We start from the raw sequence: 57,671 nt of genomic DNA, 5'->3' as shown, positions 1-57,671 counted from the left end.
GCGAACCGGGCTTCGATGCCAAACCGCTTGAACGAGACCTTAAACTGATTGTAGGTGCCGCCGTAGAGAAACGAGGTTGTCACAAAGTTGTCGCCTGCGCTGAGGATGTTGGTCAGTGCGATAAACTGGGCTGCCTGCCCCGACGCCACTGCCAGAGCCGCCACGCCCCCTTCCAGAGCCGCCATGCGCTTCTCGAACACATCGGACGTGGGATTCATAATTCGGCTATAAATGTTGCCGAACGCTTTGAGGGCAAACAGGTCGGCCCCGTGAGCTGAGTCGTTAAAAACGAACGAAGTCGTTTGATAAATGGGGACCGCCCGTGCGTTGGTGGTAGGGTCGGTTTCCTGACCGGCATGCAATTGCAGCGTGTCGAAATGATGTTCAGAGGCCATAATAGAAAAAGTTAGACGATTGTAGCGTTAAAAAGTGATTGCTGAGCCGTTGCGCAGACGCACAAATCTGCGTAGTGGGATCACTTGATACCTTAATAACTTATTGAAAGGGCGCACGGCGAAACCACTCCCGATTTCGGTGCAGGAAGTGAGTTGTGTTTAGCAGGCTCCCCAAGGCCATCCGGCCGGGGGCATACAGCGTCTGTTGCAGCGCATGTTCGTTATCGATTTATAGTTCCTAATGGTCCGCCGTCGGGTCGCCGAAGCGACGCGGCTGCTTTAGGCAGGAGTTAGCACCTTGCCAAGTGGTAGGTTGCCAGCGGTTCGCAGAGCCTGATCTCTCCCCGCTTCTGTATAAATCAATCCGCGCCGATAGGGTATCTGAGTGGCGCGTAAAATTGACTTGATGGTGCAAGTATATAGTCCAAATGACGGGAAACCAAACCAGACCGAATTTTTTGAGTGCCCGTATGCAGGTGTGTGGGTGGGTAAGTAATTAATTTTCAACTCCTCAAAACTACGCAGACACGCGAACACCCGGGCACCCGTTTATACCGTTCCCTTATTTTCAGGGCTTCTTTTCCGGTCGGCGTACGATAAGTCGAAGTGTTGTTTACATTTGTAACAAGACACCGCGTTGCCCATGAACGAGCCGTACCGATACAACCGCGAAAATGCCACCCGCGTAGCTGGCGTTACCTCCCTCAAAGACGCAATCGGAAAACTACTGAAGCATTATCAGTTGCAAAGCCGCTTTAACGAAACCTACCTCGAAGCCTTCTGGGGGCGCATGATGGGGCACGCCATTGCTTCCCGCACCAACCGGATCTACGTGCGCGACCGCAAACTTCACCTCGAAATCACCTCGGCACCGTTGCGCAACGAACTCGTTAACGCCAAGCAGAAACTCATCCACGTGGTCAACAAAGACATGGGCACCGAGGTCATCGACGACGTCGTGTTTATTTGAGGTATCACGGACGGTCCGCCGTTGCGGCTTCAGCCCTTTTCCATCTAATTGTCAATCTTTTCTGGAGTACTCAATTGGTTGAAAAGCATCGGGGCAGGCCCCCAGTCTTTGGTTAGCAGGTCGATGGTGATTTTTGCCCAGATGAATATGCAAAACACCGCTTTCAGCACGTACGGATAAACGAGGATTTCGCGCAGTACCGGCGGAAAAATATCAGTTGGGGAAAGCGAGGTGAAAATAAACGCCAGTAGTACCAACACCCGATTGATTGCGGTAGCAGGCTGCGAGAAGTACCAGAAGCCAATTCCCCCGATGGCAATGACGAAGGTGGCCGATTCTGCCTTGTGATTGAATATGATCACCCATATCAATACGGAGGCCAAAACCAGCAGGCGGTACCCATAGTACGGATATTGGGCGATTCGCAACAAGGGCAACAGCAGCAGTACGCCCCCCGCACCAACGACGACCACTTTGGGCGGATCGAGCGAAAACCAGGTATTCAGCCAGCCCATCACCGACAGACCAACCGAGTTGGAATGATCGTTTTGCAGCATCACCAGCCAATTTTGGTACTGATCGAATAACTGCTGATACGATACAGCCACTAACGGTAATGCCACCAAAACGACCGTCCAGAGAATCGTGTAGAAAAAAGCAACGGGTTTGCGGGGGTATAGCAAAAACAACACAAAACCCACCAAACCAAATAGCTTGATAAAAACACTGAGCAGTATCAGCAGCGTGGCCCAAATCAGTTTGCCCCGCTCCAAACTGATGAACGTCCAGATGAACAGCCCCAGCATCAAACTATTGCTCTGCGAGTTCTGCGTAGCGGTCAGCAATTCGATCAGGATAAACCAACGTATTTTTACCTTCGTTTCATTGCTGAGAAACGGCAAGTGCCGGATGCCAGAAAATACGGTCAGCGTGTTCAACAGGTTCCACAGCATCAATCCCAACCAGTTGGGCAAATAGGCAAACAGACCCATGAACAAGGCGAACGTTGGCGAATATTTGAACAGATCCCACTGCTCCGCTAAGTGAAGCGCGTACAGATTTTGATTATTGAGTAAGTGAAAAAAGGCGTTCTTGAAAATGACATAATTATTGTATTTTGAGTAAGCAAGCTCACTCCCACCCACTGTCCGGTCTGGTAGTAAGTACTGCTGCAAACTGGCTAATAGTGTTATCAGCACATAGACCGTCAACAACACCCGCTCCTTGGCGAAAAATTGAATTACGGCTCTGTAACGCGGGTTACTCATTGGGCTGTGTTACTGGGTAAGCGGGCAAAAATATGGATTAAACAGGCATGTTGGCACCAGTTGCAGGGCAAGAATCTGCTGATCGAAGGCTTTTACTAATCATACCGCATGCGAACCGGGCGTATTCCTGTTCGGTTTTACGTAAAATCGGTGACGGCTCCCCTAAACATTGCACTCGGTGAAAACACAAGCAACTCAAACCACAGTTTCCCCTCCCCCGGCTAACCTGCGCGGCACCGACAGCCGCCTGGTGAAACAGGAAGAACAACGGCAGGATTTAGGCTTTGGCACTAAAATTAATGACCGGTATGGTCGGCTTATCAACAAAGACGGCAGTTTCAACATCAACCGCGTCAACGGCTCGTTCTGGGATCGGCTGAATGTGTACAACCGGCTCATCACCATGGGCTGGGTGCAGTTCTTAGGCTGGATACTCCTGTTTTATTTGGTCGAAAATGTCGTGTTCGCCAGTATATACATGCTGGCCGGTGCTGAGAATCTGCGGGGGGCCGACGACCGGGTTTTCCACGGCCCGTTCTGGAAAGCGTTTTTCTTCAGCGCCCAGACTCTGACGACGGTCGGCTACGGCCACATTGCTCCCGACAGTTTCCTGACCAGTGCCATTGCCGCTTTCGAGTCGATGCTGGGGCTGCTGGCCTTCGCGCTGGCAACGGGTTTGCTGTATGGGCGCTTCTCGCGACCGGTTGCGCACATCCGGTTCTCGAAACGGGCGGTTTTTGCGCCTTACTTAGACGTTAACGCCTGGATGTTCCGCATCATCAACGCCCGCGCCAATCAGTTGATCGACGTGCAGGTGGAAGTGTCCTTGTCGCGGCTGGAAACCAAACCCGACGGCACCCGGTATCGCCGGTATTACGGGTTGAATTTAGAGCGCAACAAAGTTAATTTCTTCCCGACAAACTGGACGCTGGTTCACCCCATCACGACCGAAAGCCCGCTCCACGGATGCACACCCGAGCAACTCGCCGAGACCGATGCCGAATTTTTGATTCTACTGCGGGCAATGGACGACACGTTTTCGCAAATGGTGCACATCCGCAATTCCTACCGGTATGATGAAGTGCTTTGGGGGCAAAAATTCCGGCCCATGTTCGACGGTAGTCAGGCGGGCATGGTAACGGTTGACTTGGATGGATTGGACAACACCGACCCCGCCCCGCTGAATTGAAGGGAATGCATAATGCCGTTGACGTTGTGCCATTGTACATTGCCCATTATCCATCATGCATTGTCTTTTCGATGACTTTTCCTCCTTTTCTGGGCCCCGGTGATACGGTCGGGGTGGTATCGCCCGCCAGTTGGTTTCCGTACGACGAACTGGCCGAGGGACTGCGTATTCTGCGCGACGACTGGCAACTAAACGTGATCGAAGGTGAGAGCTTGCACGCCGTTGATGGGCCATTCGCTGGTTCCGACGACCTCCGCCGGGCCGACCTGCAACGCCTGTTCGATGATCCCAGCGTCCGGGCCGTGTTTGCCGCGCGTGGCGGTTACGGCTGTTACCGGATTGCCGACAGTCTCGACCTGACCGGCCTGCGGGCTAATCCGAAATGGTTAGTGGGTTTCAGCGACGTGACGGTGCTGCTCAGTCTATTCTACAACCACGGTATCGTGAGTCTGCACGGGCTGATGCCCCGGCAGTTTGGTCAGCCCAACCGGGCCCAATCGCTGGAATCGCTACGCAACTGGTTATTTGGTGAATCTCCAGCGCAGTACGTTGTGTCAGCCCATCCACTCAATCGGCCGGGGCAGGCTACCGGGCCGCTCGTGGGCGGTAACCTGACCATGCTCGTCAACTCGCTCGGTACACCCACCGACGTTGACTTCTCCGGGACAATTCTATTTATTGAAGATGTTGACGAAACGCTCTTTTCGCTCGACCGGATGATGACGCAGTTGCGCCGGTCGGGGCGGTTAGCCCATTTAGCAGGCTTAGTCGTCGGGCAGTTTACCGACATGCGCGTTAACGCGTCGCTGCCGTTTGAGAAAAGCGCTTACGAGATCATTGCCGACGCCGTGGCCGACTACAACTACCCCGTTCTATTCAATTTTCCGGCCGGTCACGTCGATTACAACCTGACCTTACCGATTGGCCACCGGGTTGAGCTGGTCGTTGAGCGTGACGAAGCGCGATTGGTGTTTAGTAGCCGTCAGGGGCACACAATCTTGTAGAACGTGTAACTCACGGTGAAGGCCGTGTAGGTATAACTATCGCGGAGAGCGGGGTTGCCCTGCGCAATTTTGTTGGTCGTTACGCCGTACGTTCGCTCGCCCAGACCATCTAAGTAATCGTGCTTCGTGAACCGGGTACCAAACTCAAGCCCAACGCTCCACGGCCGGTTTATCTCGTACTTCATTCCTATTCCCAATGGGAAATTAATAATGCCCCGCGCCCGAACCACCGGATTGCGAAAGCTGCAAAGGCCCACCCCGCCAAACACGTAGGGTGTCCAGTTTTTGACTTTGGGCGTCAGTTTATAATTCAGAAAATTATACTGGAGGTCGAACGTTGCTTCGCTGAGGCTGCTTCGGAACGAGTACCCGCGTGCCTGCCGGAACGGGTCGCGGCTGAAACGGTCGGTGGCGCCAAGGCTGCCGATGCCCAGACCCGCCCGCAGCGAAAACGAGCGGCTGGCGTTGTAGCGGAAGAACAGGTTAGCCGCCGGACGGTAGAAACGGGGATTCAGCGCGGGCGATACGTCGCCTTTGTAAAGCATCCCGCCCACGCCCGCGCCCACTTCAATTTTCTGCGCCTGCGCCGACAAACTGATAAAAAGCCCGGCTACCAGTAGCCAGGCCGTACTATTTCGTGCGTGATTCATAGGAATGAGAACAGGCGGTCAGGACAATGGCGACACGGCTGCTCAGCCAATTTCGGCTTACTTGGTGGGCGGACACTTGATTTTACCCGGAATAACGTACTGAATGGAGAAGTTAGTTAGGATATAACCATCCCGAAAAACGCCGTCTCCCCCGCGCACCGTCGTTTGTAGCGCATCGCTGATTACCGCCTGCTGTTCAGGACTGCCGTTATCGAACAATTCCTTCAGAATGGCGTAGCGATCAGGGCCGTTTTTCTTGCGGGCCGCAATGGTCTGAAACCGCCGGTCGGCCATCTTGGTGGCCAATCCTTCGCGCGTGGCCGGGTCGCCGTAGCCGTTGCCGCTCACGTCGTCGAGATAGTCGCTGAAGGTATAGCGGTAACCGATTTCGACACCGACGTTAAACAATTCATTAATCATGTAGCGGGCACCAATTCCCACCGGCACGGCCACCGTCACTAACGAATACGGTTTTTCGCGGCCGGGCTGGCCCTGTCCTTCCGTGCGGAGAGGCTGGAGTTTCACCCACCGCCGGGCTTCGTAGGGCTCATTGTCGGGCGTTGCGGGGGTGCGGGCCTCGGGACTGTGCGCCACCAGCGCCAGACCACCAAACAGGTAAGGCGTGAATTTAGCCCGTGTGTTGGAGTTACGACCGTCTTCCACGAAATTATAGATACCCGTAAGGGCAAACTCCTTCAGATCATTCCTAAAATGAAGGTTTCGGGCGTACTGAACCACGTATTTCTCCACATTATTCTTGTTGAAGGTGTAGTCGTCGCCCGCGATACGCGCATAGGTGAACATGGCGCGTGCTGCAAAGTGGGGCGTGAACTGACGGGTGTAGCCCAGCCCGACGTTCCAGCGCGGCATAATGTACGTGGACCGGATGGCCCGCCGGTAGCCCGCCAGGTCACCGTAATAGTGCGACGAACCAACCCCAAACGTCACCGACGAGTACGGAATGAATCGGGTATTGGGTCGTCGTTGCGCTGCACTTTTCGTGATGTGGCTCGTCAGCAGGACAACGATGACGAAGCCGGTCAGCAAAGACTGATATTTTTTCATAAATGTGTAAGACGTGAATCAACCTGGCGCAGCCTGAAGGACAGCCATTTCGGAAACGGCCACACGAGCGCTTTTATTGGCACTATGCCCGGAAAATTATGTTTCAGACAGCCTGAAGACCTCCTCAGTGCATCACATTGAAGCGCTGACAGCCCAACAAGCCCAGCTATTAACTACCAATTATCGGACCAATATTACACGCCGTGGCCTGGGCACTTAGTTGCAAATGTCCTTATTCCTAACTGAGTTTTGATCCGTCCTACTGTGCTAACTGCTTGTCCGTACCAGATTTTCTTGTTTTGTCCTAATCAAGGTTTGACAGAGACTTCAAGTAATGTGGACAGGGCAACCCGACTTAAATAGTAAGCTTACGACCGTTCCCTCGCCCACAGTACTCTTGATCTCCAACCGACCGCCATTGCGTTTCATGAATTCATGGCAAACCAGTAGCCCCAGCCCCAAACTGGTTTCGCCCTGTGTGCCAACCCGATTTGGGGTTTGGGCTGCTTGTTGAGGATAGACCGTTGCTATACCAATACCGGTGTCGGCAATACGAACTACGGCGTGGGTGGCTGACTGATCGAAACTAATGTTGATATGGCCACCAGAGGGTGTAAATTTTAGGGCATTATGAATAATATTACGAATTACAATCTGCGCCTGACCGTCATCGGCCCAGGCAATGGCATTACCCCGACCTATATCGACCGCTATGTTTTTTTGCACTATTGTTAATTCAAATAACTCTTTCGTTTCAATGACTAAGTCCAGCAGGCTCACGGCTTCCGGCCTGGTATGCATCCCTTCCTTTTGCAGAGCCGCCCAGTGAAGCAGATTGTCTACCGTATGATATAATGAATTGACCGTTCGCTTCAACTGGCGGGCATGCTGCCCTAACCATTCCTCCGACTGTTGTTTCTGGTCCAATAGGTCTACGTTGAATTTCAAGCTAAGAACGGGCGCTCGAAGGTCGTGTCCAATCAGCGAGAAGAGTTTGTCTTTAACCGTGTTCAACTCGCTCAGTTTCTGAGCCTGGGCAGTTATTTCGGCTTTTTGACCATTCAGTTTGAGTAAGTTCCGGCGGTCCTGCACGACGATCCAGCCCATCAAGAGCAGCAGCACTGACAGGCCAATCGCTATACTGCTATAGAGTATCTTTTGCTTTTGGGTACGTTCCATTTCCAGCATCTGAATGATGGCATTTTGGCGTAGTAGGATAAGGTCCTCTTCTTTTTTTTGAAAGTTAAACCGCGATTCAACTAAGGCAATAGTTTGAATGTGTTTTGCTTCGTTTATACTGTCATTCAGGGCGGTAAGCTGATGAGATGTAATTACTGCCTGCCGATACTTAGTCTGCTTTTCCTGAATTCTGAGGAGGGTTTCCAGGCTGGATTTAGTTATAAAGGGCTGGAACGTTTTCCGGGCATTGGTCAGGGCTACTAACACGGCCTGATGGGCCTCTGAAAGGCGATTTTGCCCTTCGCGAAGGCGGGCTAATGTCAAGTAAATATTGGCGGAAACCAGGGGGGATTTATCAATTGCCCGAAACCCTTTATTCAGAGATCCTTCGGCTTTCTCAAACTGGCTTAGTTTAATAAAATCAGTTGCAATGCTCGTATAGGCTTCGGCAACCTCTAACGGTTTCCCCATTTTTTGCAAGACCGACAGAGTTATTTGCCAGTAAGGCAGGGCCTTGGCATAGTCATGCTGATTATCATACCATTCGGCTAAATTACCGTTTGCCAGATACTTGTTTTCCAGAGTTGGATACCGTTCAGCCGCTTTCTGCATGGCTATCAAATCGGCAAAGGCTTTCTTTTTATCGCCAAAGTTCGTGTGGATGGTATACAGCAGGGCATACGACAAGCTAACTAATTCGTCGTAGCCAGTTTGTTGGGCATAAGCCAGATTCTTATTACACTGCTCAACGGCTTTTGCCTGCTCAAAATGACTGGCATAGCCCTTTGCCACATCAAACATGGCTCGGGCGGCTTCCGGCACCCGGCGGGCCTGCTGAAAGAAAAGTGCGGCTTTTTGGTAGGCATTAATTCGCTGAATTGTCAACTGCCGATGATGGTAATATTTGCCAAATCCCCGATATACTCTACCCAAATTGAGGGGCTGTCGCGATTGGTTGGCCAGGCGCAGTGCTTGTTGCAGAAAACGTAACGCACTGTCGGGTTTGTTCTTATTCAGATAGGCAATAGACAGCTTTTCCAATAAGACAATCCGGGTCGTATCGTGCCGGGCTACCCGGATTTGCTGGTGAAGGGCGGTCATCGCGGAGTCATGCCCCAGGGCGGAAACGCCCCCGCCGGGTTGGGCCAGCAAAGATCCAGCGTAGCTCAGAAGCATCCAGCACAACCACCTGCGGTCCAGGCCTCTTGATAACTTACGTAGTGAAGTCATTCGGTTAGGTTGCTAACGCAAAGGTTACTGTACTGAGTAATGAGATCGTACTCGGTTCGCCAGTCGTTTACCCAAACCTCTACCCGCTAACGAAGCTATTCAGATGATCCTGGACCTGTTTTTTAAAGGTCCGGCCAACGGGTACAGCGTGGGTTTTTACCCAGATAGTACGGGCATTAAATTTGGTAACATGATTCAGGTTAATCAGATACGATTTATGGACCCGAATGAATTGGTTTTGGCCCAGTTCTACCCCTAAACTGGAAATCTGATCATTGATTACAAACGTGTCTGAGCCGGTAACGAGTTTGCTGTAAATAGTATAGGCTTCGAAATAGAGAATATCGGTAAGCGCAAAACGCGAGTTCGTTCGACCTGTTTTGAGGTAAATATGATCAGGCAATAGAGCCGAAGGTTTAGGTTCCAGACTTGCTTCAGCACCGGGAGCAGGCGAAAATGAGGTCTCCGGAACGGGAGAGACAGCAGGGACTGGAGTAAGGGATTGAAGCAGCGTCCGACGAAGGCCGCGTAAGAAACGCGTGTAAGTAAACGGTTTCGATAAAAAATCATTTATATCGCAATCGTAACAGTCAACGGCATAGCTGGGGAAGGCAGAAATGGCAATAGTAGGACCATGACCTGGAAATAACCGCAGGAAGTCCAGACCCGACATATCGGGGAGTTCCATATCTAAGAACAGCAGGTCGATTGGCTGATCGTGCAGGCTAATCATGGCCTGCGTACAGGTCTGAGCGATATATGGTTTTTCAAAGAGGTCGGTTTGCGCTAAGAAGCCTTCTAACTGGGCCACAATAAGGGGATCGTCCTCAACGATTAAGGTACGGTATTTATTTTTCATATGAGCGCAATTACGGTTAGAGGTTACAGCGATAGTGGGAGTGGCTGAAATGCATTGACTAACAACGAAAGTGCAACACTAAATAATAATTAACCCGCTTATTATCAATACGTTAACTATTGACAATTATTTGAACGCTATCTTGGAAAAGTGCTCTAATCAACACACTTCAGCCAATAATGTAACAGTCATACACGACGTTCTGCCAGTTAGATAGACCTGTTGTTTACTCCAAAAAAAGAACAGTCTATTTTCTGAATTAAGTTGCTTGTTAATTTTTCTGTGGGAAATTAACAACGATTACTTTTTGCTTATACGGTGATTTAGTAAAAAAGGATTGTTTGTAGCAATAAAGCGGTAGTTCAACTCTATAAAATGGTAGTTCACCTGCACATAGATAAAATAAAAGGTAATAACCTACAAATTTACGTGCCTGTAACCTATTCTATGGATCAATCAGGCGATAAAAATGAGGTGCTTCTTTCCGTTTGTGACACCATAGCCTAACAAGTAGAACGCTACCCACCAGATTCTGGTCGGGACAGAAAACCAGGCGGAGGCTTACTGATAAGTATGTATTATATGTTATCGGCATCATATAAACCGTATGCTACTGGAAATTTGGGGCAAAATCCAGCCTGAATACGTGTACTAAGATCCTATTCATTTTGCAAAAAAAATAACCACTGAACAATGCCGGTATGTATAATTCTATGGCTGGTACTGGTTGCTTCTTTGGTAGGTTATGGCCAGGCGGTAACGGTAAATGATCAGGAAGATCACCAGCCGCTCGAACGGGTGACGTTTTCGAGTGAAACGCCCCAGGCATCGGCGGTTACGGACGCTGGCGGAAAAGTGGATATTTCAGCCTTAAAAGGAGCCACTACGATTCAGATTCGGATGATCGGCTACCAGACGCAAACGGTTAGTTACGACGAACTGACTAAGCGAACGGCCGTATTGTACCTAAAGTCGGGTCCTATTTCGCTGGATCAGGTCGTGGTGACGGCCAACCGATGGGGGCAGTCCAGCCGGGATGTACCCGCTAAAATCACCACCATTTCGGCTAAAGAGGTGGCTTTTCAGAATCCGCAGACGGCGGCCGATTTGCTGGCCATTTCCGGCGATGTGTTTATCCAGAAAAGCCAGCAGGGTGGTGGCAGCCCCATGATCCGTGGATTTTCGACCAATCGCTTGTTGATTGCAGTCGACGGCGTACGCATGAATACCGCTATTTTCAGGAGCGGTAACCTTCAGAATGTCATTGCGTTAGATCCGTTCGCCATTGCCAGTACCGAAGTGCTTTTTGGGCCGGGATCGGTCGTGTACGGTAGTGATGCCATAGCCGGGGTAATGAGTTTTTATACCCTCACGCCCAAATTCGCCACTGGTGCCCGACCGCTCGTTTCGGGATCGGCAACGGGTCGGTATTCATCGGCCAACAGCGAACTTACTGGTCATGCTGACGTTAACGTTGGCTGGAAAAAGTGGGCACTCGTTACCAGTGTGTCGCACAATAATTTTGGCGACCTGCGCATGGGGGCCAACGGTCCCAATGAATATCTGCGTCCGGAATACGTCGAACGCATTAATAATGAAGACCGAATCATTCCCAACGCCGATCCCCAAGTGCAGCGGCCAAGCGGTTATTCGCAGCTTAACCTGACCCAGAAAGTGCGGTTCAAACCAGGCGAGCGGTGGGATTTTAACTACGGATTTCATTATTCAACCACCTCTGACTACGCCCGCTATGACCGGCTGCTGCGCTATCGGCGGGGGCTTCCGCGCTCGGCCCAATGGACCTACGGCCCCCAGACGTGGCTGATGAATAACGTGTCAATGACTCATACGGCATCGGGAAGCCCCTATGACCAGATGACCGTCCGGCTGGCACACCAGTTTTTTGAGGAAAGTCGAATTGATCGTGATCTGAAGGATGCCGAACAGCGAACCACGCGCGAGAAGGTCAACGCGTTTTCGGCCTCCATCGACTTCGACAAACGCATCACCGATAGCCAGCGGCTATTCTACGGGTTGGAAGCCGTTTATAACGATGTTGCTTCGACGGCTACCAATCTGGATATCAGCACGAGCGTGTCAGCGCCGGGTGCCCCGCGTTACCCAAAATCGATCTGGGCGTCGTATGCCGCTTACCTGACCTATCAGCTAAAGGCGAGTGACCGGGTAACGGTGCAGGCGGGTGCACGCTACAATCAGTTTGCGCTGAATTCGCAGTTCGAGACTACGTTCTATCCGTTTCCGTTTACGACCGCTAACTTCAACAGGGGCGCCCTTACGGGTAGCTTAGGATTGGTGTATAACCCATCCCACTCCTGGGCGTTAAGTACCAACCTGTCAACGGGTTTCCGGTCGCCCAACGTCGATGATGTCGGTAAGGTATTTGACTCAACACCGGGTTCTGTGGTGGTTCCTAACCCGGCTTTGAACGCCGAGTATGCGTACAATGCGGAGGTTGGAGTCGCCAAAGTGGTTGGCCATTCACTGAAAGTAGACGTAACGGGGTATTACACCCTGTTGGATAACGCGCTGGTACGGCGAAATTTCTCCCTAAACGGCCGCGACAGCATCCTCTATAACGGCGAGTTAAGCCAGGTGCAGGCCATTCAAAACGCAGCGAATGCCAGGGTGTATGGGTTACAGGCGGGCTTTAACCTGGCTTTGTCGGCCAGTTTTCAGCTATCGTCGCAGTTCACGTATCAGAAGGGTGACGAAGAACTGGACGATGGCACCGTCAGTCCGCTCCGGCACGCGGCTCCCTGGTTTGGCATTACGCGGCTCAGGTACACCGCCCGGAAACTGGTGATGGAGGTGTACGGCGTCTATAATGGCAAAGTGACAAACGAAAAACTGGCGCCGGAAGAACGGGGTAAAGAGTACATCTACGCCGTTGATGTGGATGGCAAGCCCTACTCACCGGGTTGGTATACGCTCAATGCTAAAGCACAGTATCTCTTATTCGATAATTTATCCATCAACGCGGGCGTAGAGAACCTGAGTGATCAGCGGTATCGCCCGTATAGCTCTGGACTGGTGGCACCGGGCCGAAACTTTATTCTTGCGTTGAGAGCCAGGTTTTAATCATTGAGGGGTGTAGACCTGCTTTTTCACAATAAACCTGGTATGAAATTTTACGCTGTCGCCATACTCTTATTAAGCCTGCTTACTGCCTGCGCAGGGGTTAAGACGGCGGCCAATTCCGGGTCGGATTCGTTGAAAAAAACAGGGACTTACAGGATATCGGGGAAAGTGCAACAACAATTTCCCTACTGTGGCGGAGCAAGACCTACCGAGGCAATGCGTACCAGGGCGGCAACCCCGGTTGCGTATCCTAACAAAACGTTTTATGTCAGAACCGGAAATACGAACAGTGAACAGGGTGAAGTCATCAGGCAATTCACGACCAATAAGGAAGGACTGTATGCCCTAACGCTTAAACCAGGCATCTATTCAATTATTGTGGAAGAGCAATTGAGCGCCATTAAACCCCAGGATTATATGACAAAAACCCAAAAAGTAGACGAACCCTGTTTGGCTGACTGGTGGAAAACCCCCTACTATCTGCTGAAGGTAAACCACCAAAATATCACGTCGTTGAATTTCACGTTTACGCACCGCTGTTTTTTAACCAATGATATCCCTTGTATTACGTACACTGGCCCCATGCCCCATTAAACAAAAAAACAAAACCCCATGAAAAAGCTCTCCAGTACCCCCGCGTTTAGTCTGCTTCCCATGCTGGCTATCGCGCTCCTGATGGTATGCAGCCATCAATTGACGGCGCAAACCATCCCGACTAAGAAGACCATTCCGGGTATCCAAAAAATAGACTGGCGCGAAGGAGCCAACCGAAAGAATGTCACCTTCACTGAGGTGCAGGCTCAATTCAAAAAAGACTGGGTCGGAAAGAAATCCAAAAAAGGGGAAGGCTACAAAGTCTTTAAACGATGGGAAAACTACATGGCTCCCCGCGTGTATCCGTCGGGAAACATGGCCCTGCCCTCCAGCACCTATGCAAACTACATGGCCTGGCAGAAACAGACGGCCAGCCAGCAACAGAAGGGCCGGGTAGCCGCCAGCACGGCTAACTTCACCGAACTGAATCCCAACGCCAAGGCGTCCGGCTATGATTCGGGCGTGGGACGCATTGACTTTGTGCGCTTCGACCCCAGCAACCCCAACATCCTGTATGTGTGTTCGCCCGATGGTGGACTCTGGAAATCAACCAATGGTGGCACGACCTGGACGACCAACACCGATTTCCTGCCCATCATTGGTTGCTCTGATTTGGTAATCAACCCGACCAATACTCAAACGATGTATCTGGCCACGGGCAACCGGGAGAATGACCGAGCCAGTATCGGCATCCTCAAATCAACCAATGGGGGAACTACCTGGAACACCACCGCATTAGTTTTTCCAGCCGCCCAGAACTACCGCATTCGGCGGTTGATCATGGACCCGACCAATCCGCAAATCATGATTGCGGTTACCGATGGAGGGCCTTACCGAACCACCGACGGCTGGGCAACCTTTACACAACCCGATATTCCAGGTGATTTTAATCTGGACGATATTGAATTTAAACCGGGCGATCCCAACACGGTTTATACGGTTGGCAAGGAATTTTTCAAATCGACCGATAAAGGCGTAAGCTGGACGAAAATAGCGAGCGGGCTACCCGCAGCGAGCGATGTTAGCCGGGCATTGATTGCGGTTACGGCGGCTAATCCCAATTATATTTATGCCCTGTATGGCAATACCGACGGGGGTTACTTAGGCACCTTCCGCTCGACCAACAGCGGCACCTCCTTTACCCAACGCTCATCGCCCACCTCGCCTGCCGGTACCAATAACATCCTCAACTGTGACATTACGACCACCTCCTCCAGCGCGCAGGCCGGTCATAATCTGGCCATTGTGGCATCGCCCACTAATGCCGAGGTAGTCACCATCGGCGGTTGTAACGTCCTGCAATCGACCAACGGGGGTACTACCTGGACACTATCGTCCTACTGGTTAGGGCTTGATGCCAACAATCCGGGTATTGGTCAAGGACCAGCCGATTATGTACATGCCGACATCCAATCGCTCGATTATTTACCGGGCAGCAGCACGGCGCTGTTTGTGACCTGCGACGGGGGCATTTCCAAATCGACCAACAACGGCCGCAACTGGACCGACATCAGCCATAACCTGCAGGTAGCTCAAATGACCAATGTTGGTCAATCGTCGCTTACCCCTTACAACATGATAACCGGGTTGCAGGACATTGGCACCCTGAAAAACACGAATGGTGCCTGGTCGGTAACCAACGGGGGCGACGGTGAAGATGGCTTTATTGACCGTACCAACGACAATAACATCATCACCTCCAATCCCAATGGGGCCTTTGCGCTGTCGAATGATGGGGGCGTCAATCGGTCGGATATAACGGGCTTACCGGCGGGGACGGAGTTTTTCAGTCCCATCCACCAGGACCCGGTCAATGCGGCTACCGTGTATGCGGGCGGGCGGGCTCGCTTATACCGGAGTACCAGTGTGCTGACCAACCCGGATGCCGCCTGGACGGCGTTGGGAACGCCCGCCGGTGAGGGTGGTATCCAGCGTTTTGAAATTGCGCCCAGCAACAATCGGGTTATTTATGTGCTGAAAGGTGGCAATACGATTTCTAAGTCGACCAATGGCGGCACCTCCTTTGCTAACATTACCGGCACCCTACCCATAGGTGATGCTCAGGTCACCAACCTGTGTGTTTCCAATACCGATGCCAACAAAGTGTGGGTTACCTTCTCGGGCTACAATGCCGCAGCAAAAGTCTATAAATCGGTCAATGGCGGAGCGACCTGGACCAATATTTCGGCGGGTCTGCCCAACATCCCGATGAATACGATTGTCTATTTAAATAATAGTGCGAGTGATGCGGTGTACGTTGGGGCGGATATCGGGGTGTATTACTTTGATAATACGACCCCCTGGACGTCATTCTTCACGGGTCTGCCCAATACTCACGTCAATGATCTGGAAATCTATTACCCGACGGGCAAGATCAGGGCGGCTACCTATGGCCGGGGGTTATGGGAAAGCAATTTGTTTGATCGTTCCATCCCGGTGGTGAGTCTCACCGCTCCTGACTCCGTGGCGTCCGAACCCCCGCACTCAAGTGGCGGAGGACGCTTAGGTGCGACCACCTCAGCCGCTCCCGCCAGGATAGTCAGACGCAGCGCTAACGCCCGGATGCCAGCCGACGAACCCGTGGTTGACCACGCGACTTTTCGCTTCGAACGCGATAATGCGGACGAGAAACTGCCAATAGAGTTTGAAATTAGTGGTACAGCGATCCATAACGTCGACCATTTCTTTGACGATACAACCCACTTTGAGGTGGGCGAGTTTGCGTTCGATTTATTGGTATATCCGGGCCATGATATACACCCCGAGGACCACGAGACATTGACGCTCACCCTGCTCGATCCAAACCATTATGATGTGCATCATACTGACGATGCCGCCACCATCACCATTATGGACAACGATGGTCCTGCCCAGCCCTTCAGTATTACGGGGGTGAGTACGGTGAGTTGTACAACAATCTCGGCGGGTCAGCGACAGATCAGTTTCACACCCCAGTACGCGGGGGTAAACGGTCAGCCTATCACCTTCCGGGTGGTTAACGAACTGTCGCCCACGACCGCACCGGGTCCCTATACCCTCAACCCATTCACCGACAACCCCACGCTGACCCTGAAAGCGGTACAGAGCGGCACAGCGGGCGAAGTTACTTTTGGCTACAACTGGTTGGCCGCCTGCACCAATAGTGGTGCCCAACCGCCTACTTCGCCCTTCAGCATCACGGGGGTGAACACGGTGAGTTGTACGACGCTGAGCGCGGGTCAGCGACAGATCAGTTTTACGCCCCAGTACGCGGGGGTCAACGGGCAGCCCATCACCTTCCGAGTGGTTAACGAGTTGTCGCCCACGACCGCACCGGGTCCCTATACCCTCAACCCGTTCACCGACAACCCCACGCTGACCCTGAAGGCGGTGCAGAGCGGCACAGCGGGCGAAGTTACTTTTGGCTACAACTGGTTAGCCGCCTGCACGGGGAGTGTTACCCCACCGCCCGCTGCCCCTTTTGCCATCACGAGGGTGAGCACGGTGAGTTGTACGACGCTGAGCGCGGGTCAGCGGCAGATCAGCTTCACGCCCCAATACGGGGGCCTGAACGGTCAGCCCATCACCTTCCAGGTGGTTAACGAACTGTCGCCTACAACCGCACCGGGTCCCTACACGCTGAGGCCGTATACGGATAACCCCACGCTGACCCTGAAAGCGGTACAGAGCGGCACGGCGGACGAAGTTAGTTTTGTCTATAACTGGCTGGCGGCCTGTACCAATAGTGGTGCCCGGATCGGGGCTGAGCCGGTGGCTCCGTTGCAGGTGCGGGTACTGGGCAATCCGGCTCAAAATGGGCAAGTTTCGGTAGAAGTGATGGGCGCGGCCGGTCAGTCGTTACGGATAAACCTAACTGATCTGCGTGGCCAGACCATCGACTCGTATCAAGTTGAACGAGCGGGTTGGGTTGAGCAGCATACCTTCGAGATGAGCCGTCGGCCAGTAGGTCAGTTGCTGCTGCGAGTGACAACACCAACCCAGTCTCAGGCGGTAAAAGTTATTAAGGCGGATTAAACACTGGATTACAGTTTATTGAAAACGCCCCGACTATTTTTGGTCGGGGCGTTTTGTTAGTTCAGTACCGCATCAATGGATAACATAAAATGAGAGGCACCTATGCTACTGAGAGTTGAACGCTGATGCGGGCGAATATTTTGACCCTACTTTATTGCTCACGAACTAAAAACCGGGTTCCCACACCAAATTCGTGTAATAAAATCCGCCAACCGCCGGGCCGCCGATGAAGGTGTAATAGGGCTGATTCATTACGTTCGTGCCGCCCACTTTCACTAAAAGATGTAATTTCTGGAGCCGGTAACTCACCTGAGCATCCAGCGTGTTGATGGCCGCTACGTTGCCCGTGGCCAGTTCCGACTGCCACAAAAAGGCGTCCTGGTGTTTGTAGTTCACCGAGAAGCCCACGCCCCGCCACAAATTGCCATTCGAGAGGTTGACGTTCGTAATCCAGCGGGGTGTGTTAAACGAACTCTCTAAGCCGTCGCCATTTTCGGCCCGGTCGAGTCGGGCAAACGACGCATTGCCGCCCACCGACCAGGTTTGGGTTAGGCTGTAGCGAAGGCCTGCGCTGGCTCCGTAATTAAACACGCGGCTTCGCGAGTTAGTCCACAACCGGTAGCGACTCTGGGTGGTTGCGGACGAAAAATAAATAGCCAGCGAGTCTGGATTGTTACTTCGGGGAATGTTGGCGTTCACCTGCGCAATGAAGTTTTGGTAAGCGGTGTAGTACACGTCGGCATCGATGTAAAGCCGATTTTTGAAAAACAATCCCTTATAACCCAATTCAAAACTGTTGACCTGTTCGGGTTTTAAGTAGGTGTACGGACTCTTTCGGAGCAGCCCTTGATTTTTCTGGATAGCCTGAGCGGTCGTTAGTCCGTTGGTGTTGACGTCGGTCGTGATGGCCGTCTGGAAGGCATTGATGGAGGTGACTAAGTAAGCATTTTCGTAAATACCCTGCGACATGATCGGTAAGCCACCGACTCGTTTTACCCCGCCCGAGTTGATGTTAGTGAAGCCCTCAAACAAAGAAGGAAACCGATAACCGTTCTGGTACGAAAGCCGAATGTTATGCGCGTCCGTCGGCGAATAAACGACCGACACCCGGGGATTCAGGCGGGCGTCGAAGTAGGTGTTTTTGTCGAGCCGCAACGATCCGGCCACCTTTAGCTTATTGGCCAGAAACGCGCGGCTAAGCTGGACAAAGCCCCCGGTTTTGCCATAAATCAGGTTGTTGCCCGGCTCGGTGGGATTGATGAAATAATTGCCATCCGGGAAAACCACGTACCGCCGAAAATCGAATCCAACCTGAATGTTCAGGCCGGTCTGCTGCCGAAACCGTTGCCACAGCACCCGCGTCGGTTCAATTTGACCTTCGGCATGATACATCCAGGACTGCACCCGCAGGGCCGCGCCAATGTCCCAGTTGTTTATGTCGCGGAGTTTAGCAATCAAGTCATCAAAAGCGGGCGTACCCGGAACCGGCCGACCCTGATTGGCCACAGAGCGGGCATCGCGCAGCGCATCCGGCACCGATAAACCCGCCCTTGTACCGGCATTAAATTGGTTGGTAAAGGCCGTAAACCACTGGTTATCGGTTTTAGACGACCGGTCGATGTTTTCGGCCATGGACCGGATGTTATAAGATTCTCCCGTGTTTTCGTGACTGCGGTAAGCCCGGATTTGAACCGAAGGCGTGGTTAAGGTCAGACTGTGCTGGTCGAGCCGGTAGTTGTCGAGCCGAAACCGGTTGGTGCGCTGATACACATTGTCTAACGTGGCCCCCTGGTACGTATAGGCCAGTTCGACCGTTGGCGAGAACCGGTAATGCAGCGAGACATCACCCCGCAGGTTTCGCAATCGGTAATCCGTAGCCTCGGCTTCGTAGTATCCCGTTCGGCTAACGCTGTATCGTTTGCCGCCCAGCGTCAGCGTTCGGCGGTTAGCCGCTTCGTTGCCGTAGCCATTCACCGGGTCGTAGGCCGGGTTATCGGCTCCAAACAAACTGAGCGACGCGTTGCCGTTGGGGTTCAGGTCATTGCGGTTACCGGCCACCCAATCATAGCCACGCTGATAAACCAAGTTCACTTTGAGGGCGAAGCGGTTGCCAATCCGGCGGGCATACCGGATGCTGCTTTCGGAATAAAGCTTAGGCGATACGGCCGCATCACCCACGTGGTTAAGGCCGGTTTTTTGCCCGACACTCAGCCCCGGCGAATCGAAGGGGTTGCGCGTCAAAATGTTGACTAAGCCGTTCAGCGCGTTCATGCCGTAGAGCGCCGAAGCCACGCCCGGTACGAGCTCGACTTGTTGAATATCCAAATCCGACGGCGCCAGTGCGCTGGCAATGGGGGCTCCAATGTGGGGTGCCTGATTATCACGGCCATCAACGAGTTGAACAAAGCGAACGTTGGTGGTGGCAGCAAAGCCCCGCGTGTTATACACTTTAAAGCCCAAGCTGGAGGTCAGTAACTGAACGCCTTTGATGTTCTCAATCGCATCAAAATACGACGGCTGGGCGGAGAGTCGAATGCGCCGGGCATCAATCACGTCGATGCTGACCGGCGATTTCAAGATACTTTCTGATACGCGGGAAGCAGAAATGACCACTTCATTGAGTTGAATCTTACGAAGTGAATCGGTTGATTCAATCGTGCTGTCGGGCCAAACAGCCGCCTGTAGAGTTGAACTAACCAGGACCAAAAGGAGGGAAATGTATTTCATAACGGGCGTTATTTCTGTGCAAATATAACGATCCGTTCTATTCACACAGAAATAACGCCTGGACAGGTGGGGATGGCCGCGTAACGTTTAGTACAAATGGTCGTGTTTTCCTGCCTCGTTAGTTGCGGATGTCCCAGCCCCAGTTGAGTTTGCTGCGCAGGGTGTTGAGAAAGTTGTCGTCGCTGAGTTTCACTAACCGCGCTTTGAAGGCTTCTTTCTGAACACTGATGCGGGCCGACGTTTCGACGGTGAAGGACCGGGAATCCAGAGCGGCTAAGAAGTTGCCGCTGCGGCTCTCGACTTCAAACGCCAGTTGGCAGGTGTCCATCACAATCATGGGCCGCACGTTGAGGTTGTGCGGGCTGATGGGCGTAATGATGAAATTATTTGTTTGGGGCAGCAACACCGGCCCCCCGCAACTGAGCGAGTAACCCGTGGAACCGGACGGCGTCGAAACAATGATCCCATCGGCCCAGTATGAATTTAAAAATTCGCCGTCGAGGTAGGTGTGTACCGTAATCATCGACGACGTTTGGGTGCGGGTGATGGTGAAGTCGTTCAGACCAAAAGGCAGGTTACCAAAAATGTCCTGATTAGACCGCACCCCCACCAGCGTCCGTTCGTCGATGCTGAACTGCCCGTTGAAGAGCGCGTCGATCATCAGCCGGATGGAGGGTGGGGCTACCGTTGCCAGAAAACCCAGCCGACCGATGTTGATGCCGATGATGGGAATGAGCCGGGGGCCAACGTGCGTAACGGCGTCGAGCAGCGTACCGTCTCCGCCCAAACTAAAGATAAAGTCGACGTCGGCAACGCCCTCGGTCGTTGAATAAGTGGCTTCGCTGTAATGGGCCACCCCCGCCTTATCTAAGAACTCGCGGTAACCTTCAGAAATAACAACCTCAGCCTGCCGTTTCGCCAACTCCTCAAACATGGACTGGATGTAGGGCCGGGCCGATTCGGGAAAGTTGCGCCCGTGAATGGCAATTTTCATAAGTTACGTGTTCAAAAAACGGAGCAACGAATCGAGCCGCTCCTGGTCAATGCTCTCGACGGGGGCGTTGGCGAAAGCCGCTTCGATACGGTAGCCAAATCGTTCGAACGTGGAAATGACGGGCGTAATATCCCGACGGTTGAGTTTGAGCGTCAGCCGCGACCGGTCGGGCATCCCGTAGGCGGCACTGGAGAAGTAGCTGCTAATGATTTTGACGTTGTTCGACTCCACCAGTCGGCTGATTTCGGTCAGGGAATAATCGCGCTCGTTCATGTTCAAAATCAGGATAGCCCCCGCTTCCTGAACGCCTAATTCCTGGGCAAACTGCTTGAGCAATTCATTTGCCGAGATGGTGCCGCTAAACTCCTGCTCTTCGGTGAGCACGGCCACAACCTCCATCCGGTGCTGAAGAATTAACCCAATAATTTCGTATAAGTGCTGATCTTCGTAGACAAACGTCTGCTCGAACAGCCGCATTACATCGCTCAGCGGTTGCCCGTCATTGGCAACGTCCATCAGCAACTCTTCGCTAATCACGCCCCGATACTCACCCTGATCGGTCAGCACCAGTTGTCCAACGCGATGCTCCTGCATCCAGTCCAGCGCCTGCCCCACCAGATCGGTTGGCTTCAGGGACGGGAGCATGGGATCAATGAGTTCGGAAGCCAGCATACTACTTGATTATATATGAAACAGAACGGCAGAAAACTACGTAATTTCCGGCACAGTAAAAAAAACAGTTAGTCAATCCCTATTAACTGACTAACTCGCCCATTAGGATACCGGACGAGCCAGTTTTCGAGCAGTTCGTTAAATCGGTCAGGGCACTCCATCATGGGCGCGTGGCAGCACTCGTCGATGAAATACAGTTCCGAATGGGCAATGAGCCGGTTAAACTCATGCCCCACTTCGGCGGGTGTGATGGTGTCGTTCAGTCCCCAGACGAGCAGCGTCGGCACCTGAATCCGGTACAAATCTTTGGCGACGTTGTTTCGTTGAGCCGATTTGGCAATACCTACGATGCTCATGCATTTCGGGATGCTGCTCGTGATTCCGAACACTTCGTCAATCAGCTCTTTGGAGGCTACCTTCGGGTCATAGAACGTGTAGGCCACCCGCTCAGCGATGTAATCATAGCTGCCCCGCTTGGGAAACGAACCGCCCATGCCGTTCTCAAACAGCCCCGAACTGCCCGTAAGTACCAACCGACGAACCTGGTCGGGGTTGTTGAACGCGTAGAGCAGCGCCAAGTGACCACCCAGCGAATTGCCCAGCAGCGTAAGGTCCTGCAGCGACTTCTGAACGACGAACTTCTGAACAAAGGTCAGCAATCCTTCGAGGCTGGCCTGCCGGATGGGTATTTCGTAAATCGGCAACAGCGGAATCACGACCCGGTAGCGGTCCGAAAACGTACCGATAACGCTGTCCCAGTTGCTGAGCGCCCCAAACAGACCATGCAGCAACAAGAGTACCTCGCCCTGGCCTTCGTCTACGTAGCGAAAGCCCGCTTCCTCCCGAATTTGATAGTTCATACGACTTGAACGGTTAACGGTGCAGTAACTAAGGAATAACGTGTTTTTGTGTTTGGCGTGTTCAGGTGTTTGTGTTTTTCAATTAGGAACTCTTAGACACCCACACACGCGACAACAGGTTGTCTTATTTTTCGTACCAAGTGAACCCAGTTTGTCAGCAGTTGCAGGCCATTCCGGGTTAGTGCGGCTTCGGGATGAAACTGCACCCCCCACAGCGGCAACGTTTGGTGGCGCATCGCCATCACCTCATCGGTCTCCGTAACCGCCGTACTAATCAGGTCGGCGGGCAAGTTAGTAAGTAGCAGCGAGTGATACCGCGTAACGGCAAACGTTGCTGGAAGATTACGCAGCAGCGCATCATCCGTCACGGTCCGAATCGTGGATACCTTGCCGTGCATCGGGCAGACCGCCGACACCAGACTGGCTCCGAAAAACTCGCCCAGCGCCTGATGACCCAAACACACGCCCAACATGGGCACGCGCCGGTGGTAGTGCGCAATGACGTTCAGCAGCCGCCCGGCCTGCCGGGGTGTGCCCGGACCCGGCGATAAAACGACCCCATCGACTGGTTCATCAATGAACTGTGCCATCGGCTCGTTGTTGCGAACTACCCGACAGACCGCCCCCGCCTGCCGCAGATAATCGACTAGCATGTAGGTAAAGGAATCGAAGTTATCGACGATTAACAGCTTCATATAATGAGAACACAATCTGCCACGGCAAAATTAACAATTCACCATAAAAAGCAAACCCATTGTTTTTACACTCATTGATTATCAGTATGTTAATTTCTTATTATCTATCTTTTAGCCAATTTTTATAAAAATAGTACCAGCCAATTCAGCCGTCGGCAGCCAGCCAATTCATGGAGTCAATATCTTTGCTTTTTAGTCACGCAACTCAACCCATTGGCATGTTGTCAATCGATTCACCGGTAGTTATTATTGGGGCTGGAATGGCTGGCCTGACCTGCGCCGTTTACCTTAAACAGGCGGGCGTTGATGCGCTGGTACTCGACGCAGCCGATGGCGTGGGCGGGCGCGTCCGTACCGACGTCGTGGACGGTTTTCGACTCGACCGGGGGTTTCAAATCCTGCTGACGGCCTACCCCGAAGCCCGCCGACTGCTCAACTACGACGCGCTGGACCTGCAACTGTTTCGGTCGGGGGCGCTGGTTCGGAATCCGGCACCCGCGTCGTCTCCCTGGATGACGCTGCTCAATCCCCTTCAGGAGCCGTTGTCGGTGTTTCGGACGCTGGCTTCGCCCGTTGGCACCCTGGGGGATAAACTGCGGATTCTGGCCTTAGTGCGCCGGACGCTGGCACTCCCCGTCGATGAGCTGTTCCGGCAGACGCCCACCACAACGCTGTCCCTGCTGCACGAAATTGGCTTTTCGGACCGGATGATCAACGGGTTCTTCCGGCCGTTTTTTGGGGGCGTATTTCTCGAAAACGCGCTGACCACATCGAGCAACTTCTTCGAGTTTTGCTTTAGAATGTTCGTTGCGGGTGATGCGGCCGTGCCCGTGCGGGGCATCGGGGCCATTCCTGAGCAGTTGGCGGGTCGGCTGTCGGCGGGACAGATTCGGCTGAAAACGCTGGTTCGGCGCATCGACGGCAACACCGTTGTGCTCGACTCCGGCGAAACGCTCATCAGTAGTACCCTTGTGCTGGCGGTTGATGCAACACAGGCAGCTACGTTGTCGGGCGCTTCTGGTCGGGCAGGCGCCACCCCCCACGAGCGGTCGTTCAACCGCACAACCTGCACCTACTTCGCGGCTCCCCAAAGCCCCGGAGCGATCCCGAAGAAAAAACTGTTGATGCTCAATCCAAATCGCGGTTCGGCAGTGCATAACCTCGCCGTGATGAGTGACGTAGCCCCGGACTACGCACCCGCTGGTGCCACCCTGATTTCGGTTAGTACGCAGGGGCTGGAAACGGTTAATGAAGCGGCTTTGACCGAACGGATTCAGCGGGAATTAACGGACTGGCTCGGCGCAGAAGTCCGCACCTGGCGTCATCTGCGAACGTATCACCTGCCCCACGCGCTGCCAGCTTACAACCCGCCCACCGATGGCAGTGTTGCGCTCCAGCCGCTAAAACTTACCGAATCGCTTTACCAGTGTGGCGACCAAACAGCGTACCCGTCGCTTAACGCGGCCATGCAAACCGGCCGGGAGGTGGCAGAAATGATTCTGAGAAGGAAGCAGTAAGACCAGGAGACTTTGCCAAAGTTTTGAACCGGGGCGCGGAGCCTTTGGCAAAGTCTCCTGGTCTTACTGCTTCAGCACCGTCATTTCCACCCGCCGGTTCAACTGGCGGGTGTTTTCGGCGTTGTTGCTGCCAATAGGGCGCGTAGGACCGTATCCCCGCGTTACAATCCGGTTGGCGGCAATGCCATTGGTTACTAAATACGCCTTCACTACCTCGACGCGCTGTTTTGACAGCCGGAGATTCTCGTCGAAATCCCCCTGATTGTCCGTGTGCCCACCCAGTTCGATCTCGGTGGTAGGATTACTTTTCAGGAAAGTGGCTAATTGCTCCAGCGCGGGCTGCGCGTCGGGCAGCAGTTCGGCCTTGCTCTGCACAAACTGAATGGCCCGCAATTGCGTGGTTTTGCCGGGAGCCGCTACCACGAGCGGGGGCGTATAGACCACTTTGGCATCGAGCGTTTTGGGGGGCGTTAAACGCGGGCTGGGCCGGGCAGAAATTGCAGGTGATGCATCTGGCTGCACCACCGTAGCCGGTGCGGTAACGGTAGCCTCAGGTAAGGGCGTTGCAGCCTCTGCCGACGATGTAGACGCTGGGAGCGCTACAGCGACCGTAGTGGCGCTGGCGGGCTTCGTACCGATGCGGTAGAGTTTAGTAGGTCTCTTTATCAGTTGGGTGGCGATGGTCGTTGTCGTGGTAAAGGCTACCCGTTCTTCGTGGGATTCGTAACCAGCCGCGTTCATGACCAGACTATATTCCTGCTTCGAGTCGCTGAGACTTAACCGGTAGGTTCCATCCGGGCCAACGCGCTGCTGTGCATTGACTTTCCCCGCCTGATTTCTGGCCAAAACGGTCGCTCCGGCAACAGGCTGATTGGTTGCAGCATCGACTATGCTTCCCGCAATTGAGGTCATTTCCGGGGCTGAGGCAGCCCTGGGTTTCGGCTGTGCCCAACTCCCGCAATACAGCAGGGAACTGAACACCAGGCAACTGGCAATACGTAAGGATTGGATTCGCTTCATTGTTTAAGAGCAGCACAAAAAGGCAGCCCAAAAGTACACCCAAACGGCTAAAAAACAGCATAGACGACAACGCATCGAACACCGTTTTGAGGGGCATTTTTTAAGGGTAAAAACAATAGATAACTTGCTGATTTTCAGCAAGTTTAAATACTTGAAATAATTAGACAAAAATGAACGCTGAAAATGTGTTTTTCGTTAGTATTGTATGACACAGACAACCAACGTTTCGATGCACTCCCCGAACGCTCAGGCACCGCTTGCTCAGGCACCAGCGGGCAACCTGCCGACCGACGAGACCTGGCGGAAGTCCATCCCGGCGCAGGTGTTTCTAAACCATTTCTTTGCAATGGATTATCACATCCAGCACCAGAATGACCTGTTTGATGTGGCCAAGTTTCCCATATTTCAGCAGTTCTACGGCCGCGTGACGGACGAAAGTCGTCGGGCGCTGGAGAAACTGTTACTCAATAGCTGGAGTGCCGAATATGCCCTTCGCATTACGCCGGTTGTCAACGACGAGCAGTATCTGCAAAGCTCACTCCACTGGACGTTCCCGCAGGCGTACTACAGCGCGTTGTTCAGTGCGCGGGCGTTTTTGGCCGTGCAGGGCGTTAACGTCAGCAACGAAGAGCTGATCCGCAAGCGGATTGGTAATATGGTCGTGCGGGGTTATTACCCGGCGTCCATCGGTTACTACGCGCTTGGCCCTATCAATAGTTACCGCATTCAACGGCTGCCAATGGCCAAACGATTCAGTGTAGCGGCCAAAACGGATCTGTTGTTGCCATCACGGGCGGGTTCGGCGCAAGCCGAGTTGGCGCAGTTCCTGAAAACCACCCGCGACCAGCGCGTGAAGTCGTTGCGCAACGCGATCCAGAATAACCCGAAGACGGCCCTGCGCAGCCCCAAGACGGGCGAGATTCTACAGAAGTTCAGCGTTGAGCAGTACAAGCAGTTGGCGAAGCAAATTGGCTACACCACGTATTTCGATATGCTGAGCCGCCTACGCATCTCGTCGACCAACCGCGAGATTGAGCGGTTTGTGGATTCGGAGATCGACGTGAAGCTTTTTCACCAGAGCTTAGTCAACATTGTGTCGCACATCAACGGCGTTCACGAAGCCTACATTGCCAAAGCACTCGGCGTTGACGCCTACCGGCAGTTGGTGGCTAAACTCCCCGCTTATTTGCAGGAGAGCTTTGTGCGGGAGCGAATGAACACCACCATCGCCCCCATGCTGGAACAGCACCAAAGCCAGGAACCGTACCTGCGCATGGCGGCTTAAGCCCCACAACAACCCATATATGTAGTTGAAAAAGCCGCTCCTCTGTGCAGAGAGCGGCTTTTTTGTCGGTAAGGCTGCGGCCACACTACCGATTAGTCAAAAGACCTGCCGCTCACCAACTATGCAAAAGACAAATTTTCATTTTGGGCAAAATTTGGGGATAATTCTTCCTCTCAGATTCTCAAAAATGAAAAAGCGAACGGTACAAATTATCCTGGGCGCACTTGGGGCGTTCGCATTACTCGTCACAATAGGTTTAGCGTATGTTAAACTGGCGCTGCCCAACGTTGGTCCGGCTCCGGCGCTGACCATCCGGCCCACAACCGCTCAGATTGAACACGGTCGGTATTTAGCCAATCACGTAGCAGCCTGTATCGATTGCCACTCGACCCGCGATTTCACCAAACTAACGGCGCCGATGGTGGCCGGAACGGAAGGAAAAGGGGGCGCCGGGTTTCTGCGTAAAGATGGCTTTCCGGGCAACTATTACGCCCCCAACCTGACACCCGCCCACCTCGGCACTTGGACCGACGGCGAACTGTACCGCGCCATCACGACCGGGGTCAGTAGCGACGGACACGCGCTGTTTCCGGTGATGCCCTACAAAAACTACGCGCAAATGGACCCCGACGACATCAAAGACATTATTGCGTATCTGCGGTCGTTGCGCCCCATTGAAAATGAGGTACCGGCCTCGGAGTCTGACTTTCCCGTGAATTTTATCATCAACACGCTACCCGCCCGGACCGAGGGCGGCAAACGCCCCGCCCCCACCGACCGCATCGCTTACGGACAGTACCTAATTACGTTTGCCGCCTGCGCTGAGTGCCACACCAAACGCGACGACCGGGGCGATCCGGTTCCAGGTATGGACTTTGCCGGTGGCAACGCCTTTCCAATGCCGACGGGCACGGTTTACTCCGCCAACATCACCCCGGCCAAAACGGGAATCGGCTCCTGGACGCGCAACGCCTTTATTGCCCGCTTCAAAGCCTACGCCAAGCAAACCCATCCCGACGTACAGGCGGGCGAAGCCAACACCGAGATGCCGTGGACGATGTATGCCCGCATGAGCGAACAGGATTTGGGAGCAATATATGACTACCTGCGTACGCAAAAACCCGTCGAGGCCAAATCAGTGCCATTCGTTCCAAAAGAGAAATTAGTGGCTGCGCAGTAGTAAACTGGTTCATCATTTTGTCAGCGTCAGAACACTATTTACATCAAAAACGCCCGCCGTAAGCTTACAGCGGGCGTTTTTGGTAATCATTTACACTTAGGCTGTTTTGACTAAATCGACCAGCGTTTCGATCCACAACGGATTATCGTTCAGGCTCTCGACCAGTTGCCAGTGTTCACCGCCCCGTTCTTCAAACAACTCTTTGTATTCTTCGCCAACCTCAATGGTTGTTTCCAGACAGTCGGATACGAAAGCGGGCGAGAAAGCCAGCACGCTTTTGATGCCTTTGGCCGGAAGTTCCTTGATGATGTCGTCGGTGTAGGGTTTGATCCACGGATCGCGGCCCAGCCGCGACTGAAAACAGGTGGTGTAGGTGCCCTCCGCCAACCCCAGCCCGCGCACGATCCGGCGCGTGGTTTCGAAGCACTGCGCCCGGTAACAGTGCTGGTTCATGGCCGTGAGCGAGCCGCAGCAATCGCCAAACCGGCACACGTCCCTCGTTACGTCGCCCTTGCGAATCTGGCGTTCGGGCAGGCCGTGGTAGCTGAACAGCACATGGTCGTAGTTGCGCTCGGCGAGGTATTTGCGGCCCGCTTCAACAAACGCCTGGATAAACTTGGGATGCTCCAGAAAGCGATTGACAAACCGGAGCTTGGGCATGACCTGCCACGTTTTCAGGATGTCCATCACCTTCTCATACACCGACCCGGTCGAGGCAGAGGCATACTGCGGGAAAAATGGAATCACGACCAGATCGGTCAAACCCATCCGCTGAAAGTCGGCCAAACCCGCGTCGATGCTGGGGCTTTGGTAACGCATGGCTAATTTGACCACGTACTCGTCGCCGAGCGCCTGCTGCAACTGCCGCTCAACGATGTGGCCGTAATGCTTCAACGGCGATCCGGTTTCGGCCCAGAGCTGCTTATAAATTTTGGCTGACTTAGGCGCTCGAAACGGGGCAATGATTCCGTTTACGAGCAGAAAGCGCGGAATAAACGGCACGTCGAGCACGCGACCGTCCATCAGAAATTCGCGCAGGTACTTGCGCACGTCCGGCACGGAGGGGCTGTCGGGTGTGCCCAGGTTAACGATCAATACGCCCGTTTTACCAACGGGTGCCGGTGCCACAACGGGCGGCTGCAAAACAGGTGCTTCCATACAGAGGAAACAGGAGTTTTAAGGAGTTAGTTTATCAGTCGGTGAGTCGGTCAGTCAGTTGCTTACTAACTGACCGACTCACCGACTGATAAGCTTATTTCGCCTGCGGGTATCGGGAGAAGTCGGTGCGAGTGAAGTCGCTGAATACTTCACCGGGAAGACCCGAAAAGACCATGATTTCGGTCACATCACGGTCGCCCCGTTCGCCGGAGAGCAGAATGTCGCCGTGCTTTTGGTAGTCACTCCAGGGCAGCGTGAAGCGGGGCGTTTCGTCGGTGTACTTCGGGTAGTGCGCCCACTGCGTCACCAAGTGCGACTGCTTATCGACCCAAACATGGTATTTATTGTCGGGCGTAACGCCAACGCCTTTAAACGTCATTTGAATCAGATCAGCGGGTTTGCCGTCTTTGGTGGCCGTCGTGTCGCCGAGGTATTTGAGCGTCACACCCGAATCTTTGAGTTTAAAGGGCATCACCAACCAGTACGAATCGTTGATCCAGGCCGACTTACCCGCCTTCACGTACTTGGTAACCGAGTCCGGCTCCGTCAGTTCTTTGCCGTTGCGAAACACCCGGCCCTTGTCGGTATTGATATTAAGCAGCACCGTTTGATCGTCGCGCAGGTTATCGACCCGCACCGTTCCCGTCCATTTATCCCAGACGAGCTTGCGAAAGCCAAAGAAATTCCAGGCAATCAGGTGCGTATCGTCCCAGGCTCTCCGGCCACCCATCGCGGCCATGACCTGATCGGCAACTTGTACGGCCTTCGGATCGGAACCGGCCATATCGAAACCCGGCGCGGGCGGATTCGCCGATTTCTTGGACTGGGCCACCCCAGCCGAAGCACTTAAAATCAGGAAAAACAACAGAAGTTGACGTGTTTTCATAGACAATGGCGTTTTATGAAACAAAAGTAGTTTTAAGAATGAATAATGAGTAATGAATGGTGAACAATGAGTAATACACCCCATCGGCATCATGAATTGTTCGTTATCCATTACCCATTGTTCATTCCCCTAAAATGACCCTCTCCCAACTCGAATACATCGTTGCCGTTGACACATACCGGCATTTTGCCACGGCTGCCGAAGCTTGCCATGTTACGCAGCCGACGCTGAGTATGCAGATTCAGAAGCTGGAAGATGAACTGGGTCTGTTGGTGTTTGACCGGTCCCGGCAACCCGTTATACCAACCGAAACGGGCTTAGCTGTTCTGATGCAGGCGCGGGATGTGCTGCGGGCGGCCCGGCGCATTCCCGAAATTATCAGCGAGTCGAGAAATGATTTTCAGGGCGATCTGCGCATCGGTATCATCCCGACGCTGGCCCCGTACCTGCTGCCTTATTTTATTGGCGAGTTTATCGGAAAGCACCCGGCCGTTTCGGTGCAGATTCAGGAATTGATGACGGAGCAGATTGTGGAGCGACTCCGCAACGGCCTGATCGACGTGGGATTGGTGGTAACGCCCCTCACCGAGAACGGCATTACCGAGATGCCGCTGTTCCGCGAACCGTTCGTTGTGTACGCGGCCGATTCGCACCCGCTGCTGGCGAAAACCGCCATTATACCCGCCGACCTGCAAACCGACGGCCTGTGGCTGCTGACCGGAGGCCACTGTTTCCGCAATCAGGTCATGAACCTGTGCGGGGCCGACCAACTGACCAATGGCAGCGTGCAGCCCGAACTTGCCCGGCTGCGACCTATGCGGCTGCAATACGAAACCGGTTCGCTCGAAACGCTGATCAAGCTAATCGACAAACAGGGAGGGTTCACGCTGCTTCCTTACTTAGCCACCGTCGACATGAGCGAGGAGCGCCGGAAGCGGCTCCGCCCGTTCGACCAGTCGGTGGGTGCCCCGCCCCAGCCCGTACGTGAGGTTAGCGTAGTCATTCACCGGAGTTTCCTGAAACGTAAGTTGATCCACGCGCTTAAGAACGAGATTCTTACCCGCTTGCCCGGCGACCTGACGCAAAAAGGAACCGCCAGCCGGGTGGTGGCATGGTAAGTACCCCTGCGTGTAGCCGATCATGACGCGTTTATTGCGTTGTACGCTTCCTCGTAAATTGAAGCGGTACAACTGCTTGTCGTCGCCAAAGAAATAGTTTGAGTAGCCACGATTCGGCGGTCCGTCAATGTCCCACATTCGTTGCACCGAAACTTGAACATACCGCTTAGTCATTTCGCTTGTAGAAACCTATTCGATTACTTACCATTGTAACGTGGTTACATAACCCTTCGGCATCAATAGATAACAGTAGTGAACGCAGAACGACACTTAACCGTAACTTACTGATTATCATATAGATGTAGTTTCGTAGTTTTGCGTACATATCTATGTTGGGTGGCCCGTCCATCAAGTGCTTGCGGGGCGGGTTTGGTGCGACAAGTTGAACGCCCAGCGTAGGCAGGTTTAGGCTTCCATTTTGGGATCTCGGCTGACAGGGCGAACGTCCCGACAAGCCAAGTTTTGGTGCATTAATCGGGTTCTGGTTGACAGACTAAACTTCTAACCAAGTCAAAATTAAAGTAGAAAATAATATGAAAACTTTCATCTGCATTTTATTTGTCACGTTTCTCAACGCCCATAATATTGAGAAAACCACGCTTGGTGGTCATAAATTAACTATACAAGAAGCCGAACGAATCTTAGGGGAATCCTGTCAGCTTAAAGAAAGTGTAAGTTCTTTGGAAAATGGAGGACATAAGTACAAAAGCACTTATACCGCTAATTCAACCGATGAAAAAATATATAAGAGAGTGGCTCTAAATTTTATATTTGAAAGCTATGGAGCTGAAATTGATGCAAAAAAAACGTTTGAAACCTTTAAAGAATCAAATCAATCTTACGCTGGCTTTGAAATATTGGCTAATCTGGGTGATGAAGCATTTTTCCACAGCGACAATAAGAATTTTTATCTGGTCATTGCTCGTAAAGGCAACGAAATGATACGCTTGAAAGTGAATAAGATTACCGCAAAAACGTCACTGACTGAATTGAAAAAAATAGCGAGTGATGTGATTGCAAGGGTGTAAACCACCTCTTTATATGGTTGTCCGCTCCCCGTGGGGTCGTCTCGTGCGGCAAGATGCTCGCCCCCGAAGGCAAGTCACAGCCCAACGGACAGGGGGTGTAAAGGTGCAAACGTCTCGCGTTTAGTCAAGTAACTTTCACACCATCAGCCCCCTGGGGTGTTGGATGTTCGCTCGTAAAGTATCTGCATTTCCGGGTTGCGGGCGACAGGCAGATTTGGGCTTCCATTTCGGGGTTCCGTGCGACAATGCGAACGCCCCGGTCGGGCCAGTTGTGTAAACAGTTAAATTTGCCGGTTAAATGATTTACTCTGAGATTGCCAGAGAACTAATTGAGCGTCGAAAAAACGATTTTACTGTTCGACAACGGCTAATTGAAGAAGGGAAATTGTTCGGTTCCTACAATTCAGAAATGGAGAAAGTCCATCATGAGAATGCTCATGCTTTAGAAAAGATAATTGCTCAGATTGGATGGCCGACACGAAAGCAAGTAGGTGAAGAAGCCAGCCAAGCAGCTTGGTTGATAGTCCAACACGCTATCAGCTTGCCCGATTTCATGAGAAGTTGTCTTAGTTTGATGAAAAACGAACAAGACACGGGCGATATTGATCCAGTGAATATTGCTTTTCTGAGCGACAGAATTGCCAAATATGAGAACCGTCCGCAGTCTTATGGAACACAATTCGACAATGGCGTTGACGGTCGTTTAACGGTGTATAGGCTTGATGCTTCACCAGAGCAAGTCAATCAACGCCGTTCAGAGATTGGTTTGAATAGTCTTCAAGAAAGGTTAACTGAATTAGAAGCGCAGGTTAGCAGTGAGCAGTTTCAACCGCCTACTGAGAAAGAGAGACGAACAGAACAAGAGAACTATGACGCTTGGCGTAGAAAAGTTGGTTGGATAGTGTAGTTCCGCTCCGCGTGGGCGGCTTGGCGGGCGACAGGTTGCTCGCCCCGAAGGCAGGCATTCAGCCCAATAAACAGGGGGTGTAAAGGTTGCAAGTTGCTCGCGTTCAGGCAACTGACTCGTTATCCATCAGCCCCATTGGGGCGTTGGGTGCATCGGCTTTCAAGGGCTTGTTGGGCGGGTTGCGGGCGACAGGAAGCAGGCCGAAGAGGGTAGGTTTTTGCTCGTTCGGCGGGTCGCGGCTGATACAAGAAACGGCCGTTGGCACTGGATGGTGGTGATTGTGAATTGTCGGTTGACACGGGCCATATCGTTAAACCCCAATTTGTAAGAAATATGCGTCACGTTTTGGATGAACGCGCCCAATTCACACTTGGCAAAACGCTGACCATGTCTTCATGTTATCCTGATACAAACCGATTACATGAAATGTATCAACACCTGTTTCGACCTATCGAAATCACATCAGTAGTCACTGATAAGATTGTGTGCAACCATACAGCGATTAGCTTCTTTGAACTTGTGTTTGTTGAGCGGGGAACAGGCATTCAGCGAATCGACCAAGCGCACATTCCTTTCGCTGACGGAGCCGTTTTTATGCTCCTGCCCGACGAACGCTGTACCATCGAACTGGCCGGTTTAGCAAAGGTTCATCTGATCCGATTTTTACCCGGCTTCCTCACCAAAACGACCTCTGATGATAAACCGACGAGTCTGCTCCAACTTGAATTTATCCGTCACAGTCCCAATCGGCAGGTGTACCCGTTATTGGCCGATAGCAGCGAACAACATACGTTGACGAATCTGATCCAGGTGTTAATAACCGAGTATCAAACCCACCACGAAGCCTCGCATGAGGTACAGAAACATTTGCTTTACGCCATTTTAGCGATTATCGTTCGCAACCTCGGTGCAACGGGACAAACAACCACGATCCCCAAAAATCAGGCTCTGTTGTCATTCATTCAGTATCACATCACCGAACCGGATCAACTTACCATTCGGGCGCTGGCCAGTCGGTTCGGTATTGCCGGGAGTTATTTCAGCGAATACTTTCAGGCTACGTTTGGCCTGTCGCTGAAACACTACATCACCGAGCATAAACTCAACCTGGTGGACTCCCGCCTGCTCTATACAGCCTTGAGCATCAGCGAAATTGCTGCCGAACTGGGGTTTACCGACAGCAGCCATCTAAAACGAACCTATTGGAAGTATCGCCAAAAAAACCTGCCCGACCGGGTAAAGCGCATGATCAGCCTTCGTCAAAACGTACATTAACTTCCTTTTTCTGACCGGGCTGGCCCATGCGCCTACCCGTAGGTTTGCACTCATTGATTACCAACTTTGATCGACATGAGAGCAATCGTTATCCATCGCTTTGGCGATACAAGTGTGTTTGAGCAGGTCGAACTGCCCCGACCTGTTCCGGCCCCGCATGAACTGCAGGTGCGCGTGAAAGCAACCAGTGTGAACCCGGTTGATTATAAAATTCGTTCCGGCGCATTGCCCGGCCTGGCACCGGAGTTTCCCGCCGTACTTCACGGCGATGTGGTGTCGACCATTCGCAATTGGTCGATCAATGGTTTACCTGGAATCAGTTTGCCGTTTTGAATCAGGTTTCGGGTTTGAGCCAGGGTCAGGCAGGAGCCTTCGATGGCCGTCGACTGGTAGGTGAGTCGGATTAAGTTGTTGAGTTTCCCGTCTTTGCTTCCCGTCGGTGCGGCTCGAAAGCGGTCGAGAAGGTGGGGCAGCGTGGCGTTGGTGGGGGTAGCTCTCATCACATAGGAAAAAACCACTTCCTTTCTGGCCGTAAGTGTACTGAAAAAATCAGTCAAATGAAAAGCCGCGTCCGTTGAATAGGGACGCGGCTTTTTGCTGCTAATTATTGTGCTGCGGAAATCACCTAATTAACGTTCTAAACGTATAGCCAATCGAGATGTTTCCGAACAAGCCAAAATTATAAGGCCGATGAACAGCGGGGTTTCCGTTGTTGGTCAGGTAGCTGATCCGCCCCCCCGGTAGGGTCGAATAGACGTATTGCCAATACCGGACAGACGGCTCAATGACCAGGCCACTGGCCCAGCCGTTGCGTCTGTTAAACGGGTAAATTCGATAATAGGCACCCGCCCCGACATCTGAATTGGTATACGTCACCGATTGTGTGGTGTTGAGCTGCGCAGTGAACCGGTGATTTTTAGCTTCGGCCCGAATGTCCAGATACCGCGTGAGCCGGTAGCCCACGCCCAGCCCCGTCGAATACAGGGCATAGATTGACGCAATCTGTTTATCGGTAGAAAAACTATTTTGGTAGCGAAGAAACATTCCGTGCGAATACTCAAAAGTAAACCGCCGGGTAAAATAAGTGCCCATCACATTGACCCCCCCGCCAATCAGGGGCTGGGCTAACCCCGCCCCGACCGTCCAGCGATAGGCATAAGGGTCGGGGGCCGACGAAGCAACGGGCTGGGCAACTGCACCGGTAATCAATAGGGTGGTGATAAATAAGGTAACAAGATATCGGTTCATGTGATCGTTGATTTTTGATGGGACAAAATTCAGCGACATACCCGACCCCGAAAATGACAAGTGTCTATTTCGGCAACTGACTACAGGTAATACAGACTGGGTTCGTAACCCCGCCTTCCTGCTACCGACCGGCCCGAATACGGCTCAGATGGCGGGGTTCGATACCCAGAATAGAAGCTACATACTTGAGTGGAAGTCGGCGTAGCAACTCAGGATACTGCTCCGCCATAAACGCATACCGTTCGGGGGCCTGCATAGCTCGCAAACTACCCATCCGTAGCTCCAGGTCGGCGTAACGGGATTCTACGCTCCGGCTCCACCGCTCCCGAAACGTTGGCTGCTCATTCAACTGTTGCCAGTGGCGGTGAGTAAGCACCATCAACTGGCTGGGTTCCAAAGCCTGAATATTCTCCGGGCTGGGTGTCTGATTCAGAAAAGCGGCCAGGCTGGTCATAAACTGATCGGGCAGCGCGGCCCAGCAGGTCACTTCATCGCGTTCGGTGGTGTAATAACTCCGCAACAGGCCCCGCTGTACAAACCAAAGGTTGCGGCACGGTTGGCCCTGCTTCAGCAGAATCGTGTGGCGGGGTACCGTCAGGGGCGTAAAGAACTCCCGCAGCAGGGCCAGTTCGGCGGGCGCAACGGGTAGCACATCCGCTAAATAATCGAAAGGTTCAGGAAGGGTAGCCATTGGGGGAAGTAGCTGGTATAAAAGCAAAGTTACGGGCAAAAGCGATATAGACATTTGTCGTTTATCAACGCTGCGGGGCGGGTACTTTTGCCTAAAAACAAACGCATATGAAACGCGACGAATTTCTGCTGACAACGGCTCAACTCCTGTCGATATACCTCATAAGTGGCTGTGAGCAAGCTCCGCCGACGGTAATCGACACAACGGTCGCTCATCCCCGACGCTGCCCTGACCACTTTGAGCGACCCATTCTGAAAGCCATTGCCTACGGGTTGAATGCGCCCAACCCCCACAATACACAAGCCTGGCAATTCAAACTCCTGTCTGATACAGACATGCTTTTCTTTGTGGACCCCGCCCGGCTGCTACCCGCTACCGACCCACCGGCCCGGCAGATTCATATCGGCTGTGGCTGTTTTCTAGCAATGCTACAAACCGGGATGTCAGCCCATGGCTACGGGGTTCAGATCCGCTACTTTCCTGAAGGTGACTACACCCCGGATACCGGTATCGGTCAGAAACCCGTTGCCCATGTCCGACTGCAAAAGCAGATGCTGGTGGCCGATCCGCTTTTTGCATACCTGACCGCCCGCCGAACTAACCGGCTGGCCTACGAAGGCCCCTTGCTACTCCCATCCGAATTTGCCCGATGGCTGTCAGCCGCCCAGCCCGCTTGTGCCACGGCGCGACTCGTCCACAACCCCACCGAGTTGACTCAACACCTCGATCTGCTCATCGAAGCGATGCGGGTAGAAACACTCACCTACGCCCGCCACGAGGAGAGCCGCATCTGGTTTCGGGAAAGCGACGAGCAAATGGCCCAACACCGCGACGGGCTGTGTCTGCCCGCTAACGGCACCAACGGCATCAGGAAATGGGTGGCCGAATGGCTGCTACGGGGTAAAAAGCCCAAAAACTGGCACGGCTCGTCGGCAACGGGGTCGTTTCTGGCCGATTATGACCAAACCAGCCGTACCGCTAAAGGCCTTTTGTTGCTGACAACTCCTACCAATACCCCCATCGACTGGCTACAAACGGGGATCGACTTTGCGCGGCTTCAGTTGGCAGGGATTCAGGCCGGTTTCTATATACATCCCATGAGTCAGGTGTTGCAGGAATACGACGAGATGAACACATTGCGCCAACGCTATGAGCTACTGAATCAGGTGGTTACACCCCAGAAAATTCAGATGGTGCTACGGGTGGGCCGGGCCGGGGAGCCTTTTCTGACCTATAGACGGGCAGTGGCAGATTTTGTCAAGGCGTAAGCAAAGGAGAATCTGACCGGGTAAAACCGAACGTGGGGTGTATTTTTAGGCGTAAAAATGGATTGCCAATGACCAGCGAAGTCCTGCCCGTTCAGCTTTACCCCATCGATTACCACACCGACGAACGGGCGTTTATCAGCCAGCCTCATCGGCATACGGTCGCCGAGATTTTCTTTTTTGTCCAGGGCGAGGGCACGCACTACATTGATTTCGCGGCCTATCCCATTGGGGCGGCTTCGGCGTTTCTGGTCGCGCCCTGGCAGGTCCATTACATCGAAGCCCCGGCCCACAGCCACAATCGGGGCTATGTAATTTGCTTCGATCCATCCCTGCTCGATCTGTTGCCCGCTCCCCTGAGCGCGTTGTTCGGCTCGTTCACCCAGCCCCCGGCCTATCAGCTTCCCCCAGCCACGGCCGAGTTCGTGGGTATCGCGCTGGCTCAACTTGCCGACGAACTGACTGCCAACCAGGCCCGTACCGTACCGATTGCCCGGCTGCTGATCGAACTATTGCTCACTTATGTCGAACGCCAGGCCGCTGTCTACCAACCGGATAGTCGGGCGGGTGGAGCCAGTACTATGTTTGCCCGACTGGTGGCCGTCATTGAAGCCGACTATTGCCAGCCGCATACCGTGCAGCACTACGCCGAACGGCTTCACCTGACAGCCCGGCAACTCAACCGACTGTGTCGGCAGGTACGTCAGCAACCAGCCCTGGCGGTGATTCACGAACGGCTGTTGCTGGAAGCCAAACGCCGGTTGTTTTATGCCCATGAACCCATCAAGGAAATTGCCTACGGGTTGGGCTTTAGCGAACCCGCCCACTTCACCCACTTTTTCCGACGACTGACCGGCCTCACCCCCGAAACGTTTCGGGCGCAGATGGCCCAAATTCGCAAGTGATCGGCCCGTTTGCGTAAGCCCTGATTCGGCCCGGTGCATGACCTTTGCAACAGACAATTTCACTATTATCATGCACAAGGAACTCGTTATTCGGTTCATCGACCTGATGAACACCGGACAGATCGACCGCTTCGGAGAAGTAATCGCCGATGATTACATTCAACATAACCCAATGGTGGGGCAGGGGCTGGCCGGTATTCAGACCGGGGCGCGGTGGTTTGCATGCGTCTTTCCCGATGCCCGCGCCGTACCAGATGCCCTGGTTTATGAAGGCGATACGGTCGTGGGACGCTTCACCTGGACAGGTACGCACCGGGGCGAGTTGTTTGGTGTACCGGCTACTAACCGGCTGGTGAGCTGGATGGGAACGGACTGGTGGCGAATAGAACAGGACAAACTGACCGAACACTGGGACGTGGTGGACTGGTCGGGTCTGATGCAGCAACTAACCGCCCCCGACGCATGACCACCGACATCACACAACCCGTCCGGCAGTTTTACGAACGACTGGCTCAGTCTGATCTGCCGGGCGCACTGGCCCAACTCACCGACGATACGGAACTGGTGCAGGCCGATTCGCTGCCTTACGGTGGTCGCTACGTGGGTACGTCCGGTATGCAGGAATTTTTCACCCGGTTTTTCGCCTGCTGGCAAGCGTTTCGGTCAGAAGACATTCGCTATTTTGTGGGCGGGGAGCAGGTGGTCGTCACGTCGGTGGCGCATGGGCTTACCCGGCAGAGCCAGTCTATTACCATGCCGATGGCGCAGGTCTACACCCTCCGCCACGGCAAAATCAGTCACGTTCGCCCGTTCTACTTTGACACCGCCCAACTCCTGTTTTAGCGGGTATGACCGCTGGAAAATCCAATCAGACAAGGCGGTGTCTTTTGGCGGTATAGTGGTGCCGTTTCAGAGCGAAGTACCCGGCATTACTCTTTGTAAGAACTGCCGGACACCTGCTTCCTCCAGAGGACCACGATACCCGATATAGCCATCGGGACGAACCAGCACAATAGCCGGCGTTGATAAATCAAACACTTTATGCGCGAAATGGTCCAGATCGTACAACAACGTAGTCGCTTGCTCCCGTGAACCACTGTCTTCCGATGATAGCTGCCCGGTGTAACTTCCTCCAATGATGGCGTAAGTGCGCACGTAAGGTAAAGTTTGTAACGCCTGCTTGAGATGCAAGGCTTGCTGTCCGGCCTCATCGTTACCTTTGCCATCGAAAAGCAAGGCCGTCCAATGGGTTGAACCGTAGAGTAACGTGTGTAGTTGGACACCTTTCCCCCGGTGAATGCCAGTGTAGCATCGGGTGCCCGGCTACCTGCTTTGATACCAGAACGCGCAAGCTCATCGCTTACCAGCGTCCCCTCCGGGTAGGATAAGTTAAGCATAGCCGAATCCCGGTTTCCCTGAAACTCTACCGCTCCAGTGGTTTTTGCTAGTAATGGGCCTAACACGTTCATGCCTATCTTTTGTAACAGGCTTGGGTCTACCAGGTTATACATGCCACTTAACTGGTCTTTTTTAAGCTCCTGCCGTACTGGCAGGCGTTCAGTAGCGTAGGTGTTCAGCAGCGATTCTGCGGCCTGCCCGGTAAGTACGGCGGCTAATCGCCAACCGAGAGCCAGCGCGTCCTGTATGCCTGAGTTCATGCCTTGCCCGCCTACCGGCAACGCGATGTGTGCTGCATCGCCTGCCAGAAAAAAATGACCCGCTTGGAACTGCGGAGCTATTCCGGTACGAGGTTCGGTGACATGACTACGCCAGATGACGTTGTCCAGCTTAATGGAAGGGTCACCCGTCAGGTCTTTTAGCCTTTCTGCCATTTCGGCAACGGAAGGGTCACGCGTTTGCGGTTGCTCTACCATCTCAAAACTCCAGAGGTGATGATGACCGCCCCAACAAGGCGCAATACCGTAATACCCGTTGTCATAGAAAAACATCCACATCCGGTTGTTGTCGGTTGTGCGGTTCCATGTCAGAGTAGATCCATCAGTAAAAAATGAATTCCCTTGAGAATTTCGGGATCAAAATCAAGTCCTGCTGCTTTCCGAACGCCGGACTTTCCCGAATCGCAGCCAACCACATAGCGCGCTGTTTTTTGTGATTTAAAGAGCTTACTACCTTTTTGAAACGTCAGCGTTGAGATAAGAAACATTGGTCATCTCTTCGCTGGCTTTCCACAAACGGTCAGCAACGTCTTTGTCTTTAGAGTAATCATCAGAATCAACCCTGGTTGGATACCCTCTCATTTCCTGAAACCCATCGGGGCCAATGAACTCACCGCCTTTTAGGTCTTTCTCCAAAGCAGCATACAGTACGGGAAGTGCTCCCTTTTTAGCGGGTTGCAAAAACAGACTGCCCAACGGCCTGATCAAAGCCGGGAAATACTGATCCAGATTGGTCTTGGAAAGCCCCGGATGAGTAGCCACCGATAGGGTATTGTACCCGCCGACCGCTAACCGGCGTTGCAGTTCATAGGCAAACATCAGACACGCCCGCTTGCTTTGTCCGTAGGCTTTGCGTCGGCTGTAGCCTTTTTGGGCCTGCAAATCGTCAAACCCGATCTCAGCCCATTTATAGGACAGACTGCTTAAGGTGACAATTCGGGAACCGGGGGTGCTGGTCAGGGTGGCCAGCAACAGGCCGGTGAGGGCAAAATGACCAAGATAGTTGGTAGCCCACTGATTTTCAAAGCCATCTTCTGTGACTTTATACGGAGACATCATGATGCCCGCGTTATTGATAAGCAGGTCGAGTTTCTGGTATTGCCGTTGAAACTGAGCTGCAAATTCTCTGACTTCACGAAGGCGGCTCACATCAAGCTTCATGCATTTTATTTTCGCCTTCGCATATTCATTCACCAGTTTGGATTTGGCTTCCTCTGCCTTGAGCAGATTTCTACAGGCCAGAATGACTTCAACGTCCTTTTTAGCCAATCCGAGAGCGGTTTCGTACCCTAATCCACTGTTGCCACCCGTAACGATAGCTACTTTTCCCGGCTGGGGTGGTAGCTGGTCAATAGCCCATGTATTCATTTTTCTACCTGGTTAATGCAGATTTCAGTGAAGTGCGTAGCTGACAGCGTGCGCATATCCTTTGCCCTGGATGGCAGGTAACTGAGTAGCAAGGCTCGGACTAAACATCCGTTCGCGGTCAGCTACGCGCTTTGATTAAAATGGTTTGTACAGCTTTATTTCCTGTGGTTTCGAGTTTGCACTAAATTCAATCAGGGCAGACTCGAATTTGGGCTCGCCAAAGGGCTTGTAGTTATTGCCGAAGCCAACCGGTTCTTTGGGAATACCTATAAAATTCATGTCTGTTTCGCCGTTGGTGTTTATATCCTGATACAGCGTAATAGCATACTTGCCATAGGGTACCTGAAATGAAGCCGTTTGACTATCCTGATTTGCCGATAATTCCAACTTCTTAAAGGGAGTTTTCAACCAGCCTGCTTTGCTATTATAAATTTCGACAACAACTTTACCGCTGTTCTTTTTGATGTTGGTAATTTTAATGTCCAGTGTTCCCTGGGCAGGCGATTCTGGTGCCGTGATTACTGTGAGCATTAACGGCAGCAGGAAAATGGCCGTGAGCGGTTTGAGAAAGTGCATTGGTTTTGTTTTTTAGTTTAAAATTCTACGATAAAGCCAATTGTCGGCGTAACAAATGGGGTGTCGCTTTCCAGTATCGTTGGAATGCCGTTGCTGCCGTTGGCTTGCAGGGGACGGCCATCGGTCGTGATGAAGCCAGTCCCGCCTTCGGCGCGACGCAGCACAAAAGAGGGGTAGTTGGGCGTGGGCAATACGAACGCATTCTGCACGTCCAGGAAAAGATCGAAGGTGAACCGCCGGGCGTTCCATTTCTTGTCAATCCGGAAATCGAACTGATTCAATGCCTTCAGTCGCTGCGTGTTTACCCGGCTGAAATCCAGTACGCCTTCGCCCAGCGTCAGGAAATTGCGCTGCGATGCGGCCAAATCAAACGGTGTGTAGGGTGCCCCACCCGCAAACCGATACTTCAACCCAATCTCGATACCACGCTTAAATTTGCGGCCCAGTAATCCCGAAAACAGGTGTCGGTTGTCCCAGGCCGAGGGCCGCAACACGCCATCCCGACCGGAAAACAGGCTTCGGACATAAGTGTAGGAGGCCACGACAAAGAGGTTTTTGACCAATTTTTGCTGGAAAAACACTTCTATACCGTAAGCCTGCCCTTTGCCCGTACTCGTTACGGCTTCGTTGCCGATTGCATCAAACGTATTACCAAGGTTGGCTAATGAAATGCCATTACGTACCGAAACCGGGTAGCGGCTATACTGCTTGTAAAATCCTTCGAGGGTGAAGCGCGTGGTGGGTTTGGGTAGAAATTCGATCCCGCCCACGTAATGATTCGACGCGATATACCCGGCGCTGCGGTTTGCGAGCGTTCCGGCTTCGTTGCGAAAACCCAGCACCGTATAGATCGGGATTTTGAAGTACCGGCCAACCGATGCGTTAATGTTCCACTGATCGGTTAGGGCGTAACTAACTGACACGCGGGGCGATAGGGTTCGCAACGGGTTGAGGCCAGTGTTGGTGAAGGTGTTCATATCCGTCCGCAAACCCGCCGAAATGCCCAGGCGGTTGTTCAGAAAATTGCGGCTTACCTGCCCAAATAACCCAAATTTCGCAAAGTCAATGTCTGTCATCGACCGTACTGACACGGCGGGCGACGCGATGGAGCCGTCGGGATTGCGGACTTCATTACGGAGCCGGGCCGCGAAATCATTGGTGAATTGCACATATTGCGCCATTCCGCCGAACGAATAGCGCCAGCCATTGACCGACTGGTTTACGTCGAGCCGAAATTTGTTTTCGGTTTCGCGGGAGCGCACTTTCAACACGCGCAGCGATTCATTGTCGGTTTGCCCGTCCTCAAAGCGATCAAAGGCATTGTTAAACGCATTCCGGCTGATGGCTACGTTCAAAAAGCCGTTGTTAATCAGTCGTTTGAGGGTTAATCCTACGGTGTAATTCCATTGATTGACAACGGGGCTGCGCAGAATCTCAAACTCCTTATCGGGATCGGTCTGGCGCGGTACGGCCGACCTGAACTCATCGATGGCTCCCACACCAATGGCCGTAAGCGTAGTTTTTTTGTTCAGTTTATGGGTGATTTTGGCCTGAAAATCCCAGTAACTGGGCCGGATCGGGAGGTCAATCAGCCGGAAAAAGTATTGCAGATAGGATCGTCGAGCCGAGGCCAGAAAGGTGGTTTTAGGCGCAATCGGTCCGTCGGCAGTTAGCGCAGCTTCGGTGCCGCTCACCCTGAAATTGCCCTGAATCCGATCCGGGTTACCCTCCCGCTGCTTAAACTGAAAGACGGAGGCCAGCGCGTTGTCGTAACGGGCATCAAAGCCCGATGAAGTCAGTGTTACGTCTTCAATAAACGATACATTCAGCAACCCCTGCGGCCCGCCCGTGCCGCCCTGCGTCTGAAAATGGTTGATTACCGGAATCTCGATGCCGTCCAGATAAAACACATTTTCGTTGGGGGCACCGCCCCGGATAATGATGTCGTTGCGAAGCCCGCCCGCCGAACCGCCCACGCCGGGCAGTGTCTGAATCACACGGGATACATCGAAATTACCCCCCGGATTCGTCTTGATTTCTTCCGTCGTGAGCCGTTGGATGGAGTTCGGCGTGGTGATGCTCGACACCGCAGCCACGGCACGATTGGTCTTTACGGTCACTTCCGACAGCTTTTTGTTCTCCTCCTCCAGCTCAAAACTGCTCTCGTTCGCATTGCCCGACGAGACGATAAGGTTGAATTTTTCCTGTGGTACGAAGCCAACGTAGGTAGCTCGCAGGTTGTAGCTGCCAACGGGCAGGGTCAATTTAAAGCGGCCCTCGGCATCAGTCGTGGTGCCTGAAGAGCTGGCTGTTGAGTCGGTTTTATTGACGGTTTGCACCGTCACGCCTACCAGGAGTTCCTGCGTGTTGCGGTCGCGAACGGTGCCGGTGATTACACCGACTGGCCCCGGTGTTTGAGCAAGGGATGAGACCGTTAAAAGGAATAAAAGGGTAGTTTGTAGAACAAAGAAGTGCATAGTGAATAGATCATTTTTGAACTAAAAACTGCACTAATCCTAAAAATGTTCTACGGTTTTGAATTATATTTCGGATTGTTTAATGCGAATTGCTAACTCTTCAATAGGCAGATCGCGTTCATTAAGGAACAGGGGATTGTGGAACAGGTGCAGTTTCTGAAGCAACCCAACCAGTTGCTGTTTTTCTGCCACACTTAGATTGCCCCCAACGAGGGTGGCTACCTGATTCATCCGGGGCATGATCTGATGCATTAGTTCAAACCCTGGGCTTGTCAGTTTCAGCCGTTTGGAACGCCGGTCGTTAGGATCGTCGAACTGCTCGATTAGCCCGTTGTTGATGAGCCGACGCAGAATTTCGGTCCCGGTGGTTTTCTCCTGTATATTCTCCTCAATAAGCTCAGTTTTGGACGGCTTCGTGTCGCTTAGTAGCTGAGCCAAGTACGTAAATTCGTCGATGGTGCTGATGGGCGTACCAGCCAGGGCTTTTTTGCTGTACAGTTTGGCGTAGCGATAAACGCACGAAACCAGCATGCCAATTTCGACATCAGACGCAACAGCCGTATCGAGCAACGGGTGGCTCGGCACTTCCAGCGACCCTGACGCAGGTACAGGAGCCTGGCGCTGGTGAAGCCACGCCGAGAAACCGGCCAGTGTCTGTCCGCTTTCGGCGGGTGTGTCGCGTTCAAAGGCTTCTGCCTGGGTGAGCAGCGATTTCAGAAATTCGTAGTTCATGAGGTTTAAAGTACAAAACCGTACCAAATCTGGTACGGTTTAATAACTTTGAATTCGACGGAAAAGTTGTGATCTATTTAGGCAGGGAACTTCTGAAAACTTCAGAATTCTCATCCCAGAGTGGCTAGGTGGTCTGTAACCTTAATCGGTAGAATCGTTAATTGTACTATTCTCTGAGTTGATCTTGACGTAATGCCGTTTGAGCTTTGTGCGAGCTTGCGATGTGTTAAACAACCAATTGATTTTGACTCCTTGTCGATTGCGCTCTTCTACCCAAGCCAATACCTCTTTCTCCAACGTTACCAGATTCCCTATGCGCCGGTCAAGACATTGTTTAGAGAGGGCAGCAAACTCGATTTCGGCCATATTTAACGGCAGCGGCCGACCGTCACGAAGCATGCTTGGGGGTATAATGCCAGACGAATCGATTGGCTAACTCATGAGCTGTCTCTACAGCAAAGCGTTCATAAAAGCTACCCGCTTGATGCGTATTTAAGTTATCCTGTAACACGTGCAGTTGAGCAACATCAGCATAATGATTAGTCCGCAGTTGGTGCATAAATTCGGCGTAATCCCGTTTGGTGCGTCGTTGGCGTACCTGCACATAGCGTTGGCCAGTGTCTAAATCGTAGGCTAACAAGACCACTGCCGTTCCCTGTCTAACATATTCATTGTCTTCTTTGGCTACTTTACCCGGTTGAACAGGCAAAGGGGCTAACACGTCGGCCAGCAACTGGCAACCGGGCCGCCGGAGCGGGCCGTTCATCAAAGCACAGACGCGGATTCTGTAGATCTGTGGGTTGCGCATAAAAGTCCAGCACGGCTTCCATTTTAGCCACATACTGCCCGTCTACCTTGGGGATGCACCACTGCTGCTTGAGCCAGGGTTTAAGCACGTTTTTTTAAGCTGCTCGCCAACGGCCTGGTGGGAGATCGACTCGACCAGCCGTAGTTCGACCAACCGATCAGCCAACAACCGTAAGGTCCAGCGGCTCCGACCGTCGGGCGCTTCACTACAGGCCAGAGCCGTCAAATGAGCCTGAGCGGCTTTGTCAAACTTACTGGGCTGACCAGGCCGTGGTTTTTCACTCAGGGCTACCGTTAACCCTTCGGCCAGATAGCGATTGCGAATGTTGTAGGCCATAGCGGGGCTGACGCCAACGAGTTGGGCCACAGTCGCGGGTGTCTTGCCTTGGTGGAGGGCGAGCAAGACCTGAGCCCGTTTGAGGCTGCGGACCGAGTGTTTTCCTTTGGAAAGCATCTGCTGGAGTTGCTGAATTTGTTCAGCGGGCAGCGAAAACGAACGAGTGGGACGAGCCATGATAGAAAATAAGATATAGTATTATTCCGCTAAGATAAGTATGTCAACTAAGGTTACATACCACTAGTACTGCTTCCCGTTGACAGGCAGCACGTCCCCAAGGAAAGCGGTCCGCCCAAATCAAACAGGTGTGTAAAGGTGCAGGTACGTGTTTTTTTTGACTAACTTACCCACCATCAACACACGCGGTCGTTGGGTGGCTCGTCCATGTAGTGCTTCAAATTCCAGTTTACAGGCGACAAATCTAACGCTCCGCCTGGGCAAGCATTGAGCTTCCATTTCCGGCTTTCGGCTGACAGGCAAATCGGCCCGTCGGATAAGTGTTAAGAAAGTAAATAATCAGTCCATCCATACCTAACTTTTAAGATTATGAAGATTATCCTTACTCTTGCGCTTTTTTTGCTTCTAACTGTTGACTCCGCTTTCGCTCAAACTAAAGCTGCTGCCCGTATGATGGCAAAAGCCGGTGAAGAGGTTCATGTTTGGGCCTACCCTGTGAAGGCAGACAAACGGAAACAATACGAACATTTTGTGCATGATATTTTCTGGCCCGGAACCGCTAAACTCTCAGCCACTGAACAACGCATCTTCAGGCAGACGCGCGTCATGCATCCGACTAAAGCCAACGCGGATGGCTCATATACCTATCTGTTCATTATGGACCCGTACATAAAGGAAGCAGATTATGAGATTCCCTCGCTGACCAAGAAAATGTACGGTTCCAAACAAGGAGCCGAGTATTACAAATTATTTGAAGGGGCCGTAGTACCTGGCAAAGAGGTCGGGTATCTGGTTACGCAGTCAAAAGATTGAAGCGTACTGTGTGTTCCGGTGGGCTGTCTGGCGATAGCCGCCTGGCCGGGCTTGACAAGTGGGGCTTTGTTGCGACAAGCCAAACGCCGGCAACGGCCGACCGTTCCATTAGGCTGGCTGACCAAAAGCAGTAGTAATTCGTAACTCCTAAACTATCCATACCATGAATGCCAAAAATCTATTCACATTCGTCGCTGTCATCGTTTCGCTCTTCGGGCTGGGACTTACGTTTGCCCCTGAGTTTATGGCAGGGCAATATCTGACAAACCCCGCCTGGATGAATGACGGGGCTAAACTGGTAGCGCAAGGTTGGGGTACTACCTTAATCGCTTATGCCGTAGGGTGCTGGTACGTCCGCGATGCTGGCTCTTCATCAGGTGGTAAGGTGATGCTTTTGTTAGTGTTATTATCCAATCTGGCCCTTCTCGTCATTCACACGATGGCTGTTATGAACGGCGTTGAAAAAGCAATTGGGTGGGGGCAGGTTATACTTTCACTCGTACTTGTGGTTTGGTCAGGCATGCTCTTTCGACAAACAGCCCGGGTAGTAGCTTGAGTTTGTAAAGTCCGTCGCTCCGCGTGGGCGGCTGTCTGGCGGCAGGCGGCACGCCCCGAAGGAGTATTTTCAGCCCATCGAAGGCGACCCCTTAAGGCGTTGGGTGTATCCAAAAGTGGCTTGCATCTCCGGATTTTAGTGAACAGGTTGAACTCCGCGACAGGACAGGCTTTAATAGCCGGTGCAGGTTCCGCTTGACTGGTAAAACCTATGACAAGTCAACTTGACAAGCTGGGTACGTTTCAACTGACGGGGCGGCCTTTGCGACAGGCTTAATTGAAGTCGTGAGATGAGCGACAAATTCAATCTAACGCTATCACACAACCTGGGTTTTCTTATCAATTAAGGCCTCAGACGTTAAGGTGAAGGATTCAGATACTTATAGCGCCAACGTATCTGGACTGGATACCTCAAAAACGATTGATAATTTGTCAGGCAGTTATGACAAAGCAAAAATTCAGAATTCTCATTTCAGGGGCCAGTATTGCGGGACCAACGTTAGCGTATTGGCTACACCAACACGGATTTACCGTGACCATCGTTGAAAAGGCGCCATCGCTCCGGTTAGGCGGGCAAAGTATTGATGCCAGCGGACCTGCCAGGCAGATTGCCCGCTGGATGGGAATTGAGCCCGAAATCCGGGCGGTCAGTTCACACGAAGCGGGCATTCAGTGGGTTGACAAGCACAATCGAGTCGCGGCTGCTTTCCCCAGAGACCACCCACTCAGTATAACGGACGAGATGGAGATCTTGAGAGGAGATCTTGTCAATATACTCTATGAACACACGAAGCAAAACGTAACGTACCGGTTCAACACCCAGATTAGTCAGTTAGAACAGGACGACGAGCAGGTAACGGTCACGTTTTCAGATGGACAACGGGAAGCCTATGATTTAGTCATTGCCGCCGATGGCATTCGATCTAAAACCAGAAAACTGATGTTTAACGATGAATCAGTTTTCAAGTACATGGGGGTATGTGTGGCCTACCTGACCATTCCCAGAACGGAAACTGATACCAACTGGGCCCGCTGGTATACGGCTGATGCATCGCGGATACTACTGCTTCGTCCGGATAGCAAGGGGACGACCCGAGCGTCCGTTTTTTTTCTTTACTCGCATGCAGACTTTAAGAAGTTGGACCCGTCTGATCGGAAACAATTGGTAGTACAAAAACTATCGGGTGCCGATTGGGAAGCGCCCCGCCTGACGGAGGCCCTTGAAAAAGGAGAGGAATTTTATTTTGATGGTATCGGCCAGATTAAAGCCCCCCACTGGTTCAGGGGCCGTCTGGGCATGGTTGGCGATGCGGCCTATTGCCCTTCACCCATGACCGGCAAAGGAGTTACGTTAGCGATGGTAGGAGCTTACCTACTTGCTGGTGAATTATCGCGCCATGAGCGATATCAGGATGCTTTTGCCAGTTACGAACAACGCATGCGCCCTTATGTTAAATCGGTGCAACGGCTGCCACCCGGTGTTCCTGGTTTACTCTACCCAACCACTGCCACCGGAGTGGCAATCGTTAATAAACTGGCTGGTCTTGTATCCAGCAATGCCGTCAAGAAGGTCATCAATCTTTTCAGACCGTTCACTGGCCAAGACGAAAATCAACTAAATGGAATTGAGTTACCTCGGTATGGCACCTAATTCATAGATTTTATCTATAGCGGCATAAAGACAATAAATAAAAACTATAGCAGAGATTACCTTAATTTTGATTCGTCAATCAATAAAATGCTGCCGAACATGGGAAATCACGAAAGTCATCAGCCGTTTGCACCCGTATGGGATGTTAACGATGAAAGTAAAGTAAACACGGTGGGCAAATGCCCGTTCACGGGCGGGGCTGTAAATAAAAGCGCTGGTGGTGGTACCACAAACCGCGACTGGTGGCCCAGTCAGTTGAAACTGAATATTCTTCGCCAGCATTCTACGCTGTCCGATCCGATGGGCGAAAACTTCAACTACGCCGAGGAATTTAAGACGCTCGATCTGGCGGCCGTGAAGCAGGATATTATCGATCTGATGACCAAATCGCAGGATTGGTGGCCCGCCGATTTCGGTCACTACGGCCCGTTCTTTATCCGGATGGCCTGGCACAGCGCGGGTACCTACCGCATTGGTGATGGCCGGGGTGGTGCCAGTTCCGGCGATCAGCGGTTTGCCCCCCTCAACAGCTGGCCCGACAATGCGAACCTCGACAAGGCTCGCCTGCTGTTGTGGCCGGTGAAACAGAAATACGGTCGCAAACTGTCGTGGGCCGATCTGATGGTACTCACCGGCAACTGCGCGCTGGAATCGATGGGCTTCAAAACGTTCGGCTTTGGTGGCGGACGGGAAGATGTCTGGGAGCCGGAAGAAGCCATCTATTGGGGTTCTGAAACCGAATGGATGGGCGACAATGTCCGGTATGCGGGCAGCAATGGCACCCGCAAACTGGAGCAGCCCCTGGGTGCCTCCCACCTGGGCCTTATCTACGTGAACCCGGAAGGACCGGAAGGGAAGCCCGATCCGATTGGTGCCGCGTACGACATTCGTGAGACCTTCGGCCGCATGGCCATGAACGACGAGGAAACCGTTGCTCTCATTGCGGGTGGACACACCTTCGGCAAAACCCACGGGGCCGCCGATCCGGGTAAGTACGTTGGGACTGAGCCCGCCGGTGCGCCCATTGCCGAGCAGAGCCTTGGCTGGAAGAGCAGCTACGGCACTGGTCACGGAGCCGATACTATCACCAGCGGCCTTGAAGTGACGTGGACCACCAGGCCGACGGAGTGGACCAACGACTATTTTGATCACCTGTTCGGCTACGAATGGGAGCTGACCAAGAGTCCGGCCGGTGCGCATCAGTGGCAGCCGAAAGATGGTGCTGGTGCCGGTACCGTGCCCGACGCCCATGATCCGTCGAAACGCCATGTGCCAACGATGCTGACGACGGACATCGCCCTGCGGGCAGATCCTGCCTACGAGGTAATTTCGAGACGTTTCCACGAAAATCCGGATGAGTTTGCCGACGCCTTTGCCCGCGCCTGGTTCAAGCTGACGCACCGCGATATGGGCCCAATTGAGCGTTATCTCGGTCCGGAAGTGCCGACAGAAGAGTTAGTCTGGCAAGATCCCGTACCCGCCGTTACGCACGAACTGGTGAACGAGCAGGATGTTGCTGAGTTGAAAGGTAAGTTGCTGGCTTCGGGTCTGTCGGTTTCCCAACTGGTATTCACCGCCTGGGCTTCGGCCTCTACGTATCGAGGCTCCGACAAGCGCGGTGGCGCCAACGGGGCCCGCATTCGTCTGGCACCGCAGAGAGACTGGGTAGCTAACAATCCGGCTGAACTGGCCACGGTGCTGAAAACGCTCGAAGGGATTCAAACCGAGTTCAACGGTGCGCAGACTGGCGGCAAGGCCATTTCACTCGCTGATTTGATCGTGCTGGGCGGTTGCGCCGGTGTTGAGCAGGCGGCTAAAAATGCCGGTCACGCCGTGACGGTGCCCTTTACGCCGGGACGTACCGATGCATCGCAGGAGCAAACCGACGTAAAATCGTTCGACGCGATGGAACACCGGGCCGATGGGTTCCGTAACTATCTGAATCCGGTCCATAAGTCGCCGTCTGAGGATATGCTGGTTGACAAAGCGCAGTTGCTGACGCTGACAGCCCCCCAGATGACGGTGCTGGTTGGTGGTCTGCGGGTGCTTAATACGAACTTCGATCACTCGAGACACGGTGTATTCACCAAGCGGCCGGAGGCCCTCACCAATGACTTCTTCGTCAATCTGCTCGATATGGGCACCACTTGGACGGCCACGTCGGATGCCCAGAACGTATTCGTAGGTAGTGACCGGAAAACGGGCGAACCCAAGTGGACCGGCACCCGTGTCGATCTTATCTTCGGCTCGAACTCCGAACTCCGCGCTGTTGCAGAAGTCTACGGGTGTGGGGACTCGCAGGAGAAATTCGTGCGGGACTTTGTAGCCGCCTGGACCAAAGTGATGAACCTTGGCCGCTTCGATCTGGCCTGATTAGGTAATGGACCATTTTGTCGTGTAAAAGGGTGGTCTGGCAACGGGCCACCTTTTTAGATTTCTCTCTTATCTGCGGGTAACCTATGGATTCGGAAAACAGGTGACCGAAAACCAGCACCCGACACTCGTAGAACGGACATTGACTTATTTCGCGGAATTATTTCGCGGCTTCGGTGTTTTTCAGATAGACAATTTGCCCTACTCATGATTGAAAGACCCATTACCGACTGGATGCCGCTGACCATGCACGAGGTCGAGAAACGAGGCTGGGACGAAGTGGACGTTGTGCTCGTGTCGGGCGATGCCTACGTTGACCATCCCGCTTTTGGCACCGCCGTAATTGGCCGCATCATGGAAAGTGAAGGCCTGCGTGTGGCTATTATCGCCCAGCCCAACTGGAAAGATGACCTGCGCGATTTCAAGAAGTTTGGTAAACCAAAATACTTTTTTGGCGTCACGGCGGGCTGCATGGACTCGATGGTCAACCATTACACGGCCAACAAACGTCTGCGCTCCGACGATTCCTACACCCCCGGCGGTGAAGCGGGTTTCCGCCCCGATTACGCCAGTATTGTCTACACCAAAATTTTGAAAGAACTGTACCCCGACGTGCCGGTGCTGTTAGGCGGCATTGAGGCTTCGCTGCGCCGGGTGACGCATTACGACTACTGGCAGGACAAACTGATGCCGTCCATTCTGGTCGATGCCGGGGCCGATATGCTGGTGTATGGCATGGGCGAGCAACCCCTGCGCGAAATCCTGAAATTAGTACAGAAAGGCGTGCCGTTTTCGTCGATGCGGAACATTAACCAGGTGGCTTTTCTGCACGACGCCAGCACCCCACTGCGGGACTATAACAACTGGAGTTCGGTGGAACTGGCGAGTCACGAGGTGTGCCTGACCGACAAAATCAAATACGCAGCTAACTTCAAAATTGTCGAAGTCGAGTCGAACAAGTGGCAGGCTAACCGGATCATCCAGAAAGTGGGCGACCAGGTTTTGGTTATTAACCCGCCTTTTAAGACGATGGAGGAGGCCGAAATTGATAAGTCGTTCGATTTACCCTACACCCGGCTTCCCCACCCGAAATACAAAAAACGGGGACCGATACCGGCCTACGAGATGATTAAGTTCTCGGTCAACATGCACCGGGGCTGTTTTGGTGGCTGTAGTTTCTGCACCATTTCGGCGCACCAGGGCAAGTTCGTGGCGTCGCGGAGTGAGAAGTCGGTATTGAAAGAGGTCGATGAGATAACGAAGCACCCTGAGTTCAAGGGCTACATTTCGGATCTGGGCGGACCGTCGGCGAATATGTACAAGATGAAGGGCAAAGACGAGTCGATCTGCGCCCGCTGCCAAAGTCCAAGCTGCATTCACCCGGTTATCTGCTCGAACCTCGACACGTCGCACAAGCCCATGACGGAGTTGTACCGCAAGGTCGACGCCAATCCTAAGATCAAAAAGGCGTTTGTCGGTTCGGGCGTGCGGTACGATCTGCTGGTCGATGATTTCAACAAAAACAACGCCGACGGTAATCACGACGAATACATGGAGCAGCTCGTGACGCGCCACGTATCGGGCCGGTTGAAGGTAGCACCCGAACACACATCTGACGATACGCTGCGGGTTATGCGGAAGCCGTCGTTCAAGTATTTTAAGCTCTTTAAGAAGAAGTACGACCAGATTCAGGAGAAGTACAACCTCAAACAGCCGCTGATTCCGTATTTTATCTCCTCGCACCCCGGCTGCGAAGAGCAGGACATGGCCAATCTTGCCGCCGAAACCAAAGACTTAGGCTTCCAACTCGAACAGGTGCAAGACTTCACGCCCACACCCATGACGGTAGCCGAGGTGATCTACTATTCGGGCGTTCACCCGTACACGCTGAAGCCAGTGAAAACGGCAAAGACGCGGGACGAAAAGCAGGCGCAGAACAACTATTTTTTCTGGTATAAGCCCGAATACAAAGACTGGATCAGGAAGCGCCTGAACAAGCTCAATCGCCCGGATTTAGTCGAGCGGCTGTTGGGTAGCCCCCAGAAGGAGAACGCCGGTAAACCTCAGTTTTCGGGAAATTACGCAGGCAGGAAGAAACGGTAAGGTAGGGGATTGTATGTATCCTGCACTGAATAATCCTAAACAAAGGCGCCGATCAACATCCAAAGAAAATCTATTTACCCGGCGTCTGACGTTTCGCCCGCTCCAGTTGTCGGTAGGCATCGCCGAAATCTTCGCCATTAGCAACGGCCTTAGTTAGGGCCGGAACGCCTGCCCGGCTCACCCTCGCCAACCAGCGCGACACCTCATCGGCAGCGGTCTGATAAGCCAGCATGACGTGGCCATAGTCACCCCCGAAAAAATCACGTGTAGTTTCGAGGTCGTTGAGTTTGAGCATCGGTCGGCGGGCAAAAGGCATCGTGTCCTCGTCGCCAAAGACGGACAAGTCGGTTTTGGCACTATCACTACTGGGCTGTTCCCAGAGGGCCGGGCTGCTGAACCGGTAGTCAACCATCAGCGCCAGCCCTTCGTTGAACCACTGCGGAATCTGGCGTTTGACACGCCACCAACCCAGCCGGGCGAAAATTTCGTCGTGGCACAGTTCGTGAGCAATCACGTCGGCATTGTTACCATCTGGCCCTAAAATCAGGAACGAAGCGCCCCAGGGCGTTCCTATGCTGCATCCGGCTCCCTCACCGCCTACGCAATACTGCTCGTAGTCGGCCTGCTGCGGACAGTAAATGAGCACGGCCTGCCCCCGCCGTTCCCCCCAAAAGCGTTTGATACGGTCGCGGGCGGTCAGCAGTTGGCTACGAAACTGGGTCTGTTGCCGGGCCGTAGTCGAACGGTTCACAAAAACCCGTCCGCTTCGACCCGTGCCCGTCAGTACCCGAAAGTCGTCCGATTGTCCAATGCGCAGGCACCGCACCACCTGCGGATAAAGCAGCAGACCGGCAATCGGCAGGGCAATCAGGAACGGCAGCACATAGCGAAGCAGCAAACGCATAAACGGGTCAACCAATCGGGAAAACGGTTTGTTAGCCCTGCGATTTACGAACTGTTCGGTTTAAATCGTAACTCGCAACCGGAAATCAAGTAGCTGTGTTTGCGTGTTTGCGTGTATAAGTTGCGCTGACGTTCAAACACCGGTCTCGCGTCCCGGTACACACTCAACACGTATACACATATACTTAATGCCTTCTTCTCTTATTATTGGCGCAGGGATGACCGGTTTAACGGCCGCCCGCGAATTAACCCGGCACGGCTGGAACGTTGTCGTGCTCGACAAAGGTCGGGGTGTTGGGGGACGCATGGCGACCCGGCGCATGGAGCAGGCCCGGCTAGATCACGGTGCGCAATATTTCTCGGCAAGGACGCCCGAATTTCAACGCGTTGTTCAGACTTTACTGGCAGAGAATGTAATCGGGGAATGGCATCTGGAACAGGCCCGTATAGCCGACACCAACTTTGACCATCCGCAATACATTGGCGTTGACGGCATGAGCGCGGTTGCTAAAGCCCTTGCTCGCAACCTGACCGTGCTGACGGCCGAAACCGTAGTGACGTTTCGCGCGGAGGACACCGGGTGGCTCGTTGAAACCGAGTCAGGCGGGCAGTACCGGGCCGACTCGCTGCTGATTACCATCCCGGCTCCGCAAGCGTTGGCGTTGGTGCAGAAAAGTGGTTATGCGTTGGCAGATGCGAACCGGGCGGCTCTTTCGGCCATTGCCTATCGACCTTGCATTGCCGTAATGGTAGCATTGAATCAGCCAAGTCACCTCCCCGCCCCCGGTGTCGTTCATTATGACACGGGCGACGTAGGGTGGGTAGCCGACAACACGCAGAAAGGCATCTCACCCGACCAGCCATCGGTAACCATCCACGCCAGCGCCGACTTCAGCCGGGCACATTTCGATGATGATCTAACCGTCGTCGGGCAGCAGCTTATCGACCAACTGAGCGAATGGATTCCGGCTGGGGCGGTCAGCGCCGTTCAGGTTCATCGGTGGCGTTACAGCCTTGCCGAACAGCGGCACCCAGACCCGTTTCTGGAAGCCAACGCGCCGTTTCCGTTACTGTTCGGGGGCGATGGTTTCGGCGCGGGCAACGTAGAAGGGGCGTTTACATCGGGATTACGGATGGCGGAGTTCCTTACAGTTTCCGCCCCAGCCACAGCCCGCTAATGACCAATCCTGTTCCGACGATAGTATAACCCGTGATGGGTTCGTCCATGAGCAGGTACGAGTAAATAAAACCAAAAATCGGGCACAGAAACAGCCACAGCGACGCCCGGACCGCGTCTTGCCGGACGAGGTAAAACCACAGTTGCAAAGCCGCCACCGACACCGGCAAAATCAGCCAGAACACCGACGCCCAAAACCGCCCGTCGTAGTGCGACGCGCCGAAATCAGCAAACAGCAGGGTAAACGGCAGCAGGAGAAGACCACCTATTAGGACTTGCCAGCCGTTGATAACGAGCGTGGGCAGTCGCCACTCAATACGGGCGTAGTAGACCGTGGCGGCCGATACTGACACCATGCCAACGAGCAAAATTACCAGTCCGCTGATGGTGGCGTAACTGTTTTGCAACAGCGGGTAGGTTGCCACGCCAACGCCAATGATGCCCAGCAGCAACCCGCCCAGTTCATTTCGGCGGGGCATCCGGCGCAGCCACAACGCCGACAGTAGCGCAATAAACAGCGGATTGGTGGCCGTGGATAAACTGCCAATTCCCGCCGACACTTCTTTGAGCGCCAGCACAAAGGCACCTAAATAAATGGTCGTGTTTAGCAATGCGAAAATAGTCAGTTGTCCAAACTCGGTGCGTGTGGGCCAGCTATCTCTGGCACGTTGCGCCCTGTTGCGCTGCACACCGTAGGCAAACAGCAGCATACCTGTTCCGGCAATAAAAAAGCGAACGTTGGCCAGAATCAGCGGATGCACCGACTGCACCCCGAACTTGGTAGCTACGGACGCTGAAGCCCAGAGAGCGGCAAAAAGAAGACCGGGGAGTATCCCGGCGGGAGATTGAGACACAGTTATAATTTACGCCTGCCCTGTAAGGTGTACGAGATAAAGCGCAGGCAGGCGTAAATCTGCTCGCAGGTTAGATGTGGGTAATCAATCAGGATTTCGTCAACTGTCTCCCCGTAGCCAAGCTTCTCTACAATCAATTCGACCG

Annotated in this window: 52 protein-coding genes and 1 riboswitch (2 of these 53 cut by a window edge); of the genes, 24 read left to right on the top strand and 28 right to left on the bottom strand. The window is 53.1% G+C overall.

Annotation, left to right across the window (positions count from 1 at the left end):
- Window positions 1–395, bottom strand: the 5' end (the start) of a protein-coding gene (locus tag ACYVHB_RS25510) for an O-acetylhomoserine aminocarboxypropyltransferase/cysteine synthase family protein (protein WP_461054645.1). 922 nt of this gene lie to the left of the window's left edge; only the first 395 of its 1,317 coding nucleotides appear in the window; the start codon lies at window positions 393–395; its stop codon lies beyond the left edge, outside the window.
- 226 nt (window positions 396–621) lie between these two features.
- A riboswitch (SAM riboswitch) is annotated at window positions 622–756 on the bottom strand.
- Window positions 757–1,038: 282 nt separating this feature from the next.
- Here ACYVHB_RS25510 and ACYVHB_RS25505 point away from each other — a divergent pair.
- The gene (locus tag ACYVHB_RS25505; RefSeq protein ID WP_461054644.1) at window positions 1,039–1,365 is read left to right on the top strand and encodes a DciA family protein; all 327 of its coding nucleotides are present in this window, start codon (window positions 1,039–1,041) and stop codon (window positions 1,363–1,365) included.
- A 44-nt stretch (window positions 1,366–1,409) separates the two neighbouring features.
- On the opposite strand, the gene ACYVHB_RS25500 is transcribed toward ACYVHB_RS25505, so the two are convergent.
- Entirely contained in the window at window positions 1,410–2,633 is a 1,224-nt protein-coding gene (locus ACYVHB_RS25500; protein WP_461054643.1) for a glycosyltransferase family 87 protein, read from the bottom strand.
- 178 nt (window positions 2,634–2,811) lie between these two features.
- Here ACYVHB_RS25500 and ACYVHB_RS25495 point away from each other — a divergent pair, with 178 nt between their 5' ends.
- Both ACYVHB_RS25495 and ACYVHB_RS25490 read left to right on the top strand, forming a co-directional pair.
- Complete coding sequence (locus tag ACYVHB_RS25495; RefSeq protein ID WP_461054642.1) at window positions 2,812–3,822, top strand: ion channel; 1,011 nt, start codon at window positions 2,812–2,814, stop codon at window positions 3,820–3,822.
- A gap of 71 nt (window positions 3,823–3,893) precedes the next feature.
- A complete protein-coding gene (locus ACYVHB_RS25490; RefSeq protein ID WP_461054641.1) occupies window positions 3,894–4,826 on the top strand; it encodes a S66 peptidase family protein in 933 nt (310 codons plus the stop codon).
- Here the strand turns inward: ACYVHB_RS25490 and porG are convergent.
- The 4 genes from porG to ACYVHB_RS25470 form a co-directional block, all read right to left on the bottom strand.
- Complete coding sequence (gene porG, locus ACYVHB_RS25485; RefSeq protein WP_461054640.1) at window positions 4,805–5,476, bottom strand: type IX secretion system protein PorG; 672 nt, start codon at window positions 5,474–5,476, stop codon at window positions 4,805–4,807. The two genes, ACYVHB_RS25490 and porG, sit on opposite strands and share 22 nt — an antisense overlap.
- 57 nt (window positions 5,477–5,533) lie before the next feature.
- Complete coding sequence (locus ACYVHB_RS25480) at window positions 5,534–6,541, bottom strand: DUF6089 family protein (protein WP_461054639.1); 1,008 nt, start codon at window positions 6,539–6,541, stop codon at window positions 5,534–5,536.
- A 327-nt stretch (window positions 6,542–6,868) separates the two neighbouring features.
- Window positions 6,869–8,950, bottom strand: a complete 2,082-nt coding sequence (locus ACYVHB_RS25475) for a tetratricopeptide repeat-containing sensor histidine kinase (protein WP_461054638.1) — start codon at window positions 8,948–8,950, stop codon at window positions 6,869–6,871.
- A 79-nt stretch (window positions 8,951–9,029) separates the two neighbouring features.
- Complete coding sequence (locus tag ACYVHB_RS25470) at window positions 9,030–9,809, bottom strand: LytR/AlgR family response regulator transcription factor (RefSeq protein ID WP_461054637.1); 780 nt, start codon at window positions 9,807–9,809, stop codon at window positions 9,030–9,032.
- Between the two features lie 693 nt (window positions 9,810–10,502).
- Between ACYVHB_RS25470 and ACYVHB_RS25465 the strand changes: the two genes are divergently transcribed.
- Genes ACYVHB_RS25465 through ACYVHB_RS25455 form a run of 3 tightly spaced genes read left to right on the top strand, consistent with a single transcriptional unit; the run spans window position 10,503 to window position 17,516 of the window.
- On the top strand, window positions 10,503–12,908 hold the full coding sequence (locus tag ACYVHB_RS25465) for a TonB-dependent receptor (RefSeq protein ID WP_461054636.1): 2,406 nt from the start codon (window positions 10,503–10,505) through the stop codon (window positions 12,906–12,908).
- Window positions 12,909–12,950: 42 nt separating this feature from the next.
- Window positions 12,951–13,502, top strand: coding sequence for a hypothetical protein (locus ACYVHB_RS25460; RefSeq protein WP_461054635.1), 552 nt, complete (start codon window positions 12,951–12,953; stop codon window positions 13,500–13,502).
- 18 nt (window positions 13,503–13,520) lie between these two features.
- Window positions 13,521–17,516 (top strand): hypothetical protein, encoded by a 3,996-nt coding sequence (locus ACYVHB_RS25455; protein WP_461054634.1) that lies wholly within the window; start codon window positions 13,521–13,523, stop codon window positions 17,514–17,516.
- Window positions 17,517–17,681: 165 nt separating this feature from the next.
- Here ACYVHB_RS25455 and ACYVHB_RS25450 read toward each other — a convergent pair whose 3' ends face one another.
- From ACYVHB_RS25450 to ACYVHB_RS25430, 5 genes are all read right to left on the bottom strand, one after another.
- The gene (locus tag ACYVHB_RS25450; protein ID WP_461054633.1) at window positions 17,682–20,243 is read right to left on the bottom strand and encodes a TonB-dependent receptor; all 2,562 of its coding nucleotides are present in this window, start codon (window positions 20,241–20,243) and stop codon (window positions 17,682–17,684) included.
- Between the two features lie 118 nt (window positions 20,244–20,361).
- Complete coding sequence (locus ACYVHB_RS25445) at window positions 20,362–21,237, bottom strand: NAD kinase (protein ID WP_461054632.1); 876 nt, start codon at window positions 21,235–21,237, stop codon at window positions 20,362–20,364.
- A 3-nt stretch (window positions 21,238–21,240) separates the two neighbouring features.
- A complete protein-coding gene (locus ACYVHB_RS25440; RefSeq protein WP_461054631.1) occupies window positions 21,241–21,909 on the bottom strand; it encodes a CBS domain-containing protein in 669 nt (222 codons plus the stop codon).
- Between the two features lie 68 nt (window positions 21,910–21,977).
- The gene (locus ACYVHB_RS25435; protein WP_461054630.1) at window positions 21,978–22,769 is read right to left on the bottom strand and encodes an alpha/beta fold hydrolase; all 792 of its coding nucleotides are present in this window, start codon (window positions 22,767–22,769) and stop codon (window positions 21,978–21,980) included.
- Window positions 22,770–22,861: 92 nt separating this feature from the next.
- A complete protein-coding gene (locus ACYVHB_RS25430) occupies window positions 22,862–23,464 on the bottom strand; it encodes an anthranilate synthase component II (RefSeq protein WP_461054629.1) in 603 nt (200 codons plus the stop codon).
- A 218-nt stretch (window positions 23,465–23,682) separates the two neighbouring features.
- Here ACYVHB_RS25430 and ACYVHB_RS25425 point away from each other — a divergent pair, with 218 nt between their 5' ends.
- Window positions 23,683–24,981 carry an NAD(P)/FAD-dependent oxidoreductase gene (locus ACYVHB_RS25425; protein WP_461054628.1) on the top strand — a complete coding sequence of 433 codons (1,299 nt, stop codon included), beginning with the start codon at window positions 23,683–23,685 and terminating at the stop codon, window positions 24,979–24,981.
- Window positions 24,982–25,044: 63 nt separating this feature from the next.
- On the opposite strand, the gene ACYVHB_RS25420 is transcribed toward ACYVHB_RS25425, so the two are convergent.
- Window positions 25,045–25,893, bottom strand: a complete 849-nt coding sequence (locus tag ACYVHB_RS25420) for an OmpA family protein (protein ID WP_461054627.1) — start codon at window positions 25,891–25,893, stop codon at window positions 25,045–25,047.
- A 313-nt stretch (window positions 25,894–26,206) separates the two neighbouring features.
- Here ACYVHB_RS25420 and ACYVHB_RS25415 point away from each other — a divergent pair, with 313 nt between their 5' ends.
- Window positions 26,207–27,286, top strand: a complete 1,080-nt coding sequence (locus ACYVHB_RS25415; protein WP_461054626.1) for a hypothetical protein — start codon at window positions 26,207–26,209, stop codon at window positions 27,284–27,286.
- 187 nt (window positions 27,287–27,473) lie between these two features.
- Window positions 27,474–28,466 carry a c-type cytochrome gene (locus ACYVHB_RS25410; RefSeq protein ID WP_461054625.1) on the top strand — a complete coding sequence of 331 codons (993 nt, stop codon included), beginning with the start codon at window positions 27,474–27,476 and terminating at the stop codon, window positions 28,464–28,466.
- Window positions 28,467–28,562: 96 nt separating this feature from the next.
- Here the strand turns inward: ACYVHB_RS25410 and hemH are convergent, their stop codons facing one another.
- Window positions 28,563–29,624, bottom strand: a complete 1,062-nt coding sequence (gene hemH / locus ACYVHB_RS25405; RefSeq protein ID WP_461054624.1) for a ferrochelatase — start codon at window positions 29,622–29,624, stop codon at window positions 28,563–28,565.
- A 94-nt stretch (window positions 29,625–29,718) separates the two neighbouring features.
- A complete protein-coding gene (locus ACYVHB_RS25400) occupies window positions 29,719–30,510 on the bottom strand; it encodes a hypothetical protein (RefSeq protein WP_461054623.1) in 792 nt (263 codons plus the stop codon).
- Window positions 30,511–30,644: 134 nt separating this feature from the next.
- Here ACYVHB_RS25400 and ACYVHB_RS25395 point away from each other — a divergent pair, with 134 nt between their 5' ends.
- The 3 genes from ACYVHB_RS25395 (at window position 30,645) to ACYVHB_RS25385 (ending at window position 33,563) form a co-directional block, all read left to right on the top strand.
- Window positions 30,645–31,628: a LysR substrate-binding domain-containing protein gene (locus ACYVHB_RS25395; RefSeq protein ID WP_461054622.1), complete on the top strand. Its 984-nt coding sequence runs from the start codon at window positions 30,645–30,647 to the stop codon at window positions 31,626–31,628.
- 533 nt (window positions 31,629–32,161) lie between these two features.
- Window positions 32,162–32,656 carry a hypothetical protein gene (locus tag ACYVHB_RS25390; protein ID WP_461054621.1) on the top strand — a complete coding sequence of 165 codons (495 nt, stop codon included), beginning with the start codon at window positions 32,162–32,164 and terminating at the stop codon, window positions 32,654–32,656.
- A gap of 298 nt (window positions 32,657–32,954) precedes the next feature.
- Window positions 32,955–33,563, top strand: coding sequence for a DUF6624 domain-containing protein (locus ACYVHB_RS25385; RefSeq protein WP_461054620.1), 609 nt, complete (start codon window positions 32,955–32,957; stop codon window positions 33,561–33,563).
- Between the two features lie 103 nt (window positions 33,564–33,666).
- Here ACYVHB_RS25385 and ACYVHB_RS25380 read toward each other — a convergent pair whose 3' ends face one another.
- Window positions 33,667–33,828 (bottom strand): hypothetical protein, encoded by a 162-nt coding sequence (locus tag ACYVHB_RS25380; protein WP_461054619.1) that lies wholly within the window; start codon window positions 33,826–33,828, stop codon window positions 33,667–33,669.
- 161 nt (window positions 33,829–33,989) lie between these two features.
- Here ACYVHB_RS25380 and ACYVHB_RS25375 point away from each other — a divergent pair, with 161 nt between their 5' ends.
- Window positions 33,990–34,838, top strand: a complete 849-nt coding sequence (locus ACYVHB_RS25375) for a helix-turn-helix transcriptional regulator (RefSeq protein ID WP_461054618.1) — start codon at window positions 33,990–33,992, stop codon at window positions 34,836–34,838.
- Window positions 34,839–34,913: 75 nt separating this feature from the next.
- Window positions 34,914–35,171: an alcohol dehydrogenase catalytic domain-containing protein gene (locus ACYVHB_RS25370; protein WP_461054617.1), complete on the top strand. Its 258-nt coding sequence runs from the start codon at window positions 34,914–34,916 to the stop codon at window positions 35,169–35,171.
- Here the strand turns inward: ACYVHB_RS25370 and ACYVHB_RS25365 are convergent.
- The 3 genes from ACYVHB_RS25365 to ACYVHB_RS25355 form a co-directional block, all read right to left on the bottom strand.
- Window positions 35,099–35,338, bottom strand: a complete 240-nt coding sequence (locus tag ACYVHB_RS25365) for a hypothetical protein (RefSeq protein WP_461054616.1) — start codon at window positions 35,336–35,338, stop codon at window positions 35,099–35,101. The two genes, ACYVHB_RS25370 and ACYVHB_RS25365, sit on opposite strands and share 73 nt — an antisense overlap.
- Before the next feature lie 121 nt (window positions 35,339–35,459).
- The gene (locus tag ACYVHB_RS25360) at window positions 35,460–36,086 is read right to left on the bottom strand and encodes a hypothetical protein (protein WP_461054615.1); all 627 of its coding nucleotides are present in this window, start codon (window positions 36,084–36,086) and stop codon (window positions 35,460–35,462) included.
- Window positions 36,087–36,207: 121 nt separating this feature from the next.
- On the bottom strand, window positions 36,208–36,777 hold the full coding sequence (locus ACYVHB_RS25355) for a Crp/Fnr family transcriptional regulator (protein WP_461054614.1): 570 nt from the start codon (window positions 36,775–36,777) through the stop codon (window positions 36,208–36,210).
- Between the two features lie 107 nt (window positions 36,778–36,884).
- On the opposite strand from ACYVHB_RS25355, the gene ACYVHB_RS25350 reads away from it, so the two are divergent.
- From ACYVHB_RS25350 to ACYVHB_RS25335, 4 genes are all read left to right on the top strand, one after another.
- Window positions 36,885–38,045: an Acg family FMN-binding oxidoreductase gene (locus ACYVHB_RS25350; protein WP_461054613.1), complete on the top strand. Its 1,161-nt coding sequence runs from the start codon at window positions 36,885–36,887 to the stop codon at window positions 38,043–38,045.
- A 68-nt stretch (window positions 38,046–38,113) separates the two neighbouring features.
- Window positions 38,114–38,947, top strand: coding sequence for an AraC family transcriptional regulator (locus ACYVHB_RS25345; protein WP_461054612.1), 834 nt, complete (start codon window positions 38,114–38,116; stop codon window positions 38,945–38,947).
- Window positions 38,948–38,984: 37 nt separating this feature from the next.
- Window positions 38,985–39,413, top strand: coding sequence for an ester cyclase (locus ACYVHB_RS25340; protein ID WP_461054611.1), 429 nt, complete (start codon window positions 38,985–38,987; stop codon window positions 39,411–39,413).
- Window positions 39,410–39,790 carry a nuclear transport factor 2 family protein gene (locus ACYVHB_RS25335; protein ID WP_461054610.1) on the top strand — a complete coding sequence of 127 codons (381 nt, stop codon included), beginning with the start codon at window positions 39,410–39,412 and terminating at the stop codon, window positions 39,788–39,790. The genes ACYVHB_RS25340 and ACYVHB_RS25335 overlap by 4 nt, the downstream gene beginning before the upstream one ends.
- An 86-nt stretch (window positions 39,791–39,876) precedes the next feature.
- Here ACYVHB_RS25335 and ACYVHB_RS25330 read toward each other — a convergent pair whose 3' ends face one another.
- From ACYVHB_RS25330 to ACYVHB_RS25300, 7 genes are all read right to left on the bottom strand, one after another.
- A complete protein-coding gene (locus tag ACYVHB_RS25330) occupies window positions 39,877–40,902 on the bottom strand; it encodes an FAD-dependent monooxygenase (RefSeq protein ID WP_461054609.1) in 1,026 nt (341 codons plus the stop codon).
- 171 nt (window positions 40,903–41,073) lie between these two features.
- Complete coding sequence (locus tag ACYVHB_RS25325; RefSeq protein ID WP_461054608.1) at window positions 41,074–41,991, bottom strand: oxidoreductase; 918 nt, start codon at window positions 41,989–41,991, stop codon at window positions 41,074–41,076.
- A 135-nt stretch (window positions 41,992–42,126) separates the two neighbouring features.
- Window positions 42,127–42,567 (bottom strand): DUF2141 domain-containing protein, encoded by a 441-nt coding sequence (locus tag ACYVHB_RS25320; protein WP_461054607.1) that lies wholly within the window; start codon window positions 42,565–42,567, stop codon window positions 42,127–42,129.
- A gap of 17 nt (window positions 42,568–42,584) precedes the next feature.
- Window positions 42,585–45,044 carry a TonB-dependent receptor gene (locus ACYVHB_RS25315; RefSeq protein WP_461054606.1) on the bottom strand — a complete coding sequence of 820 codons (2,460 nt, stop codon included), beginning with the start codon at window positions 45,042–45,044 and terminating at the stop codon, window positions 42,585–42,587.
- Between the two features lie 63 nt (window positions 45,045–45,107).
- Window positions 45,108–45,776: a MarR family winged helix-turn-helix transcriptional regulator gene (locus tag ACYVHB_RS25310; protein WP_461054605.1), complete on the bottom strand. Its 669-nt coding sequence runs from the start codon at window positions 45,774–45,776 to the stop codon at window positions 45,108–45,110.
- Between the two features lie 388 nt (window positions 45,777–46,164).
- Window positions 46,165–46,584 carry a transposase gene (locus ACYVHB_RS25305; RefSeq protein WP_461054604.1) on the bottom strand — a complete coding sequence of 140 codons (420 nt, stop codon included), beginning with the start codon at window positions 46,582–46,584 and terminating at the stop codon, window positions 46,165–46,167.
- Between the two features lie 42 nt (window positions 46,585–46,626).
- Window positions 46,627–47,097 carry a helix-turn-helix domain-containing protein gene (locus ACYVHB_RS25300; RefSeq protein WP_461054603.1) on the bottom strand — a complete coding sequence of 157 codons (471 nt, stop codon included), beginning with the start codon at window positions 47,095–47,097 and terminating at the stop codon, window positions 46,627–46,629.
- Window positions 47,098–47,466: 369 nt separating this feature from the next.
- On the opposite strand from ACYVHB_RS25300, the gene ACYVHB_RS25295 reads away from it, so the two are divergent.
- The 5 genes from ACYVHB_RS25295 (at window position 47,467) to ACYVHB_RS25275 (ending at window position 54,592) form a co-directional block, all read left to right on the top strand.
- Window positions 47,467–47,910, top strand: coding sequence for a hypothetical protein (locus ACYVHB_RS25295; RefSeq protein WP_461054602.1), 444 nt, complete (start codon window positions 47,467–47,469; stop codon window positions 47,908–47,910).
- Between the two features lie 163 nt (window positions 47,911–48,073).
- Complete coding sequence (locus ACYVHB_RS25290; RefSeq protein ID WP_461054601.1) at window positions 48,074–48,466, top strand: hypothetical protein; 393 nt, start codon at window positions 48,074–48,076, stop codon at window positions 48,464–48,466.
- A gap of 441 nt (window positions 48,467–48,907) precedes the next feature.
- On the top strand, window positions 48,908–50,116 hold the full coding sequence (locus tag ACYVHB_RS25285; protein ID WP_461054600.1) for an FAD-dependent monooxygenase: 1,209 nt from the start codon (window positions 48,908–48,910) through the stop codon (window positions 50,114–50,116).
- Between the two features lie 99 nt (window positions 50,117–50,215).
- Window positions 50,216–52,489, top strand: a complete 2,274-nt coding sequence (katG, locus tag ACYVHB_RS25280) for a catalase/peroxidase HPI (protein ID WP_461054599.1) — start codon at window positions 50,216–50,218, stop codon at window positions 52,487–52,489.
- Window positions 52,490–52,696: 207 nt separating this feature from the next.
- A complete protein-coding gene (locus ACYVHB_RS25275) occupies window positions 52,697–54,592 on the top strand; it encodes a YgiQ family radical SAM protein (RefSeq protein ID WP_461054598.1) in 1,896 nt (631 codons plus the stop codon).
- Between the two features lie 70 nt (window positions 54,593–54,662).
- Here ACYVHB_RS25275 and ACYVHB_RS25270 read toward each other — a convergent pair whose 3' ends face one another.
- Window positions 54,663–55,496 carry a hypothetical protein gene (locus ACYVHB_RS25270; protein ID WP_461054597.1) on the bottom strand — a complete coding sequence of 278 codons (834 nt, stop codon included), beginning with the start codon at window positions 55,494–55,496 and terminating at the stop codon, window positions 54,663–54,665.
- 187 nt (window positions 55,497–55,683) lie between these two features.
- Between ACYVHB_RS25270 and ACYVHB_RS25265 the strand changes: the two genes are divergently transcribed.
- The gene (locus tag ACYVHB_RS25265) at window positions 55,684–56,673 is read left to right on the top strand and encodes an NAD(P)/FAD-dependent oxidoreductase (protein ID WP_461054596.1); all 990 of its coding nucleotides are present in this window, start codon (window positions 55,684–55,686) and stop codon (window positions 56,671–56,673) included.
- Here ACYVHB_RS25265 and ACYVHB_RS25260 read toward each other — a convergent pair.
- On the bottom strand, window positions 56,642–57,526 hold the full coding sequence (locus ACYVHB_RS25260) for a DMT family transporter (RefSeq protein WP_461054595.1): 885 nt from the start codon (window positions 57,524–57,526) through the stop codon (window positions 56,642–56,644). The two genes, ACYVHB_RS25265 and ACYVHB_RS25260, sit on opposite strands and share 32 nt — an antisense overlap.
- Window positions 57,527–57,528: 2 nt before the next feature.
- Window positions 57,529–57,671, bottom strand: the 3' portion of a protein-coding gene (locus ACYVHB_RS25255; protein ID WP_461054594.1) for a DUF433 domain-containing protein. It continues 85 nt past the right edge of the window; 143 of the gene's 228 nt are visible here — the last part of the coding sequence; its start codon lies beyond the right edge, outside the window; its stop codon occupies window positions 57,529–57,531.

It is taken from the genome of Spirosoma arcticum (genome assembly GCF_054779955.1).
This window is presented reverse-complemented; position numbering and strand designations above follow the sequence as displayed.

Coding starts and splice junctions, on each gene's coding strand:
- ACYVHB_RS25505 (WP_461054644.1), top strand. CDS start 1,039: ATGAACGAGCCGTACCGATACAACCGCGAAAATGCCACCCGCGTAGCT.
- ACYVHB_RS25500 (WP_461054643.1), bottom strand. CDS start 2,633: ATGAGTAACCCGCGTTACAGAGCCGTAATTCAATTTTTCGCCAAGGAG.
- ACYVHB_RS25490 (WP_461054641.1), top strand. CDS start 3,894: ATGACTTTTCCTCCTTTTCTGGGCCCCGGTGATACGGTCGGGGTGGTA.
- porG (WP_461054640.1), bottom strand. CDS start 5,476: ATGAATCACGCACGAAATAGTACGGCCTGGCTACTGGTAGCCGGGCTT.
- ACYVHB_RS25480 (WP_461054639.1), bottom strand. CDS start 6,541: ATGAAAAAATATCAGTCTTTGCTGACCGGCTTCGTCATCGTTGTCCTG.
- ACYVHB_RS25475 (WP_461054638.1), bottom strand. CDS start 8,950: ATGACTTCACTACGTAAGTTATCAAGAGGCCTGGACCGCAGGTGGTTG.
- ACYVHB_RS25470 (WP_461054637.1), bottom strand. CDS start 9,809: ATGAAAAATAAATACCGTACCTTAATCGTTGAGGACGATCCCCTTATT.
- ACYVHB_RS25465 (WP_461054636.1), top strand. CDS start 10,503: ATGCCGGTATGTATAATTCTATGGCTGGTACTGGTTGCTTCTTTGGTA.
- ACYVHB_RS25460 (WP_461054635.1), top strand. CDS start 12,951: ATGAAATTTTACGCTGTCGCCATACTCTTATTAAGCCTGCTTACTGCC.
- ACYVHB_RS25455 (WP_461054634.1), top strand. CDS start 13,521: ATGAAAAAGCTCTCCAGTACCCCCGCGTTTAGTCTGCTTCCCATGCTG.
- ACYVHB_RS25450 (WP_461054633.1), bottom strand. CDS start 20,243: ATGAAATACATTTCCCTCCTTTTGGTCCTGGTTAGTTCAACTCTACAG.
- ACYVHB_RS25445 (WP_461054632.1), bottom strand. CDS start 21,237: ATGAAAATTGCCATTCACGGGCGCAACTTTCCCGAATCGGCCCGGCCC.
- ACYVHB_RS25440 (WP_461054631.1), bottom strand. CDS start 21,909: ATGCTGGCTTCCGAACTCATTGATCCCATGCTCCCGTCCCTGAAGCCA.
- ACYVHB_RS25435 (WP_461054630.1), bottom strand. CDS start 22,769: ATGAACTATCAAATTCGGGAGGAAGCGGGCTTTCGCTACGTAGACGAA.
- ACYVHB_RS25430 (WP_461054629.1), bottom strand. CDS start 23,464: ATGAAGCTGTTAATCGTCGATAACTTCGATTCCTTTACCTACATGCTA.
- ACYVHB_RS25425 (WP_461054628.1), top strand. CDS start 23,683: ATGTTGTCAATCGATTCACCGGTAGTTATTATTGGGGCTGGAATGGCT.
- ACYVHB_RS25420 (WP_461054627.1), bottom strand. CDS start 25,893: ATGACCTCAATTGCGGGAAGCATAGTCGATGCTGCAACCAATCAGCCT.
- ACYVHB_RS25415 (WP_461054626.1), top strand. CDS start 26,207: ATGACACAGACAACCAACGTTTCGATGCACTCCCCGAACGCTCAGGCA.
- ACYVHB_RS25410 (WP_461054625.1), top strand. CDS start 27,474: ATGAAAAAGCGAACGGTACAAATTATCCTGGGCGCACTTGGGGCGTTC.
- hemH (WP_461054624.1), bottom strand. CDS start 29,624: ATGGAAGCACCTGTTTTGCAGCCGCCCGTTGTGGCACCGGCACCCGTT.
- ACYVHB_RS25400 (WP_461054623.1), bottom strand. CDS start 30,510: ATGAAAACACGTCAACTTCTGTTGTTTTTCCTGATTTTAAGTGCTTCG.
- ACYVHB_RS25395 (WP_461054622.1), top strand. CDS start 30,645: ATGACCCTCTCCCAACTCGAATACATCGTTGCCGTTGACACATACCGG.
- ACYVHB_RS25390 (WP_461054621.1), top strand. CDS start 32,162: ATGAAAACTTTCATCTGCATTTTATTTGTCACGTTTCTCAACGCCCAT.
- ACYVHB_RS25385 (WP_461054620.1), top strand. CDS start 32,955: ATGATTTACTCTGAGATTGCCAGAGAACTAATTGAGCGTCGAAAAAAC.
- ACYVHB_RS25375 (WP_461054618.1), top strand. CDS start 33,990: ATGTATCAACACCTGTTTCGACCTATCGAAATCACATCAGTAGTCACT.
- ACYVHB_RS25370 (WP_461054617.1), top strand. CDS start 34,914: ATGAGAGCAATCGTTATCCATCGCTTTGGCGATACAAGTGTGTTTGAG.
- ACYVHB_RS25365 (WP_461054616.1), bottom strand. CDS start 35,338: ATGAGAGCTACCCCCACCAACGCCACGCTGCCCCACCTTCTCGACCGC.
- ACYVHB_RS25360 (WP_461054615.1), bottom strand. CDS start 36,086: ATGAACCGATATCTTGTTACCTTATTTATCACCACCCTATTGATTACC.
- ACYVHB_RS25355 (WP_461054614.1), bottom strand. CDS start 36,777: ATGGCTACCCTTCCTGAACCTTTCGATTATTTAGCGGATGTGCTACCC.
- ACYVHB_RS25350 (WP_461054613.1), top strand. CDS start 36,885: ATGAAACGCGACGAATTTCTGCTGACAACGGCTCAACTCCTGTCGATA.
- ACYVHB_RS25345 (WP_461054612.1), top strand. CDS start 38,114: ATGACCAGCGAAGTCCTGCCCGTTCAGCTTTACCCCATCGATTACCAC.
- ACYVHB_RS25340 (WP_461054611.1), top strand. CDS start 38,985: ATGACCTTTGCAACAGACAATTTCACTATTATCATGCACAAGGAACTC.
- ACYVHB_RS25335 (WP_461054610.1), top strand. CDS start 39,410: ATGACCACCGACATCACACAACCCGTCCGGCAGTTTTACGAACGACTG.
- ACYVHB_RS25330 (WP_461054609.1), bottom strand. CDS start 40,902: ATGTGGATGTTTTTCTATGACAACGGGTATTACGGTATTGCGCCTTGT.
- ACYVHB_RS25325 (WP_461054608.1), bottom strand. CDS start 41,991: ATGAATACATGGGCTATTGACCAGCTACCACCCCAGCCGGGAAAAGTA.
- ACYVHB_RS25320 (WP_461054607.1), bottom strand. CDS start 42,567: ATGCACTTTCTCAAACCGCTCACGGCCATTTTCCTGCTGCCGTTAATG.
- ACYVHB_RS25315 (WP_461054606.1), bottom strand. CDS start 45,044: ATGCACTTCTTTGTTCTACAAACTACCCTTTTATTCCTTTTAACGGTC.
- ACYVHB_RS25310 (WP_461054605.1), bottom strand. CDS start 45,776: ATGAACTACGAATTTCTGAAATCGCTGCTCACCCAGGCAGAAGCCTTT.
- ACYVHB_RS25305 (WP_461054604.1), bottom strand. CDS start 46,584: ATGCGCAACCCACAGATCTACAGAATCCGCGTCTGTGCTTTGATGAAC.
- ACYVHB_RS25300 (WP_461054603.1), bottom strand. CDS start 47,097: ATGGCTCGTCCCACTCGTTCGTTTTCGCTGCCCGCTGAACAAATTCAG.
- ACYVHB_RS25295 (WP_461054602.1), top strand. CDS start 47,467: ATGAAGATTATCCTTACTCTTGCGCTTTTTTTGCTTCTAACTGTTGAC.
- ACYVHB_RS25290 (WP_461054601.1), top strand. CDS start 48,074: ATGAATGCCAAAAATCTATTCACATTCGTCGCTGTCATCGTTTCGCTC.
- ACYVHB_RS25285 (WP_461054600.1), top strand. CDS start 48,908: ATGACAAAGCAAAAATTCAGAATTCTCATTTCAGGGGCCAGTATTGCG.
- katG (WP_461054599.1), top strand. CDS start 50,216: ATGGGAAATCACGAAAGTCATCAGCCGTTTGCACCCGTATGGGATGTT.
- ACYVHB_RS25275 (WP_461054598.1), top strand. CDS start 52,697: ATGATTGAAAGACCCATTACCGACTGGATGCCGCTGACCATGCACGAG.
- ACYVHB_RS25270 (WP_461054597.1), bottom strand. CDS start 55,496: ATGCGTTTGCTGCTTCGCTATGTGCTGCCGTTCCTGATTGCCCTGCCG.
- ACYVHB_RS25265 (WP_461054596.1), top strand. CDS start 55,684: ATGCCTTCTTCTCTTATTATTGGCGCAGGGATGACCGGTTTAACGGCC.